The 57309-nt window shown below is 53.3% G+C and carries 55 protein-coding genes and 1 pseudogene (2 of these 56 only partly in view); 30 read left to right on the forward strand and 26 right to left on the reverse strand.

Annotated features, from left to right (window positions below; translation table 11 throughout):
• The 10 genes from fliJ to fliR form a co-directional block, all read left to right on the forward strand.
• Positions 1–98 carry the end of a flagellar export protein FliJ gene (gene fliJ / locus EBAPG3_RS09850; RefSeq protein WP_004178674.1) on the forward strand. It extends 352 nt beyond the left edge of the window, so the window shows 98 of its 450 coding nt (coding positions 353–450); the start codon falls outside the window, past its left edge; the stop codon is at positions 96–98.
• 38 nt (positions 99–136) lie between these two features.
• A complete protein-coding gene (locus EBAPG3_RS09855; RefSeq protein ID WP_004178671.1) occupies positions 137–1597 on the forward strand; it encodes a flagellar hook-length control protein FliK in 1461 nt (486 codons plus the stop codon).
• A 154-nt stretch (positions 1598–1751) separates the two neighbouring features.
• Positions 1752–3854 (forward strand): putative bifunctional diguanylate cyclase/phosphodiesterase, encoded by a 2103-nt coding sequence (locus EBAPG3_RS09860; RefSeq protein ID WP_004178667.1) that lies wholly within the window; start codon positions 1752–1754, stop codon positions 3852–3854.
• A gap of 343 nt (positions 3855–4197) precedes the next feature.
• Positions 4198–4698: a flagellar basal body-associated protein FliL gene (gene fliL, locus EBAPG3_RS09870; RefSeq protein WP_004178663.1), complete on the forward strand. Its 501-nt coding sequence runs from the start codon at positions 4198–4200 to the stop codon at positions 4696–4698.
• A gap of 131 nt (positions 4699–4829) precedes the next feature.
• On the forward strand, positions 4830–5804 hold the full coding sequence (fliM, locus tag EBAPG3_RS09875) for a flagellar motor switch protein FliM (RefSeq protein WP_004178662.1): 975 nt from the start codon (positions 4830–4832) through the stop codon (positions 5802–5804).
• A 62-nt stretch (positions 5805–5866) separates the two neighbouring features.
• Positions 5867–6262: a flagellar motor switch protein FliN gene (gene fliN, locus EBAPG3_RS09880; protein ID WP_004178660.1), complete on the forward strand. Its 396-nt coding sequence runs from the start codon at positions 5867–5869 to the stop codon at positions 6260–6262.
• A 22-nt stretch (positions 6263–6284) separates the two neighbouring features.
• A complete protein-coding gene (gene fliO / locus EBAPG3_RS09885) occupies positions 6285–6815 on the forward strand; it encodes a flagellar biosynthetic protein FliO (protein ID WP_004178658.1) in 531 nt (176 codons plus the stop codon).
• A complete protein-coding gene (fliP, locus tag EBAPG3_RS09890; protein ID WP_004178656.1) occupies positions 6805–7566 on the forward strand; it encodes a flagellar type III secretion system pore protein FliP in 762 nt (253 codons plus the stop codon). The genes fliO and fliP overlap by 11 nt, the downstream gene beginning before the upstream one ends.
• Positions 7567–7639: 73 nt before the next feature.
• The gene (fliQ, locus tag EBAPG3_RS09895) at positions 7640–7909 is read left to right on the forward strand and encodes a flagellar biosynthesis protein FliQ (RefSeq protein ID WP_004178655.1); all 270 of its coding nucleotides are present in this window, start codon (positions 7640–7642) and stop codon (positions 7907–7909) included.
• Between the two features lie 171 nt (positions 7910–8080).
• Positions 8081–8899 carry a flagellar biosynthetic protein FliR gene (fliR, locus tag EBAPG3_RS09900; protein ID WP_004178653.1) on the forward strand — a complete coding sequence of 273 codons (819 nt, stop codon included), beginning with the start codon at positions 8081–8083 and terminating at the stop codon, positions 8897–8899.
• Positions 8900–8972: 73 nt separating this feature from the next.
• Here fliR and EBAPG3_RS15200 read toward each other — a convergent pair whose 3' ends face one another.
• Positions 8973–9746: a PEP-CTERM sorting domain-containing protein gene (locus EBAPG3_RS15200; protein ID WP_004178651.1), complete on the reverse strand. Its 774-nt coding sequence runs from the start codon at positions 9744–9746 to the stop codon at positions 8973–8975.
• 460 nt (positions 9747–10206) lie between these two features.
• On the opposite strand from EBAPG3_RS15200, the gene EBAPG3_RS09915 reads away from it, so the two are divergent.
• The 3 genes from EBAPG3_RS09915 to EBAPG3_RS09925 all read left to right on the forward strand — a co-directional run bounded on the left by EBAPG3_RS09915 (position 10207) and on the right by EBAPG3_RS09925 (position 13409).
• Positions 10207–11295, forward strand: a complete 1089-nt coding sequence (locus tag EBAPG3_RS09915; RefSeq protein ID WP_004178648.1) for a hypothetical protein — start codon at positions 10207–10209, stop codon at positions 11293–11295.
• 118 nt (positions 11296–11413) lie between these two features.
• The gene (locus EBAPG3_RS09920; RefSeq protein WP_004178644.1) at positions 11414–12055 is read left to right on the forward strand and encodes a hypothetical protein; all 642 of its coding nucleotides are present in this window, start codon (positions 11414–11416) and stop codon (positions 12053–12055) included.
• A 4-nt stretch (positions 12056–12059) separates the two neighbouring features.
• Positions 12060–13409: an alkaline phosphatase family protein gene (locus EBAPG3_RS09925; RefSeq protein ID WP_004178643.1), complete on the forward strand. Its 1350-nt coding sequence runs from the start codon at positions 12060–12062 to the stop codon at positions 13407–13409.
• 43 nt (positions 13410–13452) lie between these two features.
• Here the strand turns inward: EBAPG3_RS09925 and EBAPG3_RS09930 are convergent, their stop codons facing one another.
• On the reverse strand, positions 13453–14646 hold the full coding sequence (locus EBAPG3_RS09930) for a pyridoxal phosphate-dependent aminotransferase (RefSeq protein WP_004178641.1): 1194 nt from the start codon (positions 14644–14646) through the stop codon (positions 13453–13455).
• Positions 14647–14740: 94 nt separating this feature from the next.
• Between EBAPG3_RS09930 and uvrB the strand changes: the two genes are divergently transcribed.
• Entirely contained in the window at positions 14741–16822 is a 2082-nt protein-coding gene (gene uvrB, locus EBAPG3_RS09935) for an excinuclease ABC subunit UvrB (protein WP_004178640.1), read from the forward strand.
• A 46-nt stretch (positions 16823–16868) separates the two neighbouring features.
• On the opposite strand, the gene EBAPG3_RS09940 is transcribed toward uvrB, so the two are convergent.
• Positions 16869–17213: an NrfJ-related protein gene (locus EBAPG3_RS09940; RefSeq protein ID WP_227869195.1), complete on the reverse strand. Its 345-nt coding sequence runs from the start codon at positions 17211–17213 to the stop codon at positions 16869–16871.
• Positions 17214–17481: 268 nt separating this feature from the next.
• Between EBAPG3_RS09940 and EBAPG3_RS09945 the strand changes: the two genes are divergently transcribed.
• The gene (locus tag EBAPG3_RS09945; protein WP_004178637.1) at positions 17482–17700 is read left to right on the forward strand and encodes a hypothetical protein; all 219 of its coding nucleotides are present in this window, start codon (positions 17482–17484) and stop codon (positions 17698–17700) included.
• Positions 17701–17742: 42 nt separating this feature from the next.
• Here the strand turns inward: EBAPG3_RS09945 and EBAPG3_RS09950 are convergent, their stop codons facing one another.
• The 3 genes from EBAPG3_RS09950 to EBAPG3_RS09970 form a co-directional block, all read right to left on the reverse strand.
• On the reverse strand, positions 17743–18243 hold the full coding sequence (locus tag EBAPG3_RS09950; protein WP_004178636.1) for a hypothetical protein: 501 nt from the start codon (positions 18241–18243) through the stop codon (positions 17743–17745).
• Between the two features lie 512 nt (positions 18244–18755).
• Positions 18756–19151: a PEP-CTERM sorting domain-containing protein gene (locus EBAPG3_RS09960; protein WP_004178634.1), complete on the reverse strand. Its 396-nt coding sequence runs from the start codon at positions 19149–19151 to the stop codon at positions 18756–18758.
• Between the two features lie 807 nt (positions 19152–19958).
• Positions 19959–20156, reverse strand: a complete 198-nt coding sequence (locus tag EBAPG3_RS09970) for a hypothetical protein (protein ID WP_040852591.1) — start codon at positions 20154–20156, stop codon at positions 19959–19961.
• 373 nt (positions 20157–20529) lie between these two features.
• Here EBAPG3_RS09970 and EBAPG3_RS09975 point away from each other — a divergent pair, with 373 nt between their 5' ends.
• From EBAPG3_RS09975 to EBAPG3_RS09990, 4 genes are all read left to right on the forward strand, one after another.
• Positions 20530–21942, forward strand: a complete 1413-nt coding sequence (locus EBAPG3_RS09975) for a DHA2 family efflux MFS transporter permease subunit (protein WP_004178625.1) — start codon at positions 20530–20532, stop codon at positions 21940–21942.
• Positions 21943–22104: 162 nt separating this feature from the next.
• Positions 22105–22830, forward strand: a complete 726-nt coding sequence (locus tag EBAPG3_RS09980; RefSeq protein ID WP_004178623.1) for a glycosyltransferase — start codon at positions 22105–22107, stop codon at positions 22828–22830.
• Between the two features lie 306 nt (positions 22831–23136).
• Positions 23137–24609, forward strand: a complete 1473-nt coding sequence (locus EBAPG3_RS09985) for a hypothetical protein (RefSeq protein ID WP_085922016.1) — start codon at positions 23137–23139, stop codon at positions 24607–24609.
• A gap of 1 nt (position 24610) precedes the next feature.
• Positions 24611–26038 carry a hypothetical protein gene (locus EBAPG3_RS09990; protein ID WP_040852587.1) on the forward strand — a complete coding sequence of 476 codons (1428 nt, stop codon included), beginning with the start codon at positions 24611–24613 and terminating at the stop codon, positions 26036–26038.
• Positions 26039–26068: 30 nt separating this feature from the next.
• Here EBAPG3_RS09990 and EBAPG3_RS09995 read toward each other — a convergent pair whose 3' ends face one another.
• From EBAPG3_RS09995 to EBAPG3_RS10020, 6 genes are all read right to left on the reverse strand, one after another.
• Entirely contained in the window at positions 26069–28495 is a 2427-nt protein-coding gene (locus EBAPG3_RS09995) for a spermine/spermidine synthase domain-containing protein (RefSeq protein ID WP_004178617.1), read from the reverse strand.
• 21 nt (positions 28496–28516) lie between these two features.
• Positions 28517–29227: a protein-L-isoaspartate(D-aspartate) O-methyltransferase gene (locus EBAPG3_RS10000; protein ID WP_004178616.1), complete on the reverse strand. Its 711-nt coding sequence runs from the start codon at positions 29225–29227 to the stop codon at positions 28517–28519.
• Positions 29228–29446: 219 nt separating this feature from the next.
• Positions 29447–29665 carry a hypothetical protein gene (locus EBAPG3_RS10005; RefSeq protein WP_004178614.1) on the reverse strand — a complete coding sequence of 73 codons (219 nt, stop codon included), beginning with the start codon at positions 29663–29665 and terminating at the stop codon, positions 29447–29449.
• A gap of 74 nt (positions 29666–29739) precedes the next feature.
• Complete coding sequence (locus EBAPG3_RS10010) at positions 29740–30423, reverse strand: type 1 glutamine amidotransferase domain-containing protein (protein WP_004178613.1); 684 nt, start codon at positions 30421–30423, stop codon at positions 29740–29742.
• Positions 30424–30713: 290 nt separating this feature from the next.
• Positions 30714–31619: a DUF6279 family lipoprotein gene (locus EBAPG3_RS10015; RefSeq protein ID WP_004178609.1), complete on the reverse strand. Its 906-nt coding sequence runs from the start codon at positions 31617–31619 to the stop codon at positions 30714–30716.
• 290 nt (positions 31620–31909) lie between these two features.
• Positions 31910–32677, reverse strand: coding sequence for a Crp/Fnr family transcriptional regulator (locus tag EBAPG3_RS10020; RefSeq protein WP_040852582.1), 768 nt, complete (start codon positions 32675–32677; stop codon positions 31910–31912).
• Between the two features lie 725 nt (positions 32678–33402).
• Here EBAPG3_RS10020 and EBAPG3_RS10025 point away from each other — a divergent pair.
• From EBAPG3_RS10025 to EBAPG3_RS10045, 5 genes are all read left to right on the forward strand, one after another.
• Positions 33403–34590 (forward strand): glycerol-3-phosphate dehydrogenase/oxidase, encoded by a 1188-nt coding sequence (locus EBAPG3_RS10025; RefSeq protein ID WP_004178606.1) that lies wholly within the window; start codon positions 33403–33405, stop codon positions 34588–34590.
• Between the two features lie 372 nt (positions 34591–34962).
• Positions 34963–35382 carry a hypothetical protein gene (locus tag EBAPG3_RS10030; protein WP_004178604.1) on the forward strand — a complete coding sequence of 140 codons (420 nt, stop codon included), beginning with the start codon at positions 34963–34965 and terminating at the stop codon, positions 35380–35382.
• Between the two features lie 116 nt (positions 35383–35498).
• Complete coding sequence (locus EBAPG3_RS10035; RefSeq protein ID WP_193791341.1) at positions 35499–36026, forward strand: hypothetical protein; 528 nt, start codon at positions 35499–35501, stop codon at positions 36024–36026.
• A 43-nt stretch (positions 36027–36069) separates the two neighbouring features.
• Positions 36070–37074 (forward strand): NAD(P)H-quinone oxidoreductase, encoded by a 1005-nt coding sequence (locus EBAPG3_RS10040; protein ID WP_004178080.1) that lies wholly within the window; start codon positions 36070–36072, stop codon positions 37072–37074.
• A gap of 89 nt (positions 37075–37163) precedes the next feature.
• The gene (locus EBAPG3_RS10045; RefSeq protein ID WP_004178079.1) at positions 37164–37427 is read left to right on the forward strand and encodes a hypothetical protein; all 264 of its coding nucleotides are present in this window, start codon (positions 37164–37166) and stop codon (positions 37425–37427) included.
• Between the two features lie 131 nt (positions 37428–37558).
• Here the strand turns inward: EBAPG3_RS10045 and EBAPG3_RS10050 are convergent, their stop codons facing one another.
• The 6 genes from EBAPG3_RS10050 to EBAPG3_RS10075 form a co-directional block, all read right to left on the reverse strand.
• A complete protein-coding gene (locus EBAPG3_RS10050) occupies positions 37559–38248 on the reverse strand; it encodes an MgtC/SapB family protein (protein ID WP_004178078.1) in 690 nt (229 codons plus the stop codon).
• A 140-nt stretch (positions 38249–38388) separates the two neighbouring features.
• The gene (locus tag EBAPG3_RS10055) at positions 38389–39132 is read right to left on the reverse strand and encodes an SDR family oxidoreductase (RefSeq protein ID WP_040852395.1); all 744 of its coding nucleotides are present in this window, start codon (positions 39130–39132) and stop codon (positions 38389–38391) included.
• Between the two features lie 48 nt (positions 39133–39180).
• The gene (gene wrbA / locus EBAPG3_RS10060; protein ID WP_040852388.1) at positions 39181–39783 is read right to left on the reverse strand and encodes an NAD(P)H:quinone oxidoreductase; all 603 of its coding nucleotides are present in this window, start codon (positions 39781–39783) and stop codon (positions 39181–39183) included.
• A gap of 58 nt (positions 39784–39841) precedes the next feature.
• On the reverse strand, positions 39842–40231 hold the full coding sequence (locus tag EBAPG3_RS10065; RefSeq protein WP_040852386.1) for a VOC family protein: 390 nt from the start codon (positions 40229–40231) through the stop codon (positions 39842–39844).
• 131 nt (positions 40232–40362) lie between these two features.
• Complete coding sequence (locus EBAPG3_RS10070; protein WP_004178073.1) at positions 40363–41010, reverse strand: ankyrin repeat domain-containing protein; 648 nt, start codon at positions 41008–41010, stop codon at positions 40363–40365.
• A gap of 8 nt (positions 41011–41018) precedes the next feature.
• The gene (locus EBAPG3_RS10075) at positions 41019–41783 is read right to left on the reverse strand and encodes a TatD family hydrolase (protein ID WP_004178071.1); all 765 of its coding nucleotides are present in this window, start codon (positions 41781–41783) and stop codon (positions 41019–41021) included.
• Positions 41784–42322: 539 nt separating this feature from the next.
• Here EBAPG3_RS10075 and EBAPG3_RS10080 point away from each other — a divergent pair.
• Both EBAPG3_RS10080 and EBAPG3_RS10085 read left to right on the forward strand, forming a co-directional pair.
• Positions 42323–43246 carry a PEP-CTERM sorting domain-containing protein gene (locus tag EBAPG3_RS10080; RefSeq protein ID WP_004178067.1) on the forward strand — a complete coding sequence of 308 codons (924 nt, stop codon included), beginning with the start codon at positions 42323–42325 and terminating at the stop codon, positions 43244–43246.
• A 168-nt stretch (positions 43247–43414) separates the two neighbouring features.
• Positions 43415–44563, forward strand: a complete 1149-nt coding sequence (locus EBAPG3_RS10085; protein ID WP_004177414.1) for an IS4 family transposase — start codon at positions 43415–43417, stop codon at positions 44561–44563.
• 135 nt (positions 44564–44698) lie between these two features.
• On the opposite strand, the pseudogene EBAPG3_RS10090 reads toward EBAPG3_RS10085, so the two are convergent.
• The 4 genes and pseudogenes from EBAPG3_RS10090 to tmk form a co-directional block, all read right to left on the reverse strand.
• Positions 44699–45117 (reverse strand): annotated as a pseudogene (locus EBAPG3_RS10090) (IS5/IS1182 family transposase); the annotation flags it as partial.
• On the reverse strand, positions 45111–45299 hold the full coding sequence (locus EBAPG3_RS15680; protein ID WP_004177559.1) for an IS5 family transposase: 189 nt from the start codon (positions 45297–45299) through the stop codon (positions 45111–45113). The gene EBAPG3_RS15680 and the pseudogene EBAPG3_RS10090, both read right to left, overlap by 7 nt.
• Before the next feature lie 159 nt (positions 45300–45458).
• A complete protein-coding gene (gene holB / locus EBAPG3_RS10095) occupies positions 45459–46577 on the reverse strand; it encodes a DNA polymerase III subunit delta' (RefSeq protein WP_004177560.1) in 1119 nt (372 codons plus the stop codon).
• Positions 46577–47200 (reverse strand): dTMP kinase, encoded by a 624-nt coding sequence (gene tmk, locus EBAPG3_RS10100; protein ID WP_004177566.1) that lies wholly within the window; start codon positions 47198–47200, stop codon positions 46577–46579. Before tmk ends, holB begins: the two co-directional genes overlap by 1 nt.
• Before the next feature lie 166 nt (positions 47201–47366).
• On the opposite strand from tmk, the gene EBAPG3_RS10105 reads away from it, so the two are divergent.
• Positions 47367–48116, forward strand: a complete 750-nt coding sequence (locus EBAPG3_RS10105) for a hypothetical protein (protein WP_085922017.1) — start codon at positions 47367–47369, stop codon at positions 48114–48116.
• A gap of 43 nt (positions 48117–48159) precedes the next feature.
• Here the strand turns inward: EBAPG3_RS10105 and msrA are convergent, their stop codons facing one another.
• Together msrA and msrB are read right to left on the reverse strand one after the other, a co-directional pair.
• A complete protein-coding gene (msrA, locus tag EBAPG3_RS10110) occupies positions 48160–48870 on the reverse strand; it encodes a peptide-methionine (S)-S-oxide reductase MsrA (RefSeq protein WP_004177569.1) in 711 nt (236 codons plus the stop codon).
• Between the two features lie 2 nt (positions 48871–48872).
• Positions 48873–49397 carry a peptide-methionine (R)-S-oxide reductase MsrB gene (gene msrB / locus EBAPG3_RS10115; RefSeq protein ID WP_004177570.1) on the reverse strand — a complete coding sequence of 175 codons (525 nt, stop codon included), beginning with the start codon at positions 49395–49397 and terminating at the stop codon, positions 48873–48875.
• 433 nt (positions 49398–49830) lie between these two features.
• On the opposite strand from msrB, the gene EBAPG3_RS10125 reads away from it, so the two are divergent.
• A complete protein-coding gene (locus EBAPG3_RS10125; protein ID WP_004177575.1) occupies positions 49831–50979 on the forward strand; it encodes a TIGR03118 family protein in 1149 nt (382 codons plus the stop codon).
• Positions 50980–51251: 272 nt separating this feature from the next.
• Here EBAPG3_RS10125 and EBAPG3_RS15565 read toward each other — a convergent pair whose 3' ends face one another.
• Positions 51252–51386: a hypothetical protein gene (locus tag EBAPG3_RS15565; RefSeq protein WP_004177577.1), complete on the reverse strand. Its 135-nt coding sequence runs from the start codon at positions 51384–51386 to the stop codon at positions 51252–51254.
• Positions 51387–51604: 218 nt separating this feature from the next.
• On the opposite strand from EBAPG3_RS15565, the gene hrpA reads away from it, so the two are divergent.
• Together hrpA and EBAPG3_RS10140 are read left to right on the forward strand one after the other, a co-directional pair.
• Complete coding sequence (gene hrpA, locus EBAPG3_RS10135) at positions 51605–55477, forward strand: ATP-dependent RNA helicase HrpA (protein WP_004177580.1); 3873 nt, start codon at positions 51605–51607, stop codon at positions 55475–55477.
• Between the two features lie 225 nt (positions 55478–55702).
• Positions 55703–56611 carry a hypothetical protein gene (locus tag EBAPG3_RS10140; protein WP_040852150.1) on the forward strand — a complete coding sequence of 303 codons (909 nt, stop codon included), beginning with the start codon at positions 55703–55705 and terminating at the stop codon, positions 56609–56611.
• Here EBAPG3_RS10140 and EBAPG3_RS10145 read toward each other — a convergent pair.
• Positions 56608–57309: the 3' portion of a D-hexose-6-phosphate mutarotase gene (locus EBAPG3_RS10145; RefSeq protein WP_004177585.1), read on the reverse strand. It continues 240 nt past the right edge of the window; only the last 702 of its 942 coding nucleotides appear in the window; the start codon falls outside the window, past its right edge; the stop codon is at positions 56608–56610. The genes EBAPG3_RS10140 and EBAPG3_RS10145 overlap by 4 nt on opposite strands.

Consider the following 57309-nt stretch of genomic DNA (forward strand, 5'->3'; position numbering starts at 1 on the left):
AGATGAGAGTGGAATTAATGCATCTGGCAAGGCATGAACAAAAAGAAACCGACGAGCGCGCGGTGAATGCCGCCGCCCACCCGAAAGAATCGTACTAAGCGTAAAACAACCACCCCCTCACAACCGGGAATATGCAATGCTAACCTCAACCATGCTACAGAATTCACCCAACAATATACCGCCTTCCGCAATCAGGAATACTGCCTGTGCCGCTAATGCAGACGAGGATGCACCGACCACCCGCTTCGGCAAGGCACTGGAGCAGGAAATGAACGCTATGGGCGATATGCCTGCAACCCATCCAGCAAATCCGAATGCAAAGGCCGACGATATTGCCGAGAGTACGGTTACGGTTGCCCCCGATTTGAGAAATATGACGGATGCCCAGGATTCCAAGGAAGTGGAGGGCTTGCAAGATTTTAAGGATTTGAAGGATTTGGAGGATGCAAAGAACATGAAGGACAGGAAGAATATGAAGGATGTGAAGGGCTGGGGCGTCAACAGTCCTGAAAGGCAGGAACCAAGGGAAACGAGGATCGATACTACCGCCGCCTCTCCCCAATTGATGGATCTCGCCGGTATCCTGCACGGGCTGATTGCCGCCTACCGGCCTGAAGGCAGAACCGGCGCTCAAGCCAATACCGCAACCGATGCTGCTCATTCCTTAGCTGATATATCGATGGATCCGGCAACCGCCACCGAACAGCAGGGCGGTCTCGGAGTCATGCAGCCCGTCACCGCGCATCCCGGTGGCGATGGAAAAATCGGGATGCCTGCCGTAGCGGCAATCACGGATACCAGCATTCCAATGTCCAGGAGCCCCGGCATGCTGGCTGCTGTATTGGCCCCATCGCCAAGAGCGAAACACGCCATCGATAGCCAGGATATCCAGAGCGGGGCGGCAATCAAGCTGGACCCGGACCGCACGCCGAGCGAGCCGCAACCAATCGAGTCTGGTGTGTGGACCCCCAATCAGCCTATCAATATTGGCGGGCCTGGAAAATCGTTGCCGGAGCCCGCACCCAACGCTTTCAGGGATTTTCCCATGACGGATCTCCTCGCTGCGGGATTACCCAATACACCGGTGCCGCTTGCTGCCATTCCGGCTGAGCGCGGCATTGCACCAGCCGCAGGCACGTTTGCCCACACTGCGCCCGGACTGGAGCCTCGTATCGGCGCGACCGGTTGGGACAACGCCTTGGGACAGAAAGTCCTGTGGATGGTTTCCAATCAACAGCAGGTGGCGGAGTTGAATCTTAATCCGCCCGATCTGGGTCCCTTGCAGGTGGTTCTGTCCATCACCAACGATCAGGCCAGCGCGACATTTGTTTCGCAGCATGCCGATGTACGGCAAGCGCTGGAAGCCGCGCTGCCGCGCCTCAAGGAAATGATGGCGGACAGCGGAATCAGCCTGGGCGAGACCACTGTCAGTGCCGATTCCTCACAACGGCAGGGGGAATTCGAGCAGCAGGATCGTTCTCCCACGCGCAACGGAGGAAACAAGGAAACAATGGCGGTGCCAAATATTAAAAGCGCTGATATCGGCATGGGCCGTATTCATGCCGCTGGAAACCGGTTGGTGGATACGTTTGCCTAGCAGCCTGCCGGACTTAATGAAAACGGGTGTCGAGAACCGAGCCGGCCGCCATTCTGCCTTTTTTTTTATGAATTGCATAAATCCCCTCTAAAGAAAGTGCCGGCGCGGCCGTTATCAAGTTATTGCTAGTAAAAACCATGTTATCGGGATCGGCATGCACGGCACCTATGATTACTGGCTGGTCGCACTATCGCTCATTGTGGCCATGCTTGCCTCTTATACCGCGCTCGACCTGTCAAGCCACATTTCCGTATTGACGCGCCCCAGGTTTCGCCATGCATGGCTCGCCGGCGGTGCGGCGGCGATGGGTATCGGCATCTGGTCGATGCATTTCATCGGGATGCTCGCCTTTTCGCTGCCCATTCCGCGCGGTTACGATTTGGCGACTATCGGCTACTCGCTCGTAATCGCGATACTGATCTTCTATTTCGTGCTGTATATCGCCACGCAAACGAAACCGACATCGCTGCACCTCATTACAGGCGGCACCCTTATGGGCCTGGGAATCTCCGGCATGCATTACACCGGCATGGCCGCCATGCAGATGCAACCGGGCATTCACCATGATCCGACTCTGTTTGCCACTTCGATTGTCATTGCCATCGCCGCGTCCAATGCCGCACTGTGGATTGCGCATACGCTACGTGATGCGGATCAGACTCACTTGATCGCCAAACGCATCGGTGCCGCTTTCCTGATGGGCGCCGCGATTACCGGCATGCACTATACCGGGATGGCCGCCGCCCATTTCTCCCCGGATTCGGTGAGCGGCGTAGCCAATGGCATCGATTTGCAACGGTTCGACACCACAATCATTCTGCTCACATTCGCGCTCCTGATTGTGACGCTCGTATTGTCGCGCTTCGATGCGAGGACAAATTTACTTGCCGGCTCAGTATCCCGGCTCAATGGTCAGATCGTCCGCCTGGCGACATTGGATACGCTGACGGGGCTGCCGAATCGCTGGACGTTCATGGAGCGGATGGAACACGCGATTCACGCATCCAGGCACCACCAGAATATGTTTGCCATCCTGTTCATGGATCTTGATGGGTTCAAGATTATCAATGACTCACTTGGGCACTCAGCCGGGGATGAAATCCTGAAAGCCTTCGCACAAAGGTTACTGCATTGCGTGCGTGGTGGCGACACGGTTGCCCGGCTGGGCGGGGATGAATTCGTGGTGTTGGTCGAAAACCTTGCGTCGCCGGACGAGGCCGCGAAAATGGCGGAAAGTGTACTCAGTCGCATGCGCCAAGGCCAATGGTCGGATAGCCAGCCTCTGCAGGTAATGCCAAGCATCGGTATTTCCCTGTTCCCGCAAGATGGCGATACTGCGGAAGTATTGCTGAAGAATGCAGATGCTGCGATGTACGAAGCAAAACGTGGCGGGCGCAGCACATACCGCTTCTTTGAGGCAAGCATGAATGAGGCGGCTACCCGCACGTTAAAGATTCAACATGCCTTGCATGAAGCACTTGGAGCCGACTATTTTTCTCTGTATTTCCAGCCAAAATTCCGCGGCGGCAATGGCGAGCTGACCGGTGCCGAGGCACTGCTCCGCCTGCGCCATCCGGAGCTCGGGCTCTTGCCGCCAATGGAGTTCATCCCGATCGCTGAACGCTCCGGCCAGATTGTCCAGATAGGCTATTGGGTCGTGCGCGAAACATGCCGGCAGATACGTCGCTGGAAGGAAAGTGGGCTGCCGGCGATCAAGGTGGCGATCAATTTGTCACCCCGGCAATTGGAGCAATCGGATCTCGTCGCAACTATCCTGGATATTGTCCGATCCGAACAAGTTCCATGCGAACAAATCATGTTTGAAATAACCGAGACCATCGCCATGCAGGACGCACCCAAGACAACCAACATGATCCGCGAATTCCAGGAAAACAATTTCGAAATCGCTATCGACGATTTCGGGACCGGTTATTCAAGCCTTGCCTATTTGCAACGCTTCCGCGCCAAGCAGTTGAAGATAGACCGTTTTTTTACCAATGGCCTGGATGAATATGATCGCGAAGGCAGCGCCATCGTCTCCGCGATTATTAAGCTTGCGCACTCCCTCGAGATGGAAGTAGTGGCCGAGGGCGTCGAAACTGCTTCGCAACTTGCAAAATTGAAGAGCATGATGTGTGACCAGATGCAAGGGTTCCTGCTCGGAAAGCCTTTGACAGTGGAAGAATTCAGCACACTGTTGCATGGGCAGAAGGGTGGAAACGTGATTATGTTGGAAAAGTATAGGGCAAGCGCATAGTAACCGATCTTGACCGGGGCGCGGATTACGCCGGCGGCGTTGGGTTGGGTCGACTGCAACAATCAGATTGTCCATTCACAAGTTTTTTGCGTCGACAACCCGTATACACAGGGTCCTTCAATATCGTCAAGATCTGTCTGATTCGTTGCCTTTCTGCTTCGTTCTTCAAATCCGGCAGGTCCCTGTCCCGGCGCCCCATGCGCCGAAATTCCAGTTCTTGCTGCATGAATGATGCTCCCGCATCAAATTCCGAGATAACACCTTTTTCCCCCTCTGTTTTCGGCATTATCCGCCTGCGGCTGGCTTGATAATTCGTATCACACTATGCAACGGGAGCAAAATCATGGCAAGCAAGGCCAATACACAGGGCAGGGAAGACAAGGGAGCCAGAATCGAAAAAAAATCCGGAGGTAAAAAACTGGCGCTGGTTGTCGCTTCAGGGATACTCCTGCTCGGAGCCGGAGGCGGGGGCGCAGCCTGGTATATGAGCCGGGTTCACGATGGAGCACAGTCCCAGACAAGGCACGCGTCGCCGGTTTTTGTGTACCTGGAAACATTCACGGTCAACCTGCAGTCCGAGCACGGTGATCAGCATCTTCAAACCAATCTGACCCTGAAGATGGAAGACTCCTCGGCAGCTGACTTGATCAAACTTCACATGCCGGAGGTACGTAATCGCATCCTGCTGCTGCTTTCCGGCAAGGCCGCATCACAAATCAGCGGCATCGAGGGAAAAAAGAAACTCGCTTCTGAACTGCTTGCGGAAATAAAACAGTCCCCCGGCGAGAACAGCCTTGGACATGCCGTTCAAAGCGTTCTTTTTACTTCATTCGTCATTCAATAATCATTGAACCCGAGTCCGGTGGCTACGTTCATTTTTCAGGTTAATACCATGATCCACATAGATTGCTTGCCAGATCTGACCATCAGTTTCCCGGTGAGCCCACTATCGGGACCACTCAGGTTAACCCTATCATGAGCAACGATTTTCTTTCGAAGGAAGAAGTAGAGGCTTTGCTCAAGGGCGTTATTGGCGGCGAAGGAATCGACGGGGCCAAGCCGGCCTCCGGCTTCCGCCCCTACAATCTGGCGACCCAAGAGCGTATTGTGCGTGGGCGCATGCCCACGCTTGAGATCATCAATGAGCGTTTTGCACGGCTTTTGCGACTTGGATTGTTCAATTTTCTGCGCCGCAGCGCAAACGTTACGGTCGGTCCGGTACGGGCAATCAAATTCAGCGAGTTCGTACGCCACCTGGTGGCGCCGAGCAATCTGAATCTGGTGCACGTCAAGCCACTGCGTGGCACATCACTGTTCGTATTCGACCCCACGCTCGTATTTCTGGTGGTGGACAACCTCTTCGGCGGCGATGGCCGCTTTCACCCGAGTTCAGAGGGCCGCGATTTCACGCAAACCGAGCAGCGCATTATTCAACGCTTGCTTAACCTGGTGTTCGACAGCTACGGCAAGTCGTGGCAACCGGTCTATCCAATCGAGTTTGAATATGTACGGGCGGAAACAAACACCCAGTTCGCGAATGTGGCTACCCCCAATGAGGTGGTCGTAGCCACTACTTTTGAGGTCAGCATCGGTTCCGCGGTGGGAGAAATGCACATATGCATGCCGTACTCCATTCTCGAACCGATCCGGGACTTGCTATCCAGCAGTATGCAGGGGGAGTCGCTGGAGGTGGATAAACGCTGGGTAGGCCGGTTGTCAAAGCAGGTGCAGTCGGCCGAGGTAACAATGCTGGTGGACCTAGCGCATGTGCAAGTCACGCTTGACCAGATACTCAATATGCAAGTAGGCGATGTCATTCCGCTGAATATTCCCGAGCTTGTTACCGCCAGCGTGGATGGTGTACCGGTAATGGAATGCCGCTATGGTATTTCCAATGGCCAGTATGCCCTGCGCATGGAAAAGATGCTTGGCCCGGCCATTAGCGAATGATGTCCGCCGAACGCCGCAACCTGTCGAAACGACCCTTTACGAATAAACTCGAGGAATCGAATATGCCTGCCAATAATACCAATGCCGCCCGTATGACAGAACAGGAAGGTGCCGCGGCGCCTGCCACCTCTGAAACCAACATTGCGCCGGCACAGATTTTTGAACAATTCGCCGATACGCGCAAGGCGGAAATCCACAATGATATCGATATGATCATGGATATACCGGTCCAGCTTACCGTGCAGTTGGGGCGCACCAAAATCGCCATCAAGAATCTATTGCAGCTGGCGCAAGGCTCGGTGGTAGAGCTGGATGGTCTGGCAGGCGAACCGATGGATGTGCTGGTCAACGGCTATCTCATCGCCCAGGGAGAAGTGGTGGTGGTCAATGAAAAATTTGGCATTCGCCTGACCGACATCATCACCCCGAGCGAGCGCATTCGTAAACTGAATCGCTGAATCCGCAATTACGGATTGATGCGTGTTTGCTTATCTTGAGGAAGACCCAATCGTGATGGATTCATTGTGTTGCACCGTACCTGGGCATTGCCCGGAGGATCGCCGGAAGAATTACCCGATTATGCCGGGACAATGGGCTCTCATATGGCTTTCCGGCTATTGCGCATCTCCCGCCAGCGCCGCGCCGGCGGGCACTGCTCCGGCTGCCGATAGCGGCATGCTCCAGGTGATGCTCGGTCTGGGGCTGGTACTAGCCGTGATAGCCGGTGCCGCATGGCTGCTACGGCGGTTTGGGGGTATGCCACGAGGTCCCGCCAATGCAATCAGGGTTATCGGCGGTTCGTCCGTTGGCCAGCGCGAACGGGTAATGCTGGTGGAAGTTGCCGATACCTGGCTGGTAATCGGCGTTGCCCCGGGTCATGTGACGGCCTTGCATAGTATGCCAAAGGGGGAAAGTATTGTCATGACCGACCTCGCGGGGTGTGCGACTGGGATCGACGCACATTTTCCCGCGTGGCTCAGGCAGGTAATGGAAAAACGGAATGAAAAATAACAAGGCCAGGTCTGCCACCCGCGTTGCGCTTGGAATGGCATTGCTCGGGGCATCATTCATCGCCCTGGCCCAGACGCCCGGCCTGCCCGCATTCACCAGTACACCCGCAGCGGGTGGAGGGCAGAATTACTCATTGAGCTTGCAAACCCTGCTGCTGTTGACGGCGCTTACTTTCCTGCCCACCGTACTGCTGATGATGACCGGTTTTACTCGTATCATTATTGTACTTTCGCTGCTGCGCATGGCGCTCGGTACCCAATCCTCGCCACCTAATCAGGTACTCGTCGGACTTGCATTGTTTCTTACTTTTTTTGTCATGGGTCCGGTATTTGACAAGATCCATACGGACGCCTACGAACCCTATACCACCAGCAAGATTACGCAGGCACAGGCGCTGGAGAGAGGTGCAGCGCCGCTCAAGGCTTTCATGATGAAACAGACCCGGGAGGCGGATCTGGCGCTGTTTGTCAAACTCTCCGGTCATCCTCAACTGAATGGACCCGAAGACGTGCCATTGCGGGTGCTGGTTCCGGCCTTTGTCACCAGTGAATTGAAAACGGCATTCCAGATCGGCTTCGCGGTATTCATTCCCTTTCTCATCATCGATATGGTGGTGGCTTCCGTGCTCATGTCCATGGGAATGATGATGGTTTCGCCGGCCCTGGTGGCGCTGCCTTTCAAGCTTATGCTGTTTGTGCTGGTGGACGGATGGCATATGCTGATCGGCTCGCTGGCGGAAAGTTTCTACTAAGCTCAGGAATACCGGTAACCGCCCCTGGCCACCTCCCGACTGTCTTTTTAATCGATAATCATCAAGGAAAACCATGACACCTGAAAGCGTAATGACTCTTGGCCAGAAGGCCATGGAAGTGACCTTGATGGTCTCGGCCCCCATGCTGCTGGTGGCGCTGGCAACCGGTCTGGTAGTGAGCATTTTTCAGGCCGCCACGCAGATCAACGAAATGACGCTATCATTTATCCCCAAGCTGGTGGCCCTGTTCGCAACCATGGTGCTGGCAGGGCCCTGGATGCTCTCCGTAATGGTCGACTATATGCGGCAGGTACTGGAGGGAATTCCCGCCATGGTGGGATAGCGATAACGATGCGTACCGCTTAAAGCTCTTGATAAATTCTGTGCCTACGCTTAAACCCAAATTCGGTGGCTGACCGCTCATTTATCAGTTTGGCGCCTTGATTCGTGAAGCTTGTCTGTATGTAACGTGATTTTCATCTCCGGGGTAAACCCGCTACCGGATTCAGGTTAAATGATAACCCTCAGCTCCGCCGATCTCGACGCCTGGATGACTTCCTTCTTATGGCCGCTGGCACGCATCCTGGCGCTTCTGGCGGCGGCGCCGGTGCTCGGGAATGCGGCAATTCCGGCACGGGTAAAAATCGGACTGGGGGTGCTTGTCACGCTGATTGTCGCGCCCGCTATCGGGCCGCTGCCGAAAGTCGAACCGGGATCACTCGAAGGATTGCTGATTCTCGGGCAGCAGATCTTTATCGGACTGGCGATGGGCTTTGCGGTACGTATCGTATTCAGCGCGGTGGAGATGGCTGGCGAAATAGCCGGCCTGCAAATGGGCCTGGGTTTTGCCACTTTTTTCAGTCCCCGCAGCGACGGCAGCACCCTGGTGGTGGGCCGTTTCCTTGGCTTGCTGGCGACGCTCACCTTCCTTGCCATGAATGGCCATCTGCTGATGTTGTCGGTGCTGGCGGAGAGTTTCAATGTATTTCCCATTTCCGCAGAGCCGTTCTCGGCTGGCGGCTGGAAGATGCTCGCGGAATGGGGCGGCAAGATTTTCGAGGCGGGCCTAAGGCTCGCGCTGCCTGTGGTCACCGCGCTGCTTATCGTCAACCTGGCGCTGGGCATTCTCACCCGTGCCGCGCCCCAGTTGAATATCTTCGCGGTAGGTTTCCCGATCACGCTGATGGTGGGAATGACGGCATTGATGCTGTCGCTCCCTTATTTTATCCCCGTGATCGAGCGGTTGATTACGGAAGCACTGGAAATCATGCTGGAGGTGGTCCGCGCCGCTGCCGTCCACGCCTCAGGCAACCCGCCCAGAGCTTTGTCGTGATAGCCTCACTTTTCAGATTGTGACTCAGCGCATCGCCTTCATCGCGAGTGACCTGCTAGCCAGTTCATAGAGATTACTTGCGGCGGCGTACAGCTACCAGACTGGCCAGACCGATCCCCAGCAAGCTCCATGAGGTGGCTTCGGGCACCGTGCTTTCAGCGAGCAACTTCGGAGACTGATCCAGTAAGAAATATTGGCCTAGAGTGGACTCCGCAGGAGGAAAACTGTTATCCAGGCTGGCGATTGCAGCTGCATCAAACGCAAAGTTGTCCGTGGTGCCAGCAACGAGTGAATCGGTTTGCTGGAATCCCGAGATATTCCTGACTTTTTTGAAATTGGATATCGTTCCGACGACCTGGAGCAATCCTTTACCCGAGTCGAGATTCTCTCCACCCAGAAACGATCCGCTACCCCTGGCATCCAGGAAATTTCCCGTTCCACCTGTTATATTGAATTGGGTATTCGTGAACATGAATACCGAAGGAAAGCTCGTTGGCGTGAATAAACCGCTATAGTCGGCAAAGAGCTCATCACCACTCGACATGGTAAACGTCATGTGTCCGCTGAAAGAAAAATGGTCCGAAAAGGGAATGATACAATCCCTAGCCGAGAGCGTAACCCCCCCCAAGGGGATGCTTATTCCAGTACCGCTGGTCGTGCCTTCCAATGGCGTAGCGCAGGGGGATGAAGGATTGAGGACTGTAGGGCTCACGAACTCTTGTATGACCGCGCTTATCGACAGAGTGGCGCTCATCACGTCTGCGGCGGTGATCGACATGATCATCGATGCAGCCAGCAGGGCAGAAGCTCTATGATGCTTTATAAAATTCGAATTGGCTGTTTTCATGTAATTCTTGGTTCCTTGTAAGCGGCCACGGAATGCCGGGGCAAATCTTATAATGCCTAATTCCTGGGGTCAACTCAACAATAGTAAATATATCAATATATTATCATGATCTTTACTTTTATCCGGCATTTGCAGCTCTTTTAGCGTTACCGTTATTGCTTCCCGCGAAAGGCTTGTGTGCATACACTTGGAGTGGCAGTTCCTATAAAAGCATGTCACTCGAACACGCTGTGAATATTTGATTCTGCATACCTTGTTCGTTGCGCGATATACCGCACAAACCATGCGCTTCATTTCATCCAGCTGCCGGACTGAGGATTCTGGGGGTAATCAACATTGAACTTTCCGGAATTGATGCTAAAGTAAATTACACGTTAATATAATTAAGATGAGATGCAATGGATATACGCAATCTCCGCTTATCACCGTTTTTCGTTATAACTGGCAGGAGTTAATAAAGATGCCTCAACTCGACCACGCCACTTTCATTAATCGTCTGAAGGGAAAGTCCATTGATGCCGGGGCATTGCAGGGCGCTTACCCTGACTTGAACGTGAGGGCCATCGCGGGTAACGGTGTTATCACGGGCACCCCCCAGAATCTCGAGAAATTGTGGGAAATCATCGATAACTATGATCATGATGGCAACGTCAATACCATCTCCGATGCACCGGCCTTGTCCATAGCGAACTGGCTATTTGCCAAGACGGGAAGTACTGGATCTGCGAGCGGCGAAATGGAAAATTGGAGAAAGGTCGCCGAATTCGGCGACAGGAGCATCACAAGCCACAGCGATGCCCATAGATCCGCTATCGATAACACCGGTATTGGCCTCTACTACGGTGATCATTCGCCTTTCCGCGAGAATATCCTGAGGGGGGACCGGCAGGGCCTCCAAACGCAGTTGGACGACATGGGTGCGGGGAACTGGCGAATGGAATCCATCGAGCCGGGAGCCGTTATCATTGAAAGCACATCCGGTCAGTCTGCCCGTCTCCAGGAGAGTTCGTGCATTGGCTGGGTAATTCAGAATGTCAAGACGGCCTATGAGGGCGCCGGCAAGGGGGCGCGCTTCGCAGAAATCGACAGCAGGGTGAAGGCTGCCGATCTGCGCGGCACCGTCCTGTGCGAGGAGCTGCAGAAAGATGGCTGGACGGCTGTGTTCTACTCGCCGCGAACCGCCGAGGATCTCACGGATTCGGGTGAGCGCGAAAAACTGGGCGCGCTCAACATGGCAAAGGCCGGCGCGCGCGTGTGGAAGTCGCCAATTCCTGAGTCGAGCGGTGTGCGCTGCGACGCGGTTATCACCGGCTACCGCGATATTACACCGGACAGCAATACCGAGGCGCTGCTGGAGAAGCTGGAGAATGCGCCATTCTTCGTCGGCGTGGCCAATGGTGGCATCCACACTTTCGTGGGGCACAATGGAAGTGTCTGCGATTTTCACTGGACTGCTCAGCCTGACGACAGGAATGCCATGACCGAAAACCCCATTCGTGAATGGAAATGGGATACGGGACTCTACATGGTGCCGCCGGGATACTGGTAAAAACGCCGCTGCCGGTGTACGTGAATTTCTTTTTTACCATTCAATCCACCTCAGCCGATCCAAAGGGATCGGAACAAGAGCATGAAGCTTTCGACGAAAAAAGTCTGGGATAACGCAAATGCCTGACCGATTTGCGGTATGGGCGACCCTGCTGGCGACACCCCTGATCGTGGGTTGTGCCCAGATCAAGTCCTTTACGGTGGCGCCGAGCACCATTTGTCCCGGTGAGTCGGTCAGGGTTGACTGGCTTGCTTCAGGCAATTCGGGCAACGCAACACTGGACTCGGTTCCAGTACTGGCAGGCACGGGGGAGGTGCCTGAGGAAGGATCCCGATTTTTTACGCCCGGACAAAACACTCGCTTTATACTCAAGGTTCCGGGCGCGCTCAAGAACGCTCAGCGCGAGTGGGACGTGCAGGTGGTCCCGGACCAGAGTTCGAGACTGCTGGGAGGTATTGCCCAGTGTGGCGGCGAACCTCGATCGGTATCGGCTTCATTTACAATTCAGCGCGAAAGTACTTCAGCACGTGTTCGCGCGATATTGATCACGAATAACTACCCCCGGCCATTATCGATCAGTAAAGATGGCATGGAAGTTGATATTCCACCGAGTGGCGCAACAGACGGTTTTAAAAATACCTCCATAATCGGTACCTGGACAATTCGCAGTCCCGTCGGTCCCGGCGAAGCATGCGATAACGCCCTCAAGGCGGTTGCACGCCGGTTGACTATCAAAACACAAATGAACTGCGGAGAGTAATTCCATGGCGATCCTTGATCAGATTGAGACCATCGTGATCGTAATGCTGGAGAACCGTTCTTTCGACCATATGCTGGGGCATCTCAGCATGGCCCGGTTCGGTAATCGGAGAGATGTCGCAGGTCTGGTCGAACCCGAAGCAAATCTGGATTACACCAACTTTCTCGATGGGCAGGGTTACCAGCCCTTCGAGTTGAAGGATGGACCGCTGCCGCACGATTTGCCTCATAGCAGATCTCTGGTGGCAGCTCAGTTAGGGACACCCGGCGGTCCCTTCACGATGAGCGGTTTTGTCGAGGCATATTATCGTGCCACCGGAAGCAAGGTAAACGATCCGCCACCAATGGGTTTTCTTTCACCTGCCGATGCGCCCATGTCGAGTTTTCTCGCGGCGCAATATGCCGTGTGCGACAACTGGTTCGCGCCGCTGCCAACAGATACCCAGCCAAACCGTTCGGTGGCTTACACTGGTTACTCCCTGATCGAGGATACGAAACCGCGTCCTATTCCTACCATCAGGGGGAGCTTCATCTTCGAGTGGCTGAAAGCGCACAACGTCAGTTGGCGCGTATATCACTGCGGAATATCGTTCTTCACACTATTTGATCAGTTCGATGAAGTGCTGGGGCCCAACTTCCGGAGCTTCAGACAATTCCCGGGAGATTTCGAGACCGAATCGGTGTCGGAAATGCCAAAAGTCATATTTATCGAACCCGAATACAGCGATTCGCCTGTCCATTTCGGCTGGACCGCCAATGACAATCATCCACCCACGCCTGTCGGTCCCGGCGAAAATTTTCTGCGCGATATCTACAGGCTGCTGACCAGGGATACCACCAAATGGAACCGCACGTTATTGATTACCACGCATGATGAGCATGGCGGGTTCTTCGACCATGTTCCGCCCCTCGCGATTCCCGCCCCGGTGCCACCCGGCGCGCTCTTTCAAGCCGGATTCGAGAGCACGGGCCCCAGGGTTCCGGCACTCATCGCCTCGCCATGGATCGCGCCAGGCACTGTATTCAAGAGTGCAATGGATCACACCTCCATATTGCAATTATTGTCCGAGAAGTTCGCGGGCACCCCGGATTATAATGACGAAGTCAAACGGCGTAGAAAATTGGGAATACAGAGCGTGTCGCAAGTACTGGCTGAGTCGCTTGCCCAGCCGAGAGCCGATATTCCACCACCGCCGCAGGATGTCATTTCAAGTTCAGTCGTGCTGATGCCATCTGCCGAACCGCAGACCGAAAGTCAGCAGGCTTTTACCGACGCGGCGAAGAAACTGTTGCGATATGACCGCGCGCGCTCTCTCGAGAAGTATCCGGAACTCGTGCATCTGCCGGAAGAATAGGATTTCCCGAAAATGTAATCGTTATCCGATCTCCGGCAGGCTGTCAGCCAAGCACTTTCGCAATGCGCCGCAACGCATTTTCCAGGTTGGTCATGGTGGTGGCGAAGGAAAGCCGGATATAGCCTTCGCTGCCGAATGCCGATCCGGGTACTACCGCCACGCCGCCATGTTCGAGCAGGTATTCGCTGAAAGCGATATCCGTAGAATCATTAATCACTCTCTTGGCATGCAATTCGCGGATTGTCTCCCGGACATCGGCAAAAGCATAGAACGCGCCTTCGGACAGCAGGCATCTGACACCAGGAATGTCATTGAGCGCGCCGGTAACAAACTGATTGCGTTCCCTGAACGCTTCCACCATGGGCACAATACACGATTGGTCGCCGTTAAGCGCCATTTCGGCCGCGGCCTGTGAAATGGAAGCAGGATTGGAAGTGCTCTGGGACTGGATATTTTCCATGGCGGTAATGATATGCGCCGGACCACCGCAATACCCGATGCGCCATCCGGTCATCGCATAGGCCTTGGATACGCCGTTAAGCACCATGGTACGGCCGTACAGGGCAGGGCAGGCATTGAGGATATTCACGAACTTGCCGCCGGAAAGCAGTATATGCTCGTACATGTCATCGGTGGCGATCAGGATATTCGGGTATTTGAGCAGGACTTCACCCAGTGCTTTAAGCTCATCGAACGTATAAACACCCCCCGAGGGGTTGCTGGGACTGTTGATGACAAACATCCGGGTCTTGGGTGTGATGGCTTTTTCCAGTTGCCCCGCGGTTATCTTGAAGCCCTGTTCGATACCGGCTTCGATGATCACCGGCTTGCCTTCGGCAATCAGGACGATGTCCGGATAGGAGACCCAGTACGGCGCGGGAATGATGACTTCGTCACCGGGGTTGATGACGGAAAGCGTCAGATTGAAGAAGCTCTGTTTGCCGCCGCACGAAACCAGAATTTGTTTCGCGGTATAGTCAAAATCATTGTCGCGTTTGAACTTGGCGATGATGGCGTTTTTCAGGCCGGGGGTGCCACCCACCGCCGTGTATTTGGTGAAGCCCTTATTAATGGCGGCAATGGCCGCGTCCTTGATATGCTGCGGGGTGTCGAAATCGGGTTCTCCGGCGCCAAGCCCGATGATATCCTTTCCTTCCGCCTTGAGCTTGGCAGCCCGGGCGGTGACGGCAAGAGTGGGGGAGGGCTTGATGGCCTGAACGCGCTTTGAAAGTTCCACGATAATGTCCTTAGTGTCCTCGCACAGATGCGGGTTGTGTCGGCATGATAATATAGACCGATAATCAAAAAATATTGAACCGCACATTATACCTGTGATCATTACCTTTCCCAATAGCCCCTACAAGCTGCATCAATCGTTTTCCCCTGCTGGTGATCAGCCTGAAGCCATCGACAAGCTGATGGAAGGGATAGAGGACGGCCTTGCGTTCCAGACGCTGCTGGGCGTGACGGGCTCCGGCAAGACTTTTACCATGGCCCACGTAATTGCACGGCTTGGCCGCCCCGCGATCATCATGGCACCGAACAAAACGCTGGCGGCTCAGCTCTACGCAGAAATGCGCGAGTTTTTCCCTGAAAACGCCATCGAGTACTTTGTCTCCTATTACGACTATTATCAACCGGAGGCCTATGTCCCTTCGCGCGACCTGTTCATCGAGAAGGATTCCAGCATTAACGAACACATCGAGCAAATGCGCCTGTCCGCCACCAAGGCACTGCTTGAGCGGGATGATGCCATAATTGTCGCCACCGTATCATGCATATACGGTATCGGCGACCCAGTGGATTATCACGGCATGATTCTGCATCTGCGCGAAAATGAAAAAATCACCCAGCGCGAAGCCATACAACGCCTGATTGAAATGCAGTATGAGCGCAATGAGTTTGAGTTCGGCCGTGGAACCTTCAGGGTGAGGGGTGACGTGCTCGACATATTTCCGGCGGAAAGTTCGGAAACCGCGGTGCGCGTCTCGCTGTTTGACGATATTGTCGAAAGCATGGTGTTGTTCGATCCTCTCACCGGACGCACGCTGAAGCAAGTATCGCGCTATACGGTTTATCCCTCCAGCCACTATGTAACGCCTCGGAGCACTACGTTGCGCGCCATCGGTACCATCAAGGACGAACTGAGAGAGCGCATCGATTTTTTCCAGAAAAACCATAAGCTCGTGGAGCTGCAACGTATCGAACAGCGCACTCGCTTTGATCTGGAAATGCTCAATGAACTGGGTTTCTGCAAAGGCATCGAAAATTACTCGCGGCACCTTTCGGGGAAAAAACCGGGGCAGCCGCCGCCTACTCTGATAGATTATCTGCGCCCCGATACGCTGATGGTGATTGATGAGAGCCATGTGACCATCCCGCAGGTGGGTGGAATGTACAAGGGAGATCGTTCCCGCAAGGAAAATCTGGTGGAATATGGCTTTCGCCTGCCTTCCGCACTGGATAACCGGCCATTGCGGTTCGATGAATTCAGGAAAATGATGCCGCAAACGGTATTTGTCTCCGCAACCCCTGCGGAGTTCGAGCGTGTGCACAGTGGCCAGGTGGTGGAACAGGTTGTGCGCCCCACCGGTCTGGTGGACCCTCAGATCGAGATTCGTCCCGCAACTACCCAGGTCGACGACCTCATGTCGGAAGTCGGCCTGCGCACTGCAAAGGGCGAGCGGGTGTTGGTGACAACGCTGACCAAGCGCATGGCCGAGGATTTGACCGATTATTTTTCCGATCATGGCATCAAAGTGCGCTACCTCCATTCCGATATCGATACCGTGGAGCGGGTGGAGATCATTCGTGATTTGCGGCTGGGAAAATTCGACGTGCTGGTGGGTATCAATCTTCTGCGGGAAGGATTGGACATTCCGGAAGTGTCGCTGGTAGCGATACTGGATGCCGACAAGGAAGGATTTCTGCGTTCCGAACGCTCACTGATCCAGACGATAGGCCGGGCAGCGCGCCATATCAATGGCACTGCGCTTCTCTACGCCGATAAGATTACCGATTCCATGCGTCGCGCCATGGATGAAACCGAGCGGCGGCGCAATAAACAAATCCTGTTTAATCTTGAGCATGGCATTACGCCGCGAAGCGTGCACAAACGTGTCAAGGATTTGATCGATGGCGTTTACAACATTGAAACCGCGCAACAGCATTTAAAGGCGGCACAGGTACAAGCCCGTTATGATTCCATGAGCGAGGTGCAACTGGCGAAAGAAATCAAGCTGCTGGAAAAGCAGATGCTGGATGCAGCAAAGAATCTTGAATTCGAGCAAGCAGCGCAATATCGTGATGAGTTAAAAAGATTAAAAAACAAGCTGTTCGTAGGATTTGTTGAACCTGAACCTGAGGTAAGCCGGGAAAAGACAGAACCGGCCCTCAGGAAGGTGAATAAATAACTTTTAAATCAATTACATGAATCGGAGTATTAAAGTTAATTCATACCTATTTGACGATTGTGGCAGAGTTGACAAAAATAATCTGATCGAAGGTACGATTCAGTGTTTTGCTATAGAAGTTTTTCATGACCAGACTTTGCTCGAAACGCACACGATCACCCGCCTTTACCCGGGTCGTGGGTGCCGCAATCCAGAAACGTTTTTCGGTGGTCGCCAATTCCATATAGGTATAGTCTGGAGCATCCAGGGTTGAAAGGACTTTGCCTTCGTTGGCCGGCATTCCTGCTGCCGTGTTCGTAGCACTGCCTCCCGCCTTCTCGGCAGCCGCATGCAACGGGCTCGCCAGCGCGATCCCGATGGAGAAAGCGACCGCAATATAAGATATTTTCAAAACCGCCTCCAATTTTATTGGGTAAATTTTCCAGACGGCATGATACACCTCAATTCTCCGGATTTCCAATTGAAATACCCAAGGTAATGGCGGGAGGCTCGCTTGTAGATCCAATTGCGATGGGGTGTTCCGGTATTGAGAAATCCTGTTCCGGATAAGTGGGAGTAGGGCTGGGCGGTAACGAAAATAAATTTCTGAACGTCCCCGCGAAGCATGTTGCTGGTAAAATCAAACGATACTATAAACATCAAGGCATGGAGGCCGGATTATGGAATTTGAATGGAAAGTGGTTGATGAGCACCATCAGGAGGTATTTGCAGACAAGCATGTCAGAGGTTTGCTATGGGTTACATCCGCCGGTTTTTCATTTTGGCATAGCTATCCCAACCCGGCGGTGGATCTCTCCCATGTAAAGACTATCGACGAGGCAAAAAAGATTGTAGAAACCACGCTGCGATTAGAGGAATACTCACCACCGGCAAGCTAAGCCAGCGGCAATATGCTCCATCGATGCTCGTTTTAAGGTTTCTTAAGGCTTTCCAGTCCAGGGGTCGATTCGGGTATCGTTCCGGGAGCTCGTCCGGGAATCTGCTCCAGGAACATTCCGGGGATCAAAGACAAAAATGGAGGGGGCTGAACTATCCAGCAGGGTCGACGAACCTGGCGAGGTTCGTTGCATCACCGTAACGCTTGGGCCCAGCAACGATTCGGTCGCGGCCTGAGCGGGTTGTGACGAAGATTGTCCGGCGTTGATACCCGCCGGTGCATTTTTCCGTGCGCAAATTGCAGCGCCTTCTTCTGCGCTCCTTCCCGCTTTCTGCTCCGCGGCTTCACAGGCCAGCGTTTGATAGACAGACATGAATTTCGATGCTTCCGCGTAACGGCCGGTTTTCATCAGTTCTTGCACGTGAAGCTGGGCTTCCCTGAATTTGCTTTGAGCATCTGGTGATTGATAAATTGGATTTGTTTCCTGGGCCTGTGCAATGGTTGCAGTCAGCGCCATGAAGATAGCCGGAATGATAAACTTCACGTCTTCTCCTTCTTATTGAGAAAGGCTGGGCTCCAGTCCAAGAAGAAGACGTCGCCCATAGTTTCTATAACCAGAACAATATCCCGAAATATAGCTCAATGTTACTCTATTGACAGACTGCGGCGGTGAAACGTGATTGCCAATTGCCAACGTTTCATATTATCAATTATAGAAGGTGGAATATATATTTATCAATGGCTGTTGTGGCTTGGAAATCAAAGAAAAACTGGAGGGCAAGAGAGAGGAGTTCAAATACTGCGACGCCGGAACGAAGCTTATGAGCAGGATCTCGAAGCGTCCGGGGTGGAAGGCGATATGGTGGACCAGGAATATGTTGTTTCAGATTGGATTCACGCAGGAAGAGAATCCGCAGCCAGGACCTTACCGGCGTGAAATATCAATCAGGCAAATCAAACCCGATACCGATTTGATCATCACATCGACTTTCGGGATTCAACTAACAAGAAAATGCAAACCACGGGCTGTGTAAATAGTCCTCATGCGTAGCTTTTTCATTGCTTGCGGTTGCGCGCCGCAAATAGACCAATCAAACCAATACCAACGAGTATGAGGCTGCCGGGCTCGGGCACTGTGCTTACATTGCTGAATTGCACAGGCAATTGATCGTGATGCTTTAGGCGATCACTGTCCCACGTAGGGCGGGTAACAATGGAATCCGGTAGGCGCCCAGGCGGCGGGGTCCATCCTTTACCAGGGGTCTGCCGATGCTTTCTATGGGATGGATGATCGGGATTTTTACCTGATGCATTACCCGACGTTGGATTCCATTCTTTATCAAAGGCTTTGGTATTTGTCCGGTCCGATTGGCTCTTGTCTTTTTCCCCCGCCTGCACTCCGCTTATTGCCAGAACACCCATTAATAGCGTGATCCCGATCTTTGCGCGCATTATTATTTTTCCTTATTAAAATTAATTCTCCATCATTTCAGCATCAAGAATATTTCTCCAAACCTTATGAAGCAATAACCGTGCCAGTTGTTTTTTCTTTTTAAGGCCCTGAAAAATAGAGAAAAAATTACCAGGAAGGAAATCTCTTCAAGTGAACGTAAAAGTTTCTGACAAGTAATGCAAGTGTTGTCAGAAACTTAATTTGAAGATAAACAAGAAGTCGGGGATTTGAAACGGTTTCTGAGTAGCTGACGTAGACATAAAAGAGGCCCGGCAAGGAGTAGTTGGCCTGTGCCGGGCCAGTGGTATCTACTACAAGAGGGAGAAAAAAGCAGATACCAGTGCGTATTATCTTCTCCCTCGACCTTAACTTCTGTACGGAGCCACACATAAAGCAATTTATACTGCTGATTGGCTAAACTAAGACCATTTTTAGCCAGGCCAGCCGTTTCATGCAACTCAAGTGGCTACACTACAGCAAACGGAATTGCATGCCCCGGATATTTTCCTGGTCGGATCATTGAAAGCGAATGAATCGATTAAATCGCCAGAATCTCACCCCGATTTAATTTGCTTATAATTGATATTATGTTAAATGAACTGTAAAAATAATATTCAAGATCACCTTGGGAAGCCAGGCAACGGCTTGCCGGTAGTCTGCCAATCCTCAGCTCAGCCATCCGGCCCCCGGTTTGATGCGGCCACATAGCCATCATCACACCCAGCGCTGGAAACAAGTTGAGGCGTAATGCATTACAGCCGCGCATTCCCAGTGGCTCTCCTTGCATACTGCCTTGTCTTTTTCATTTATTCCTTCTTCTCGTCCACGAACGCGGGCCACTTCGCAAACGCAACAACCCACAGAAGTATGAGAATACCTCCAGGGATCAGTGCAAGCAGTGAAAATGCGGGCTTGAAACCCGCCCGAGCGAAAATTTTCCAAAATGGCACCACGAAAAAAATTGCGGATGCTATCAACCAAGGCAAGATCCCAGATTCATCCATGTAACCTCCTGAGGTAGAATGATGTTCAATAGTTATAGTCAAAAAGAAGCATATTGGCGATCATTGTTATGTCGACTCCTTTTGCATCATACACATGCGGGTGGCGGAGAATGCATCCTTTTTTCCCGCAAAAAGCCATCCTATTGAAGCAACCTCTTCGAATCAGGCAATATAATTCTGTTGCCGGTTTCTCATAGAGCCTATCACTGCTTAAAGTTCGAAACCGGGGACTTTGGCGCCCAGATTCTTGCAGGGCGCCGATGGAAGGCTTGCCCCCCGAATTGAATTTTCCGGCTTGAAAGACACCTAAATTTAACCGTCTTTCTGGCTCCCTCTCCTCCAGCGTGAATATTTCCACCCATTCTGTCCTCCCATGAGTAATCCCGCAATCAAGCGATATCTGCCGTGGGTCGTCGCTATCGCGTTATTCATGGAACAACTGGACTCAACCATTGTCAATACGGCGATTCCGGCCATCGCGGCCAGCCTGCATGTGACACCGTTGAGTCTGAAGGCCGTCGTCGCCAGCTATATCCTGAGTCTGGCTGTCGGTATCCCCGTGAGCGGCTGGATGGCCGACCGTTACGGAACGCGGCGGGTATTCAGCATTGCCGTTGTCATCTTTACGTTGTCATCTATTTTATGTGGTTTGGCCGTTAATGTGTCTATGCTGATAGCGGCACGCATTCTGCAGGGGATGGGCGCGGCCATGATGATGCCCGTGGGAAGGCTCGCCATCATACGAACCTTTCCCAAGTCCGAGCTGCTGATGGCGATGAACTTCGTGATCATACCGGCTCTGATTGGTCCGCTGCTGGGACCCACGGTGGGCGGTCTTATTGTGCACTGGCTGTCGTGGCGGGAAATATTCTTTATTAATGTTCCTGTCGGCCTGGCGGCACTTTTTCTTATACATCGGCACATGCCGGATTACCGTGGTGATGCGCCTCGCCCGTTGGATTTCACCGGCTTGGCTTTGTTTGGTAGCGGTGCCGCGCTCCTTTCATGGCTGCTGGAAATATTCGGCGAGCACGAGATCGGCATGACTCCAGCCGTTATTCTGTTGCTCGTTTCTCTTAGTTTGCTGGTTGCTTACGCTTGGCATGCCAACCATGCGGCTTATCCATTGCTGCGGCTTACCCTGTTTCGGGTACGCACGTTTCGCGTTGCAGTGGTCGGGGGCTTTATCACACGTTTGGGTGTAGGCGGCCTTCCCTTCTTGCTGCCCCTGCTTTATCAGCTTGGCCTGGGCTTGCCTGCCTGGCAATCGGGCCTTCTGATGATGCCTACCGCGGCTGCGGCCATGGGAATGAAGCTTCTGTCAGGGCCGATATTGAGACGGTATGGATACCGCAAGGTGCTGATTCTGAATACTGTAATGATGGGACTTACGATAAGCTTTTTTTCATGGGTGGACACGGCTACCCCGATAGCATTGATCGTGGTTCTGGGGTTGGCGCAAGGCTTCTTCAATTCGCTTCAGTTTTCCAGCATGAATTCCATGGCCTATGCGGACATTGAAACGTCTGACTCAAGCATGGCAAGCACCATTTCAAGCTCGCTACAACAAATGTCGTTGAGCTTCGGGCTTGCTTGCGGATCGTTGATTACAAGCTGGTACCTGGGTGGATTACCACAAACCGACCATCTGGCTGTGATAAACGCACTGCACTATGCATTCTTGACGCTTGGGGGACTCACCATTCTGTCATCTCTTTCCTTCTGGACATTGCACTCTCGCGATGGTGAAAGTGTCAGCAAGGGAAACTTGCAGGACATGCCATAAGCACAAATACAACGTGTACCTATATGGATGGACTGATTATAAAAATAATTCGAGCCCTGCCATGGAAAACGAGAGCCCGTTTGGACGCATGTCTTTTTCGCGCACAATATATTTCAAGGATAATGACGATGTTGACTCTACAAACCAGAATACATTTTTTCCATGCACCTCTCGATTATCATTCCAGCTTTTAATGAAGAGCGTCTGATTGAACACTGCCTGCAATCCATTTCCGCATCGCTCGCCGCAAATGACAAACCCGGTTTTACGTCCGAGATCATTGTGGTCGATAACAATTCCACCGATAACACGGCCAATTTGGCAAGGCAGGCAGGTGCGCAAGTCGTTTTTGAGCCGGTCAATCAGATCGGCCGGGCACGCAATGCCGGTGCGGCGGGGGCGACGGGCGACTGGTTGCTGTTTGTGGATGCCGACAGTATGTTAAATCCGGGATTGCTGGCCGATATCTTGCATCTGATTGAAGACGGCAAGAGCGTCGGTTGCGGCAGCATCGTGCGAATGCGGGAATTACCATGGTGGGCACATCGGATGTTGCAACTGTGGACACGGATATCGGTCCTGTTTCGTTGGGCGGCAGGTGCGCTGGTGGTGTGCCGCAGCGACGCGTTTCATGATGTCGGGGGGTTCAATCAGGAACTCTACGCTGCCGACGAAATAGGTCTGAGTCAGCAATTAAAAAAGTGGGGCCGGCGGCGCGACCTTCAATTTATTATCCTGACCAGGCATCCACTGGAGACATCGTCGCGCAAGGCCAAGCTCTATTCCGGGCGAGAAATGGTCAGCCAGATCCTGCATATCATCCTGCATCCACGCCAGTCATTACAAGACAGGAAGCAGTTGCCGATCTGGTATGACGGGCGGCGTTAAGCCCATTGACCATGTGCGATTGGAGGCAGTCCGGTACTACGTGACAAAATATGTAACTCGGTTAAAGATGTTTGCCATGGAGCGCTGGGTTGGTGACCTGGCTGGCAGTGAGCCGGCATTAATCGGGATGATCATAAGCGCACGATGAAAGCCACATCCAGGTTATGATATTTAGTCTACGATACAGAGTGTAACGCTGCAGATAGACGGTAAGCTCGGATTTTACCGCAGCTAACAGGGGGGCTGCTTGTCGTGCCCGCATTGCGGCTTTCAGAGATTCCCTTAGTAGATCAAGGAGGCTCGCCCATGAAAGAACAGCTTCGAAGCATCCGAATGAAAAGAATGTTACAGAGGCTGAGGGCTTTCGGCACGGCTTTTGGTGCTGACCTAAAGATTCCCTCGTCTCTGGCGACTAGATCATCTTCGATTCTCCGCTACCCGCCGCTTCTGCTCATTGCACTCGCCGGCTTCGCCCATGGCGAGGAATTTACTTCGCCAAACCGTCTCACGGAACAATGCCGCATTCTGCCGTCCATGCCCGGCGTTACGCTCTCCAAGGGTGATCAGGCGAAGGAAAAGGAGCTTTGCGGTATCGATTTTTATGGCGGCATCGTGGCGTTGTGCCCGAAAACCTGGAGCACCAGCGCGGCAGTGATGGTGTACGACATCAAGGGTTCGGGACTCGCTCCCGAAACTTATGAAAACCAGCGCTGCGCGACGCGGGAAGGGCACGAACGCCTGGCCAAGTTCAAGATGACAATGAATCAGCGTAATACGAGCGGCACCATGTCCAGCTCGGCGCTGATGTATTACGTACTTTCGCGCTATCTCGATACACTGGTGGAAGTACCGGTAGCGGTGTACCGGACCCTCGATAAGGAAGTGCTGGATAAGCGCGTGGCCGCGCATGCCAGTGGCCAGGGCAGCATGAACCGCAGCGCGTGGGAGTGGGTTCGTACGGCGGTACGAAATCCATCCACCTACATACCAACGGATGATCTGTTTACTGCCGACCGGAAGCAGATATATGGCGTGCTGCTCGATGACAAGGGCGCGCGCTATGGCACGGAGATTAACGGTCCGCGCAAGGCCGCATGGGGTGCGCCGCAGTCACGGGAATTCCAGGCCACCCCGGCGTTCACGGCATTGCGGAGCGATGCGACGCTGGCGAGCGCTATCGCGGACGCACCTTATCCGGCGCAGCAGATGGTGTTCTGGATGCGCGAACTGAGCGAGATTGCCGTGCTGGATCACATCTTTTCACAACAGGATCGTGTGGGTAATATCGACTATGTCTGGCGCTGGTATTGGGTGGATGCGGATGGCAAAGTGCAGCACGACAAGGTGCACTCGAAGGTGCCGCGCTCCCGCATGAATTCGCTCACCGTACCCGACGAGTTGCGCCAGTTCCATCCCGTATTGTTGCAACGCACATGGATCGGGGACAACGACGCAGGCTTGTCGCGACGGTATGCCAATTTTTCGGCACAGACCGGCATGGTATCCAATCTGAGGCATTTCGATGCCGGTGTATACCGCAGACTCATGGCGTTAAGCCACGATTTCCAGCAGCGCGGCCCTGTGTCGAATTTTCTTGCCGGCGAGTATGGACTGAAGCCGGCTCAACTGGAGTTGATGATGAAAAATACCATTGATGTGGCGCGCATGCTGGAAGCGAACTGTCGATCAGGCAAGCTGCGTTTCGACCTGAACCCGATGAAATTTTTAAAAGGGGAGCCCACGGAAGAATCAGTGGATTGCAGCGGTGCAGGGGTCTGACATGAGTCTCGCCGGTGCCCCCTGCCCTTTCTTGACAACTGACACCATAAGTTGGACCGGTGTACGTATTGGTTCATATGTAATCGGCTTTACGGTGATTGTCATGCTGAGTGCCGCGCCTGCATTGGTTATGGCGCAAGACACCCCAAATCCGGAGCTGATTCAGGGAAAAGAAGTTATTGGGGAGAAGATTGTCGAACTGCCGGTTCCGGGCCGCAAGGCCGAAATCTGTGTGATACCCTGGCTATTCGACGGCGCGAGCTATAGTGCCAGGGACGCCAGGTTAATGGAGCAGCTTTGCACTATCGATGTCCGGAAAAACGCTGCCGTGTGCCCCAAGCTGAACAGCACCAATCCTGGTTTGGATATTTTTGCCATTCCCGATGACATGTCGGCCCAGAAGTTCCAGGACACCGATTGCAAGTCACCCAAGAGCGAAAAGATTGCGAAATACAAGCTCAGCACGAGTTGCAGCTACACGCCGTCCCTCCTGGGCTATTATCATGTCTCGCGTATCCTTGGCCATGTGGCAAATGTGCCCCCTGCGGTATTGCGCACCTATGACCTGGCAGACCATATCGCGCTTGGGCACAAGGCATTGGCCCGCGCTCCGGCAGCGGCCCTGATCCATGCAACATGGACATCGTTGATGGCTCAGCTTACTGCCGGAGCGAATGCGAGCCGCCGCGCGCTGCTGCTGACAGACGACTTCTCGCAGTCGTATGGCGCACTGGTGGACAACCCCGGCCACGAGGAGTTCTATAAGGATTTTTTCAATGGGGGCGCCAATAGCCTGGCGCGTGCACAGAATTTCCGTGACAGAAACCCGGCAATAGCCATGCTCGCGCGCAGCGCGGATGTATCCACAATGATTGGCCGCAGCTTCACCGCCGAAAATGTGCAGAAAATGGTTCAGCTCAAGGACGCTTCGGAACTGATTGTGCTCGACACGCTGCTAAACCAGCAGGACCGCTTTGGTAACATCCATGAGGTGCCGACTTATTACTATCTCGACGCGCTGGATGGCAAAGTCAAGAGCGAACGCAAATTGACGGTCGACGAAGTGACGCAGCGCAAGGCTGTAAAAATCAAGCAAATGATGCTCAAGGACAACGATTGCGGTGTGGCCAAGACCAATGTTGCAAAATCGGCCGGCCTTGCCGACCGTATCACCCATATGGATCCAGAGACCTATTACCGGCTGCTGAGTTTCGACCGGATGATCGACCGGCCCGAAGTGGAAGTGTTTTTCCGGCGCGAAACCTTGTTCACCAGCGCCGACTTTGCCAGCCTGCGGGCCAACCTGAAACAATTGGCCAGCCAGCTGCACCAGCGTTGTACGACCGGACGGCTGAAACTCGATCTCGACCTTGATGCCCACTTCTCGGACAAACCGCTGCCCTCAAAAAGCTGCGAGGGCAGCGCCTAGATCGTATCGTCAGATTTCAGAGATTCCATTTCAGGAATTCCTTAAAGCAATGCAGGCCAAACCATAGATCAGGACGGCCAACAGAATCACTATGTCAAAACCCAGGTGAATAGCCAGCAAGGTGGCGAGGACCGCTCCCACCACCGAGGCGAAACCATTGATTGCCCATGCCCAGGGAATGGCGTCCTGCGCCATATGCGCCAGCCGCATCATGCCGGTCGGAAAAGGGACTCCCATGCATACCGCCAGCGGGGCGATCAATGCCACTGAAATCCCTATTTTTGCCGCATCCGGCAAATGGATGAGCACCTGGAATATGCTAGGCAAGGTGGTGAGATAGAGCACCGCCAGGACTCCTATTGCCGATACCGCCAGGGTGACATTGCGGCTGCCGGCTGCACTGCCCCGCCACCGTTCGGTGAGCCAGCTTCCGGCGGCGGCAAACACCAGGAATGCACACAATACGACCGCTACCGCATACAGGGGATGGGCCAGAAACAAGATAAATTTCTGGATGAATGCGATTTCCATGAACATGAAGGCCAGGCCAATGGCGAGAAAGTACAGCGCCATCCGCGCAGTAGGTAACGTATGGCGGCAACGCGATACCGCGAGCGGCGCTAGGATAAGAAGAATGCTTGCCACGAATGCCTGTGCCAGCGTTGCCACCAGCAGCGGATAACTCCAGTCAAGGAGCCCCATACCCCCCTGCCCGCGCAGGGCGAATAACTCCGCGGCGGCATTCCATTTGAACAAGCGAAAAAAATAAGGCCGATCATCCGTTGCCGGCTCGATATAGAATTTGTACCGGTCGAGGAATGCCTGCCGCTCCGTGCCCAGCAGCGCAACCGCCCCTTCGAAAAAGTAGGGTTTTGCCAGCAAATTGTAGCGATTCGCCTCGTCGATGCGCATCCCGGGGTAATAAGCCAGATCAAAAGAACGTGCGCGGCTGAATTCCTTGATCACCTCGATTTCCTTGGACGTGAAATCGCTGTGCTTCACCAGCAGCGTGACAGTCTTCCATCCTCGTATCATTACCAGCCGCGCGGCCGGATTGGGTATACCGGCCTGCTCCAGTGCGGTCACGGCTGTCGCAAACAGTTTCAGTGGGTCGCGCGGCGGCAGGTTGAGCCAGCGAGTGACGGCCAGCATGCCGCCGGGAGCCAGGCGATTCAGATAGGTCTGCAATGCCTCCACTGTATAGAGATAGCTTTCGCTCAGGCCGTAGAGGCCGGCGGAGGCGACGCCAAATGAATCCAGCAGCGCCACCTGAATCAGATCATAGCGGTCATCGCGGGTGTTGACGAAGCCGCGCGCCTCGCCTTCGTACACATATACTTCCGGGCGGGTGTAGAGTTTTCCGGCGAAATCACGAAAGCGGTGCTGAACCAGATCAATGACGTTGCGATCGAGCTCCACAGCGTCGATCTTGCTGGCGCCATGATAAAGCGCCTGCAATACATCGCTGCCCGCCCCTGCCCCCAGCACCAGCACGTGTGGCGGGCTATGCGGCTGTTTCAGCACATGATAAGGCAGCGCCGAGGTAAGCTGGTCCAGATAGGCCAGCGGCGCAAGCTTGCCGTCAAATCGCGTGATTACCGCCGGACCGTTGCCGTCCACGAACACCGCCAGTTGCGGCGGGGGTTCGTCCATGGCGTTGAGGCTCATTCCCGGCGCATGACGGAAGGGAATGCGGCTACTTTCCACCACCGTAATCTGCCCGAGGGGGCTGGATCGTTCCTCGATCACCCGCATCCCGGTAATATTCAAGGTCTGGCTCAAATCCTTGTAGGCAGAAGGATGCATTAGCAACCAGTTGCCGGGCAGCGCTACGACCACCAGTATGGCCACTCCAAGAAACACCTTCGCCATCCATTTCGGCCGCATCTCCAGCTCGATAACAGCGACGGCGGCAGCCACCAAGCTCAATGCCATGAGGACGATCAGTACCTGGTGTGGTGGCATGACATAGAGCAGCCCGATAACGCCCAGGCTACCCGCTCCCGCGCCCAGAATGTCAAATGCATAGATGCGCCCCGCGTTGCCGCCGAAGTGCCACAAGACCAGGCCAATGCACAGCCCCCCGAACAAAAAAGGCAGCATCATCAGCAGATAAATGGCGAGCAGCCTGGCTGGCTGGGTTCTATCCCACAGCAATTCGAGTGGATTGAAGGGAACCTGTTGCGCGAGCAGAAACGCCAAGGGCATCAAAAAGGCCATCCCCGTGGCGGCGATGAGATATGCAGCGCCGATGTGAGGTGCAATTTTTTCCTTCAGCAAGGCGAGCGCCGTACCGCTTGCCCCAAAGCCCAGCATTGCCGCGCTGATGATCATGTAGGCGAAGTGATGCCATAGCACAATGCTGAACAGGCGCGTCAGCAGCACCTCGTACGCCAGCAGGCAGCCGGAGAGCAGTCCAATGGCAAAAAATGGCGGCTTCAGTATTGGCATAGGCATGCCAGGGTTCCCTGAATTCGCCTAATGGCCGCCAGTGAGCGGAACGAACGCCACCGGCGCAATTTGACGGCTGGTGATCGAACCATCCATATGTTTCTCCACCAGCATTAAATACTGGGTCATGAATTGCGCACCGAGCGGAATCACCATGCGACCGCCCGGTTTGAGTTGTTTGATCAGAGGCGGCGGGACATGGCTTGAGGCAGCCGTCACCATGATGGCATCGAACGGTGCCGCTTCCGGCCAGCCATAGTAGCCGTCGCTCAGTCTTACCTTTACATTGCCGTAACCAAGAGATTTCAACCGCTCGGCCGCCTCTTTTTCCAGTGGTTCAATAATTTCGATGCTGTAAACCGATTCGGCTACTTCCGCCAGAACAGCGGCCTGATAACCTGAACCAGTGCCAATTTCAAGCACCCTGTCGCCAGCCTTGACCTTTATCAGACTGGTCATCAGTGCCACGATGACCGGCTGTGAAATCGTCTGGCCATGGCCGATGGGAAGCGGGCGGTTGAAATAGGCAAACGTAGTCAGCCAAGTGGGCACGAAGCGATGTCGGGGCACTTTTCCCATCGCCGCCAGGACGCCGGGGCTGAGCGTGAAACCATCGTTGGCGGCTATATCAGCCAATACTTCTTCCATCATTTTATGGCGTTTAGCATCGAACTCCTCGCCATGTGATGAAAAAGCGCAACAAAGATAAAGGAATGTGCCCAAGATGAAGTGCTTCATGTCTTCATTAAAGCAAATTCCTGGCGGGATGCCAGGAATCTCTGAATAATCCTATATTCCGGCCGCCCCGCATGTTCATCGAGACTTAGCCTGCGATTCTTTTCTTTTCGTGAGCTGACCCCGGGTTGGCAACCAAGCGGCGAAATCAGCAGATAATGAATGGATAGCCAAGCGCGGCGGTAGCCGCTTCAAGGAGATTCGGTCAGAGACTCCAGGGGATTACCACAGATCCCCCAGTACCCTGTTGATAACAAATAGCACGACGGCGAGGGCAATCAAGCCCAGTAACGGCCTATTCTCCTCAATCACATTGGTTGCCAGGTGGGATATTCGGGCAGATCGGCGGAGATAGTACAACGCGGCAATAACGCCAATGACCAGTGCCACGTATAATAGCTCCACATACCCCGTTTCATAATACCATTCGTTGTTGTCCATACTAACAATCCTTGGATTGGCAGTTGACCGCCATTTATTACCGTTTTCCAGCCTGGCACCATGATCCAAAAAATTCAGGCGGAGCGAAGCAGCTTCAGCAGCTCTTCCGCGCCAGGCCCCGAAGAGGCTGGGTTCTGGCCGGTTACCAGCTTGCCGTCCACTTGGACGTAGGGAACCCAGTTGGCAGCCTTGCTATAGATGCCACCCCGCTCCTTTAGCCTGTCTTCCAGCAGAAAAGGTACCACCGTGGTCAGGCTCACCGCCTCTTCTTCCTCATTGGTAAATCCGGCCACACGCTTGCCTTTAACCAGATACTCGCCATCTTTTCCTCGCACATTGACAAGCGCGACCGGTGCATGACATACCGCGGCTACTGGTTTGCCGGCCTTTACGAAAGCTTCGATCAGCGCAATGGATGTCGCGTTCTCGGCCATATCCCACATCGGCCCATGTCCGCCGGGGTAGAAAACCCCATTGAAATCATCCGCCGACATGTCAGCGAGCTTTTTCGTGTTGGCAAGTTCAACCTGCGCGGCGGTATCCGTGCGGAAGCGCTGCGTTAATGCGGTCTGATTTTCGGGTAGATCACTTTTTGGATCGAGCGGAGGCTGGCCGCCTTTTGGCGAGGCCAGCGTGACCGCCACGCCGGCATCCTTCAGCACGTAATAGGGAGCGGCGAATTCTTCCAGCCAGAAACCCGTTTTCTTGCCGGTGCTGCCGAGCTGGTCATGCGACGTGAGAACAATGAGCACCTTCATGGCAGACCTCCTTTCTTTGAGAAACTTTTTCTGCTACTTGACCGATTAGCAGCCTGTCAGAAAAAACAGTAACAAAGAATGGATCAATAAACCAGGTTTTTATTGTGGTTCCCCGCATTGGATGGAGCTAAACCCAGATAATCCTGATTAGGCGGCTCTGCGAGCGTACGCGAGTGCCGCCGGTCAATTTGCAGCCATTTCGCTGCTTGCCCAGCGTCCATACGGCAGGCTATGAACTTTTCCCAACCGGCAAAAATGTCTCGCAATCTGCCGTGCCCTCATCTCGCATCCTAATGAATTATCTGGGCTAAACCGGCTGTTTGCACCGGCGACAGAAGCACGCGTATATCGGACTCCCAGCCCTTAAATTTTTTTGCCGCATGTTTCCTTTGCGCTTCGGTTGCGGTGCTATGGAGGCTCGCCACAACAGCGCAGTTATATTGCGTTAACCGCTCTGTGTATTGTCGATAGTCATCATTGGGCGAGCGGTGAATACGCTCGACGTAAGCGCGCAGTACAGCCTGCGCCTTTTCCTGACTCAAGTTATTCCCCCTCAACTGACGCAGTACCTGCATGAAATCCTGCTGGCGCCGTTGACGCTCGGTATTCCATATATTGACATCGTAGGGCGAGAGGGTTACCAATCGGGTGACGAGTTCTTGTTGCGCATTATCGAGCTCGCCGTAGAAGAACTCGGCTCGTTCAACCATGCGCTTGATTGATTTCTTGAGACGGTGAGAAGCGTCGCCCCGCAGGTTTTCATTATGAAATTCCTTATTGGATTTGGCGTAGCGCCGTTCGATATTCTGTATCTGCTGTGGCGTCAATGTTGAGGCTATCTCCGCTGTCGCCGGTGTGGCGCGCTCGAATGCCTCATCCATGTATCCGCGTACGTTTGTCCACAAGCCGCATGTGCGTTCAGCTGTAATATCCTCCACGATGAGATTCTGCGCGTACGCAAGCAGGCTGGCGTACTCGGGCAAGTGCGCACGCCGATGCCAGGCAAACCATTGCGCAAGCGCCTCGCGGGTGCGCGGTTTTTGCGTATCGTTGAAATCCACGAACCCGTCAAGCCACCAGTAAGCCACGTAATCCGCCTGATTGTATCCAAAGCGAACTACACTGCAGCCCGCGAAGGTAGACAAGACCAAGGCGAGCACCGCGATCATTGGCAGCTTCAAGGAAGATTTGATCATATCTATCACGCCCCGTGGCCAGCGCCCTGGATCCTATGCTTTCGATAGCGCTACGATACAGTCAACCCTAACAGAAATCCATTTTCTGCTTTATTCGGGGTTACTCTCAAACGCCTGAATTTCCATACTGCATAATAAATATATTGCTGACAGTATATTTCCCCGGATCAAATGGGGATGAGGCATCGTCAGAGTCACATGAGTCGCTCGAGGGTAAATTCATTATCGATAGCTCGCGACGACAACATCGCCCATAAGCCAGCGCAGGACTCGATGCAGAAGATGGGATGTTATCCGTTCATCCGTAAATAACTCAGGTCTGTCTGGAAAGCATTCTCTGTCGTCGCTTGAGCTTCATTCGATAATAAACGATGGTATTCTTTTTTAAGCCCTATGTACCCCTCGCTTACGCGGTCTTCCATCACCTTGCGATTCAATATGGTTATATGCCCACGTCTATATTTGATTGCCCCTTCTGCCTGTAGCGTTTGCGCGGCTGCGGTGACACTTTCGCGACGCACTCCCAGCATGTTGCCCACCAACTCATGTGTCATGGGCAATGAATGATCAAATGACCGGTCTTCAGTCATCAATAAAAGTCGGCATAATTGATTCGTGACAGTTTGACGATGATCCACCGCGGACTGTTCTGTTTGAAGAAGCAAAGCCTGGGTAAACTTTAACAATAGCTGCTGCAGAATCCCTCCGGGCTTAAGTTCCTTCTTTAGAATATTCGCCTTAATACGATAGCAATAGCCAGGACTTTGGACTATAACGGTGGCAGGGGTGCTGTCGCAGCCTAACAGCAAAGACGTTCCGGTTACACCCTCATTACCAATCATGGAAACCTGCCTGGAGAGGCCGGATTCAAGTTGATATACGCGCGCAATAATGCAGGTAGCAGGAAAATAAACATAGCTAATCGGGATATTAGGTTCGTATATCACTTCCCCTAATGACAAATTCACCAATTCAAGAAACGGGAGTATGCGAGTGTATTCGCCGACAGGTAAAGCCGAGATGATCTGATTCTGTTTTGGACTATGTGATGTACCCATGAGGACTCCTCTCCATGATAGTTGATCAATCACAAATAATCTGGAAACTTCGCATCTGACGGGGTGCGTTGCCTTGCCAATCACGATACCGATTCGGACACTTGCGAAATTGTGGAGGAATAAATATACGCAGACATTCCAATGGGTTCTGTTCGCTATCCCACTTACCGGTCTAGGTGTTGCTGCGAGCGACAGGTAATCATAGGGCGTATTCTCTACCGTTGGCAAACAGCTTCAGCCGACATCGATGCGCCCGCTTTTTCGCTTGAGCAGGGCGAAAAATTCCACATTCATCTTGACTAATCGAGAGATAAACTTGCCATGAGAGTTTACATAATACGAAAAAATGCGCTCTCGGAAGGAATGGATTGGGCCGGGCCAGAGTCAGGGCGAACGAACGAGCGGAGTTTTCAACCTGCAACTGCCCAGCCTAGAGCATATTTTCGACAATCCCAACAAGTTATGGGACGATGGAAGGGTCTACGCCAAGCCACCCAGCAATTCACACGATTTACTCATGTCTTGTATGGCGTTTATGTCTCTCAGGCTGATAAGCTCTTAACAACCTTTTTTTGATATACAACAAATTATATCGATCCATCAATAGGTTACGAATATTTTACTGCCGCTCGGAAATTCCAGCGGTTTGAGTTTACGATTTCTATCTGCTCCGACGGAAAAATGCAGACAGGCTTTGCAAAAAAAACGAACACTCCTGACGATAAATGACGGAAACCTACGACGTGGTCATCATCGGTGGTGGTATCCATGGGGCAGGCATCGCGCAAGCGGTGGCGGCACAGGGGTTTTCGGTGATGGTGCTCGAGCAGAACGGGATTGCGAGCGGTACCTCCAGCCGCTCCAGCAAGCTCATCCACGGCGGGCTGCGCTATCTGGAAAGCGGGCAATTTTCCCTGGTGCGCGAATGTTTGCGTGAACGCGCACTGCTACTGGAGCTTGCGCCACAACTGATCAAGCTTAAACCATTTTACATTCCAGTATATCGGGATACCACGCGCCGCCCCTGGCTAGTACGCGCGGGGTTGAGTCTTTATGCGGTGCTGGGCGGTTTGCATCCGGCAACGCGCTTTCGCCGTGTACCGCAAAATCAATGGAAGAATCTGGATGGGTTGGACACGACTCACCTTGACGCCGTGTTTCAGTATTACGATGCGCAGACCGATGATGCGGCGCTGACTCGTGCGGTAATGCGTTCGGCGCAGCGAATGGGTGCAAGATTAAAAATGCCCGCTGCATTTACTGGCGCCCATCTTGATGACCGGTGCAACACGATCGAGTACCGGCACGACGGAAAGATTGAAACGTGCAACGCGGCGGTAATTGTGAATGCAGCCGGGCCATGGGTACGGCAGGTATTGAGCCGGATCAAGCCGGCTCCTTCGCAGCTGGATATCGAACTGGTGCAAGGTACGCACGTCATAGTGCCGGGCACGCTCATGCAAGGGATCTATTATGTCGAAGCGCAAGACAAGCGAGCGGTGTTTGTGATGCCCTGGCAGGGAAATATACTGGTGGGCACGACTGAATCCATTTACCAGGGTGATCCTGCGGATGTCAGGCCGCTGCCGCAGGAGATCGCCTATCTCATGGAGACATTCTCACGCTATTTCCCGCGCTATCGACCCGGGCAGCCTATTCTTGGAGCCATTGCGGGTTTGCGTGTTTTGCCCTCAAGCGAAGACGGAACTGAAAACAGTGCGGTATCCGTCAATGCGCGGTTGCGGGACACAATTCTGCATTTTGACTGGCGGAATCACCCTCGCCTGCTTACCGTGTATGGCGGCAAGCTGACAACATACCGCCTGACGGCTGAACGAGTGATGGCACATCTGGCAAGCGTGCTGCCAGTGCGTGAGAAGATTGCGGATACCCGTCATCTGAAGTTGACTTGAACAGAGTAAGCCGTGGTGGCGAAGCCCGGCGGCCCGATAGGACTTCGTCTGGCTTGGCGGCTGGATGGGTGCATAGGCAGTCGAACGCGTCATACACCGATTAATTCATCACATTGCCGGGTGGCGTCAGAGGCGCATTCGGGCTCGCCCATCTCGAAGGTGCCCTCTATAGAGGCGTATCCCGGACTTTTTTACCGAGCCGCTCGGAAGACTTCCCGAGGGGCCAGCAGGTTTTGGGTAATACCTAGCTATTTTGAATTATAAGATCTATAAAGGAAGTGTAAATTGCTTTCGCGTATTCATCCACTGAGTACGGATTCAACATCTATTCCCCGTATCCATTCTTTTAAATTTTGTTTCATGGAGGGTCTCATGTGTCTGCCTCTTTTGTTACTCCCTGCAAATCGCCTGATCATTTCCGCTACGCTTTTGCTTGTGCTCGTTTCTCCCATGGTGTTTGCGCAGGCACCGCAATCCGCAGAGGCGCCGCAACCCGCTGAGGGGATCATGAAAAGCTTGATCTCGGCCATTCGGGCCAACTCCTTACCGGATTTCGTGGCACCCGGAGATGAAGCATTTCAAGCGGGTATGACAAAGGAAATGCTCAGCAGCATTAACCAATCCCTCGCCTCTCGTCTCGTGCAGGGTTACGCCACTATGTTCCTGACGAAGCTGAATCAGCAGGGATTCGAGGTCTACGTCTGGAAGTTGGAGTTCAAGGATGGGAATGATGATGTTCTTGTATTCATGGCTCTGAAGGATGGAAAAGTCGCCGGATTCTGGTTGAGGTAGTTTGCCCATAAAACCCAGGCTCAGTTGCCGCCTGCAGTTGCGGACCGGAGGTGTGATGAAGAAGATCAAATTAATATTCCTTGTCTTTACCATGCTTGGATTGATTCCCGGCACTTTTGCATGGGCGCGGGGTGGCGGGGGGGGGAGGACATGGAGGTGGCGGGCACTTGGGGGGTGGCTGGGGGCATGGCGGAGGCGGACACCCTGGAGGAATACATTATGGAGGTGGAGAGCATTTTGGGGGAGGTACGGGCTATTATCGGGGAGGTGGCGTCGGTATCCATCGCGGCGGCGGGTTTGGTTACTATCGCAGCCCCAGAGGTTTCTATCGCGGCTATGGCTATGGCCTCGGATTTGGTTTTGGCGGATACGGACTGGGATTGGGGCTGGGGTATGGCCTGGGCTATGGCGGTTATGGCTTTGGCTATGGGCCGCCTTATTACCCGTATCCACCCGTGGCGCCTTCGGTACCGCAAGTATACATAGAGCGGCAAGACATGCCGCCCCAAGACGGCAGGCAGTCCTCGGCTCAGTTACCCCCTGATTATTGGTATTATTGCCGGGCGCCGGAGGGCTATTACCCGTATGTCAAGGATTGCCCGGAGGGCTGGGAGCAAGTGACCCCACAGCCGCCCGCACAATAACAGTCGTTGCAGATGGTCCTTAAACCTCCCTGGTCGATACACCATGCTGGCCATTGATATCCGGCATCCCGGAGGCCCGGAGGTGCTGGTGCCTGCTTCACGCCCGATTCCCCAACCTGCGAGCGGGCAGATTCTGATCAAAGTCGAGGCGGCTGGCGTTAATCGTCCGGATATTTTACAGCGGCGCGGGTTGTATCCCCCGCCGCCAGGCGTTTCTGAGATTCCGGGGCTTGAAGTCGCGGGAACGGTTGCCGCGCTGGGGGACGGATCAGCTCGTTTTGATGTGGGCAGCAAAGTGTGCGCCCTCGTCGCGGGTGGCGGTTACGCCGAATACTGCGTGGTGCATGAAAGCAATGCATTGCCGGCGCCGCATGGCCTCGGCATGGTGGAAGCTGCGGCCTTGCCAGAGACCTTCTTTACGGTCTGGACTAATGTTTTCCAGCGAGGAAAACTCAAGGGCGGCGAAACGATATTGATTCATGGCGGCTCCTCGGGCATCGGGACGACCGCGACAATGCTCTCCAAGGTATTTGGCGCCACCGTGCTGGTGACGGTAGGCTCGGAGGAAAAACGGGAGGCATGCCTGGCGCTGGGCGCAGATCTCGCCATCAATTACCGCACGCAGGATTTCGTTGAAGAAACGAAAAAATTTACCGGCGGCAGAGGGGTCGATGTCATTGTCGATATTATTGCTGGCGACTATGTCGCCAGGAACTATAGGGCGGCCGCGCTGAATGCCCGCATTCTTCAGATCGGGGTTCAGAATGGGCCAGTCCGGGAACTCAACCTGATGACCATGCTGGCCAAGCGTCTTACGCATATGGGGTCGACATTGCGATCCCGCAGCATTCCCGAGAAGGCACAGATCGCGCAGGAACTGGAACGCCAGGTCTGGCCTTTATTGAACAAGGGTAAATTAAAACCCCTGATATTCAAGGTGTTCAGGCTGGAGGACGCGGCCGGGGCCCACGCATTGATGGAATCCGGCTTGCATATAGGGAAAATTATACTGACGACCGCTGCTCATCACGCTTCAAATGCCAGCTAGAACAAATAATTTCCTCCTCATCCATCGCACTTCTTTCCAAAGCAATAGTCAAAATTATTATAGAGAGGGGGTTTTAAGAGGAGGTCATCATGAAAACGATGCTTGAGATTTTGATGACGGCACCACCGGAACAAGTGACGCGATGCAAAATTGCTTTGGTGGAGATTGCGCATGGCCACTGGGATGCCGCCGCCTCGACAATGGAAGATGCAATAGACGAATCTGAACCGGGTGAATGGGCGTTTGATTGCATGGAAATGCGGGATTTTTGCCTGACCATGGATAAAGTAAAATGTCAGGGACTTACTGGCATAGAAAGGGCAGGATCAGACAGGGTTTATTTAGTTGTCTGAAAGTGTAAGCCAGGGCTAAACGGATAAAATGGGTTCCGGTAATTTTTACCGGGAAAGGGGATTCTTCGGAATCTCTTTTTTTATCCGGATAGAAATCAGCAACGGCGACATATGGCGAATGTCTTGCCCCGCTAACTGCCGGTCGTCGAAATACGAAACTCGCGCACCATCTCCATCGTGCGTAATTTTTCCGCAAGGGCGGATGCGCTGCCGGGGTGGGTGGTTCGAATATCCATGCGATATTCGAATAATCCGGTTGGGGTGATGCGGTAACTTGTATTCGCAATCGCGAATCCATGATTAATCAGAATATTTCTGATCTCATTTTCCGGCATCACATTGTTTCGGTCGAAGCTGATGTGATATTGCGCGTACGACTGCAGCGGAACCCGGTCCTCAATCAGTTGAAACAGGGTGAGAATTCCAAGTGTAAGGATGGTCCCGACGATGGCAGGAAAATAAAATCCTATGCCCATCAGGATACCGATTCCAGCCGTGATCCAGATGGAAGCGGCAGTCGTCAATCCGCGAATACTCAAGCCTTCCTTGAAAATCACTCCAGCGCCCAGAAAACCTATGCCTGTCATGATTCCTTGGGCCATTCGGGTTGGATCCGTCCGCACGCTTCCAGGCGGCATGCCGGGAAGCCACGTCCATTCATATAGCGCCACCAGCATCAGCAGGCTGGATGCCAGGCATACAAGGGCATGAGTCCGGAAACCGGCCGGATGGCCATGCAGGCTCCTCTCGAAGCCGATGATCCCACCCGCAATGAGTGCCCCTACCAGATTGAGGGTAATTATAGAATAGTCGGCACTCATATCCACCTCCGAGATCGGGCCCCGGGGCCCGTCTGCCGCAATAAAACGCCGGGCGCCGGATAAGCATTACTTGCCCGGCAGCCTTTCTATTTTTCTACCGGACAGCAGGAGGATTCCCACAAATTTTTTTTCTATCGAGGTTATGCAGCGCCGCCACTGGCGCTGATGTTCTGTCCCGTAACCCAGCCTGCTTCGTCGCCAACCAAGAAAAGCACCACTCCGGCGATATCTTCCGGCTCGCCAACACGGCCAATAAAGGACATGTTCGCCATGCGTTTGATTGTTTCCTCGCTCTTGCCGGCGGTAAACATTTCCGTATTCACCGGTCCCGGCGAAACAATATTGGCGGTAATGCCACGCTCGCCCTGTTCTCTCGCGAAGACACGCGTCAATTGCTCCACGGCGCCTTTGCTGGCTGCGTAAGCACCATAATTCGGCAGCATCAGCCGGGTGACGGTACTGGACAGGCTGACCACCCGGCCGCCATCCGCAAGCCGAGTCGAGGCTTCACGCAAAGCATAAAAAACACTCTTGACGTTGACGTTCAAAATCCGGTCGAAATCTTCGTCGCTGATCTTGGCAATGTTCCTGGAAATAAGCACGCCCGCATTGTTGACGAGAATATCCACACGGTTGAAGCGTGCGATAGCCCCATCGAAAAGTTTGTGCATTTCAGCCGAATTGCTGACATCCGCCCTGACCGGAAGCGACTCGCCCCCTGCTTCCGCTATTGCGGCGCAAACGGCCTCGGCGGCCTTCTGGCTGCCAAGGTAGTTGACCACAACCTTCGCGCCCGCACCGGCCAGCGTGCGCGCAATTTCGGCGCCGATGCCACGTGACGAGCCGGTGATAATGGCAACTTTATCCTGAAGTGATTTCTTCATTTCAGTGACTTCTGATGGCATGTCGCGTAACGGCAGTTGCTTGATCGGCTATGCAGATTGTTTCTTCGCAATCTCGGCCACATGTCTTCCCTGAAAACGGGCAATTTTCAGCTCATTTTCCGAAGGCTGGCGACTGCCGTCACCGCCAGCCAGCGTCCCCGCCCCGTAGGGCGATCCACCGGTAATTTCGCCCATGTTGAGCAATTCCTGGCAGGTATAGGGAACGCCCACGATGATCATGCCCTGATGCAGCAAGGTGCTATGGAAAGAAGTAATCGTGGTTTCATGCCCGCCATGCTGCGTGGCCGTGGAGGTGAACACACTGGCGACCTTGCCGGCCAGCCCGCCACTCAACCACAACCGGCCGGTCTGGTCGAGAAAATTGCGCATCTGCGCACACATATTGCCGAAACGAGTGGGCGTGCCGAAGATGATGGCATCGTAGGTTGGCAATTCGTCCACCGTTGCGATGGGCGCCGCCTGGTCGAGCTTGGCGCCCGCTTTACGCGCCACCTCTTCCGGCACCAGATCGGGGACGCGCTTGATGATAACCCCTGCCCCTTCGACGCTGCGCGCGCCTTCGGCTACCGCTCCCGCCATGGTCTCGACATGGCCATACATGCTGTAATAAAGAACGAGAATTTTTGTCATGCCATGCCTCATTTTTAAAATGTACTGATGCACCGAGAATAATATGAGAAATGAGATATCAGGAGAGATTCTCCGCAAAGCTCAGTTCCACGCCGTTTCCCGCCGGATCCTTAAAGAACAGTTGAGCAATCCCCATCGAGGGTACCTGGCCCGCCGTATAGCTAATATTGTGCCGTTTCAGGCGTGCCTCCATTTCCGCGCGGTTGGTGCAAGTAAACGCCACGTGATCGAAAGTGGTGGCGGTATGCGTGAGGCGCGTTTCATCCGCCCGTGCCTGGCTCAGGTGAAGAACGCATTGATTACCGGCGTAAAGCCAGTAGCCAGGGGTCCCGAGATCTGGCCGCTGGCCTTGGTCAAGGCCCACAATGCCACAGTAGAATGCTTTGAGCTCATCCATGAGATCACGCGGGGCGCGCAGATTGAAGTGGTTGAAACCAATCGTAGTCATGGGGATGCTCGATAGTCGTCTAAGACAGGCTAGTCATTCCTTTGCATAATACGAACCATTCCCTGTTTGCTCATGCAGGATGGGTGGCCGCCTTGCTCCCCCTTCCCATGAAATCAGCCAGGCATAATTCATTATTCCCTGGCTCCGCTGTTTTTCAGCAATTCAGCGGTGTCATGATGCTGCCTGGCAACCGCCCATTTCAGGGCGGTTCCGCCCGACTCATTGCTGATATTGGGATTTGCGCCATTTCTCAGCAGAATCTTGATGGTGTCGGAGTGATTGCCTCTGGCTGCCATCATGAGTGGCGTCGTTCCATTATCCGATGTCGAGTCAATCGGCACGCCTCCATCCAATAATAACTGGACAATTTTCGGGTGCCCGCCAGTCGCGGCATACAACAAGGGATTCCATCCAGGATGTTTGATCTCCGCGCCCTTGACATAAAGTTTCTCCACGATATCGTGAAGGCCTTTGTAGCTGGCAAGCATGATGGCGGTTTCACCATACTTGTTGCGCAGATTGAGCCTTGCGCCGGCGTCGATCAAAAGATCGACCAGCTTGGCATTTTTATGCCGGATGGCAACCATCAGCAACGTATTCCCTCTTTCATCCGGCGTGTTGGGATCAGCGCCCTGGGCCAGCAATTTAGCTACGTCCGCAGTATGATCGTTTTCCACTGCCGAACGTAAATCTTCATAGACCCCCGCCACGGCAATGGGCGGCTGGCATAAACTGGCAGCGAGCAGAAGGCAGGCCAGGGAAAAGGATTTTTTTGACATGTGCATTTTCAGGCGGCTTTGAAAAGTTTAAAAAAATTAGCTGTCGTGGCGGTGGCGACCTCATCCACGCTGATACCGCGCAACACCGCTATCTCTTCCGCAACGTACCGAACAAAGGCGGGTTGATTCATTTTTCCGCGATGAGGTACGGGCGCAAGATAAGGCGAATCGGTTTCTATCAGCATTCTCTCCAATTTGATTCTTTTGGCAACATCCTTGAGCGCGAGGGCATTCTTGAAAGTAACAATACCCGAAAAAGAAATATAGAAATTCATTTCCATCGCTTGTTGCGCCACTTCCCAGCTTTCCGTAAAGCAATGCATTACCCCGCCGACGCTATCCGCGCCCTCCTCCGCCATGATCCGCAGTGTATCCGCCGCGGCTTCGCGGGTGTGTATGATGAGCGGCTTGCCACATTGCCGTGCCGCGCGGATATGTTGACGGAAGCGTTCCCGCTGCCACTCCAGATCACCTTTCAGGCGAAAGTAATCCAGTCCGGTTTCGCCGATGGAGACGACTTTGGGATGATCAGCCAGAGACACCAGTTGCGCCGCCTGTGGCTCGGCCAGGTTTTCATAATCGGGATGGACGCCGACAGAGGCAAACAGGTTGGAATGGGCTTCTGCCAGCGCAAGCACGCGGGGGAAATCTTCCAGATTAACGCTCACGCAAAGGGCGTGGCTGACGTTACTGTCCCGCATTCCATCCAGCAACTCGTTGAGGTTGCCGGCAAGATCCGGAAAATCGAGATGGCAGTGGGAATCAACAAACATGGTTCACCCTAAGCAAATGTCGCAAGTATCCAATGGTACCAGGTAGCTGACGCATTTCCCCTTAGGCAATATATCCCTCAATCAATGCGCCTGCTTCGGCCGGGAGCTGGGGGCAATCGATATCATGTAGGAAACAGCATTTCCTCCAGAAATAACCTGGGGTTAAGCAGATGGCGCGCCAGCCATTGTGTCGCATTCCGATTGAATAGACTCGTTTGCGCTGCTTTCATGACGCTTAACACATTAAGTCATTATCCCATTATCTAGTACATATGAAAGGAAAATCCGACGCAACTCACACTCCAAAAACTTCATCCCATTTAGAGGCATTGAGTGTCGATTTTTCTTACACTTCACTTAAGAATCGATGTAAAGAAGTCATATCGTTTCCTGAGATTATATGTAACCAATTGTTTGTAATAATATTGAACTCAGCTTCTACTCTCGGCACGAAAATTGCTTAAGAAACAGCCGCCGGTTTAATCCAGCTTTCGCGAAAAAATCGGCAGCAAAAATTTTTATTACTTAAAGGTGATTTAATGAAAAACAAAAAAAATGTAATCCCCGTACTCCTTGCCGCATTATTGTATGGTTTATCAAATGTAGTTTCGGCGGGCCCCGTAATTATTGCCGGGACCGACGCTGATGATCATGGCTCTGCTAATGCTACCACCAACTTTACCGGCTGGTTGTTTATGCAGAAAGCTTTTGAGAACTTGGCGCCCGCCGTTACTAACGGCGATCTTACCGTCACCTGTATCGGTTGTAATTTGGGTGGCGCGCTTTCTGCGTTTAACTCGGCGACCACAAAATCGAGTCTGGATGGAACATGGAATTTTGCTGCGCTGACGAGCCTTCCCGATATCACCAATTTCTTCAATGGAACTGGCGCCACTAACGTTAATAATACCGGTATCATCTATATGCCGACTGTCAGCGGTAACGTGTCAGGCGGCATTACTGACGCCCAACTCAGCATTGTTAACAGCAATTCTGCCGTTCTTAACAATTTTGTCGCCGGTGGGGGCGGACTTTTTACTCAGGAAGAGGCGAATTCCAGTATCGGTTACGGATGGCTTTCAGCGCTATTGCCCGGCTTGATTGTGCAAGGTGACAACGGTGGTCCTGGTTTCGACTCCGGCTCACTAACTATTACTCCTGCCGGCAATGCCGCCTTTCCCGGTTTGACGAACAGCGATGTGAGCAACGCAACACCTTGGCATGCCTGGTTCTCTGGCAACTTCGGTGGTTTGAGCACGCTGGTAACCGGCCCGATTTTCGATCCAACCGGTAACACTTTCCCGGGCGCGGTTGTAATTGGCGGGGGCAGCGGAACAATAATCCAATGCGGCGGGCCAGGTCAACCTCCGTGCGATAATACAGTTCCTGAGCCTGGTATGCTACCGTTGTTAGCGGTAGGTCTACTCGGACTGGTACATACCATACGTCGCAGATATAGTTAGAAGCATCTGATCTGTATAAAAAAGCCTTTCCGTACGGAAAGGCTTTTTTTTGGATACCTGGCTTGACCCACTGCTGTCCCACAAAACCGCTAAAAAAGGCCTGAATATCCTTTGTTGATTTACAATGAGTTTCTCGACAACTCTTTGAAAGACAAAGGAATCCAAGCCATGGCGCATTGTAATACAGTCTTCTTGCAACTGCTTAAAATTGTTGGCAGACATGAATTTGAAGCGATCGCTTCTTTGCATCACCAAGGCCAGAGGTTGCGCAAGACCAGCCGCTGGGCACAGTTTGTTGCCATGGTATTTGCACAGTTGAGCGGGCGGCAGAGTTTGCGTGATATTGAAACCAACCTGCAAGCACAACGCCAGCACAGCTATCACTTGGGCAGCGCGCCCATTTCCCGGTCCAGTCTGGCACGCCTGAATAACCAGCAACCCGCTAGTTGTTACGAAGCGCTGTTTTACCGTCTGTATGAGCGCTGCCTCAAGCGGGCACCCAAGCACGGCTTCCGCTTTAAGAATCCGCTTTATGCGCTGGATGCTTCTCTCATTGATCTATCGCTCAAGCTTTTTCCCTGGTCGCATTACGCGTTGGGAAAAGGCGCCATGAAGTTACAGGTTGGACTGGATTTAAGAGGCAATCTGCCCGCATTTGCCACCCTCACGGAAAGCAGGAAGGCGGATAGCGAGTGCGCCAAACTGCTTGCCTTGCCCAAAGGCAGTATTGTGGTATGTGATCGCGGCTACAATGATTATTCCTGGTACAAGTTACTGACCGGGCAGGGGGTCTTTTACGTCACCCGACAACGGGGCAACGCCACTTATGAAGTTATTGAACGGTGTGCCGTTCCTGTTCATTCGAGCGTCATCAGTGATGCAGTCATTCGCTTCAATTCGTACCGCTCGTGCCAGAAGGAGCTGCCCAACGTGCGCCAAGTGGTCTACCAGGATGCGCAAACACAACGGGAATACATCTTTATCACCAACCATTTCAAGCTGTCCGCGCAAACCATTGCTGCCATTTATAAGCAGCGCTGGCAAGTGGAGTTGTTTTTTAAATGGATCAAGCAAAATCTCAAGATCAAATCGTTTTTGGGCACCAGCAAAAATGCCGTGATGACCCAAATCTGGATTGCCATGTGCGTCTATTTGCTGTTGGCATTCATCAAATTCAGTCATCAAGTGGCAATATCTCAGCAACAAATCCTGAGGCTGCTCGCACTTAACCTGTTTGCAAAACGGGACCTGATTAGGCTGATCAAGACTGAACCGCCGCCGGGTGATCATCAACCCATCCAGGGAGCTTTATGGTAATGACAAATTGTGGGACAGCAGTGGGCTTGACCCCTTTCTCAAGGTATAAATCGTCTTCAGTCCTCCCTGAACAATTCGATTTTCAGGCATAGGCGGGCATAAAGGGAGATTGGTTTTATTATCATCTGCAGGTTGTCAATACAGCCGCACAAAAGTTTGGGCGAGAAGAAGCCGCAGCTTCCTCAGAATCATCCGCAGGTTATGTCCGCAACCGCAGAGCAAGGCATGAAAGACGTCGCCTGTTGTACCTTTCAACCAGTTTCCGCGCAGGCGGCCATCGTTTTTCATGTGCCCGCTCATAGGTTCGATGGCGCTACGCCGCCGAATGTCCCGCTTCAGCCGTGCGGTGATGCCGCGCTTAAGCTTGCGGTGGTAGAGTTTGACCCCGGCTGAGGGTTGCACCGCGATAGCCCAGATCCACCAACACTTCCTTCGGCTGGCGCTGTGCCAGGATTTCCACGTGCAAGGTATGCCCGTCGTAGGGATTGCCCCGCAAGCTACGCATGCCGACCACCAATCCTTCCCTGTATGTCGTCCACGGAAACCTTCACCACCAGGCGGGGGCCGTCGCGGGACGACCCCGATGCGATGGAAAAAAACCGGCCCATTCGTGCTCAAACTCTGACAAGTCAATGTGCTGCGCGAGTTGCGCCAAAGGATGGCTTGGGTTGACCAGTTCGTTCAGACGTTGGCGGAATAGGTCATTACTCGATAGCGTATTCGGCTTTGGTCCCATGTATCCCTCGCTAAATTTGCAAGAAATTACACTAATTTTACCGGAAACTGCCAGATCCAGCTGCTACAATTCACCAATTAATCTAGCATAATCAGCTTATTATGCATTGTTCAGACCCGATTCTTTAATCCGGCAGTGCCGGATGGTTGAATACATCCCTCAGTCACCACGCCTGCTTCGGGCGGAAGATGCGGGAGCAATCGATATTACGTAGGAAAACAGCATTTCCTCCAGAAATAATCTGGAGTTAAGCGGATGATGCGCCAAGCGTTGTCTTGCATTCAAGGTGCGCAAATAAGCCGCCAGTGCGCGCGTATCGATCCCCGATGCCAGTGATTTGATGGTGGTGATCATATTCAGATGGTAGCGAACTTTTCCCGTGGTGCAAAAACTCATTAAGTCATAGCACCATTTCTGCAGCCAATTGACCAGTGTGGACAAATCCAGTTTTTGCATTTCCTCAGCCAGCACGACGGGGTTAAAGTTGCCCGGCACGCTGATTTGCCTGATGAATGCCTCATGCCGTGCAAGATAATCGTCGTTGGTGTATTGCAGCGCGGCCAGTGGTGCATAGCCCGAGGAAGCAAGGCACGTCGCCGGGTCCTTGACTCCCTGCTGCGCAAGCCAGGCAGCTGCGGTAACGGCGTCAGGCGCTGGCATGGGAATCTGGCGGCAGCGGCTGCGCAAGGTCGGCAGCAAATGCTGAGCATGGTGCGTCACCAGGATGAACAATGTCAGCGGCGGCGGCTCTTCCAGATTCTTCAGCAAGGCGTTGGCAGCAGCTGGATTCATCGTTTCCGCAGGATGAAAAAGGATGATTTTGTAGCCATTCTGGTGGCTGGATATATTAATAAAATCGGCAACAGAGCGAACTTGCGCAACACTGATTTGCTTGCTGGGTTTCTTCCTGGATTTCGTACTGCCGGATTCTCCGGTGGAATCCGGGAGGAATTCCATTTCAGCGCCAGTTTCCATATCCGTGCCATCTTCACTTGAACCGCCATCGGACGATCCCGCCATCGCCGTCATCGCTTCCGGTTCAATCAGGCGAAAATCCGGATGACTTCCCTGTTCGAACCACATGCAGCTTTGGCAATTCCCGCACGCATACCCTTCAATCGAAGGCTTCTCGCATAGCCAGAATTTAGCGAGCTGGCGAGCGAATGCAAGCTTGCCTATACCTTGCCTGCCCCTCAGCAATAAAGCATGACCCAAGGATGCGCTGTCTTGCGTCAATATCCGCCACGTCTCATTTTGCCAAGAATAGATATTATTCATTAACAAATACAAATAGATGAAATGATTTTATCAAGTGATTCCTTAACTTCTTCGAGAGGCTGGTTTGCATCGATCACGACGATGCGCCGGGGAAATTTATGTGCCCTTTCCAAGTAAGCGTCTCGTACTTGCCGAAAAAATGCATCCTGTTCTTTTTCGAACCGGTCAGGCGGCTTGATGGCATTTATCCGCTGCCTGCCTACTTCGACCATCACATCGAAATAAAGTGTGAGGTCAGGTTGAAATTCTCCCTGCACCCATTGTTCCAGACTGTCGAGCTTCTGCATTGCCAGGCCTCTACCCCCTCCCTGGTATGCAAAGCTCGCATCGGTGAAACGGTCAGAAATCACCCAGTCGCCCCGAGCCAGCGCCGGCAGTATAACCTTGTCCAAGTGCTCCCGCCGCGCCGCGAACATCAGCAGCGCCTCCGTTTCTGCGTGCATAGTCCCATTATCGTCGAGCAAGAGTTCGCGTAACGCCTCACCCAGAGGGGTACCCCCCGGTTCGCGTGTCACGATTATGGTTTTCCCCCTGCTCCGTAGCTCCTTTTCAAGCCAGCGAAGGTGGGTGCTTTTGCCCGCGCCGTCTATGCCTTCAAGCGTAATGAATTTTCCGGGAGTCATATTTGTAACGCAGTTTAGCTTATACTCGAAAGCGGTAATCGGTTCCCGCTGTAAATCCAATGCGGGGAAATGACACCAGATTATAATTGAAAAGTGGCGACCATTGCCGTTGCCATGGGCTTACAACGCGTTTTCACAGAAACACAAGGATATTCAGGATCTAACCATGACTTACAATCTTAGAAGCTTACGGGTCCGGCACATTGGTTTAAGGGTGCTGGTGCTGGCGTTATTTATATCCAGTATCGGAGTATCCACTGCTTATGCCGGGCAAACCGAATCACGCGCAGCGGCGAAGGGGGCATCCGGGTCATCCCGCTCTGCCGAGGAATCCATGACAGATTTCGAGAAGATGGAGCTGTACTATCGGCGTTATAGCGCTGCCGCCAATAATATGGCTGAATTAGTCAAGCAATTGAACCTGAAAATTCAGGATGTCTCCCTGGCTGCCAAGACTGTTGAAGCAAAAAGCAGCTCGCATAATAAGCGCCTGCTTGAAGAAAAATTACGCCATCTGGAAAGTGCGCGCATATCTACCGGCCATCAGTATGCACAGCTACAATCGCAGATGCAAAATGAATACCGTAGCTACACTGCCATTAGCAGCAATCTGAAGACCCGGTACGACCCAGCCGGTGATTCAGGCACCGTGCCGAAAACCGTCACGGAGACGAAGGTCCAGACCCCGAAGGCTAAAGATGCAAGGGCCTGGGATTCCAAGAGTGGCGATATGAAGGCCAGCGAGATCAAGATCCAGGAACCTCCGATCGAAGATTTTCACGTTAGCGATCCGAAAGTCATGAACCTGGACACAAAAGAACTCAGGGCGAGACGCGATGCGGGTAAAAATTTGAATTCAGGACAAACTACGGCTCCACCCCCTGCTTCAGAACCGGTTCTAAGCCCCGTCCGTTAAATCACTATCATCCGGAAGCCAGCTGCCCGCTGGATCAATTATGTTACCGGGTAATGCCCCAAACTTCAGCCAGCCTCGCGTCGCGGCCACAGTTGCTGCGGTAGTATGAATAGCGGATGGGGTTCTTGATATAGTAGTCCTGATGGTACTCTTCCGCCGGATAAAACGTTGTAGCGGGTAATACTTCGGTTACGATGGGTTGTTTAAAACGGCCGGAAGCTGCGAGCGCTGCCCTGGATGCTTCAGCTTGCCGCTGCTGATCGGCATCGTGATAGAAAATCGCACTGCGATACTGGGAACCGTCATCGCAGAATTGGCGGTTGGGCGTAAGTGGATCGATGGTCGGCCAGAATGCCGTTAATAGCTTGGAGAAACTGGTTTTTGCCGGATCAAAACGCACCTGCACTGCTTCGATATGCCCGGTTTTACCTCGTGATACCTGTTTATAGGTCGGATTAATGGTTTTGCCGCCAATATAGCCCGATGTAGTGGATATCACACCCGGCACTTTGTCGAAATCCGCTTCCGTACACCAGAAACACCCCCCGGCAAAAGTGGCGATACCGGCCGGCGATCCGGCGGGAAGATCAGTGCCTGCAAGCTTACCGCTTATATTCGTACGCGTATCCGGTTGCCCGCATGCTGCCAACACGGCGATCAATATCGCCAGCGGCAGCAGCATGCCGCCGCACCTGGAGCGGATGGATTGAAAAAGAGCGGGATGATGGCAAACGTGGGGAATCTGATCGCCCATGATCAGCTCCTGAGTGCGGGTAGTTGCGCGCCCCTTAATACAAATTTAAGGGCGACCCCGTTATTGCACCAGCGCTCGCCGCGAGGAAGCGGCCCATCCTTGAACACATGACCCTGATGGCCACCGCAACGCGCACAGTGGTATTCAGTGCGCGGCAAAATCATCTTGAAATCGCGCGCCGTGCCAATATGCCCTGTAATGGGCTGCGTGAAACTGGGCCATCCCGTGCCGCTTTCGTATTTGTTTGCGCTATCGAACAGTGGCAGGTAGCACGCGGCGCAGAGGTAAGTGCCTTTGCGATCCTCCTTATTCAGTGCGCTGCTCCCCGGCGGCTCGGTATCTTCTTCAAACAGGACCTGATAGGCTGCGGGAGAAACCAGTCCGCGCCATTCTTCATGCGGCTTGTTCAAGGGTTTAATGGTGATGGTGCTGGAAATGTCCGCCGCTGTTTTGCTGCGGGAGCATGCCGAAATTAAGGGCAGCGCGGCCAGCGTGGCGAAACTTTGAAGTACGGCGCGTCTATTCATGAGTCCTCCTCACACACGACTCCCTTATGGCCTTCCGATTATTATCAGAGACTTTGACTGTTGACGAAGCGGTATGCTTCTTGGGAAACTCCCTCCGCCGCAAAGCTTGAATACGATTTCAGAATACCCTTTTTTTAACGTCGACAACAAACAAAATTATCCGTCCTGGATTTTTTTTGAGCTTTCTTCCTATTTCACAAAATCTTGATAAAAAAAGCACTAATTAATGATATTTATTATGCTATAGAGAAAATAGGAATATTTATCCAAAAGAAGATGCTCCGTAATTTGCAAAGTATTATCGCTGCGAACTGCGGGCCATAAAGTTTCCTGGCTCGCGTCAGGAAAGAGGATAAAGAATCCGACTACCACCGGGAAGGGAGAACCTGCACGTGGCATTGAAATTCTTGTAAATTATTTCAGGAGAAACATCATGCGACATACCCGATCCCGTCTACCTTCATTTACCGCAGGCATAGTTTTCGCACTCCTATCCGTCCCGGTTTGGGCTGTTCCCTTTACGCCGACCAATCTCGTAACCGATGATCCCGCCGCCAATCCCGGCCAAATCACCGATCCCGGACTCAAGAATGCATGGGGGTTATCGTTTGCCCCGACAGGTCCATTTTGGGTTTCATCGAATCATACGGGCACATCCCCCCTGTACAGGGTTAATCCGGCAGACCAGACAACCATCCAGCAGGCGCTGACTGTTGCGGCCGGTAACGGTGTAACCGGGCAAGTCTTCAACAGTGGCACATCGTTTAACGGTAATCGATTCCTGTTCGTGAGTGAAACCGGCAGTGTTACCGGTTGGCGTCCCGCATTGGGTACTACCGGTCTGGTACCCGCCGAAACCATCGTTCCGCCTTCGGCGGCAAATAGCTATAAGGGTGTAGCGATTGGCAGCGTTTCAGGAAACGACTATCTCTATGCCGCCAACTTCAAAACCGGCGCAATAGATGTCTATAAAGGTAACGCCGCGGCGCCAAATTTGACCGGAACGTTTATCGATCCGGGGATTCCGGATGGATACGCTCCTTTCAATGTCCAGAATCTTAACGGATCACTTTACGTCGCTTATGCTCAGCAGGATACTGCCAAGGAGGATGAGGTTGCCGGACTCGGATTGGGTTTTGTCGACAAATTCAACTTGAATGGAGTCTTTGAGGGGCGGGTCGCATCAAATGGCACCCTGAATGCACCGTGGGGGCTGGCGGTTGCGCCTTCTTCTTTTGGCGCCATGGCAGGTGACTTGCTGGTGGGTAATTTCGGCGATGGCCACATCAATATTTATGATTCATCAAATAATTCCTATCTGGGTCAAGTACTGGGCGCCAATAATCTACCGGTTGTAATCGATGGTTTATGGGCAATATCACCTGGAAACGGCGTATTGGCGGGAAGCAGCAACCTGTTGTATTTTACCGCGGGACCCAACGATGAGGCCCACGGGGTATTAGGTGTCCTGACTCCGGTGCCGGAACCATCGGCCTATGCGATGATGCTTGCCGGACTGGTAACCCTGGGGCTGCTGATCAGACGCCGCGCCTTGTGGATAGAAACGGAAAATCCTGCATAAATAATCATATGGTATAATGCGGCACCCCGAGCAGAAAGGAAAATCGAGGCTGCGCATTGCACTTGACTTTATTTTTTAAAGGCTTATCATATAAATCGTTGGATGAGTAGTTCCTCTCCTTTGTAAGTGGAAACTATAAACCCGAAGCCGTTCATACGGCTTCGGGTTTTTTTTATATCTAACGGAGCATAAACGGAGGATGATTCTTAGGACTGACCGCGCACACGGTTTCAGTCCATTAGGTATCGACAGAAGTATTGTCGCGTTTTGGGTTATTTACGATGTCCGAGCACCAGACCCACTATTTCCACCCCAATACCGAGGGCAAAAAGAAGTATGCCGATCCAGATGTTTTCGGGTGCCAGAAACATCAGCACGCCACCCAGAATAAGCAGTGAGACGGACAAGATTCGTTTTGTGCGAGGGTTCCTGATCATGGCTGCAAAGACCCTTTTAAGCGTAAGCAATCTAACTATAGCCCTGAATCGAAAAAATACCACGAAAAAAGTAGCTATCATCTTCCTCTGCACTGACCAATGAGGGCACGCGCCTGGGCAGACAAGCACGGCGATGATTACGCTCAGCGGCACCCAACCTCCCGGATATCCGTCGAAATAGAAGCATCATGAGAAGACCTTCCGCCATTCCCGTCCCGGATATCGCATGGCGCCTGGCCAATCTGCCAAAGCCGGTTTATCCGGGAGATCTCCCTGTGGTGGCGCGGCGTGACGAGCTCATGCGTGCGATTCGGGGGAACCAGGTGGTGATCGTGTGCGGCGAGACAGGTTCAGGCAAGACGACGCAGTTGCCAAAAATCTGTCTCGAACTCGGGCGCGGGGTGGCGGGGATGATCGGGCATACGCAGCCTCGGCGCATCGCGGCGCATACGGTAGCGGTGCGGATTGCTTCCGAGCTCAAGAGTCCACTGGGCCATGCGGTGGGTTACAAGGTGCGTTTTTCCGACAAGATAAGCTCGGGCACTTATATCAAGCTCATGACCGACGGCATTCTGCTGGCGGAAACTCAGGGCGACCCTTCCCTGCTCGCCTACGACACCATCATTATCGATGAGGCGCATGAGCGCAGTCTGAATATCGATTTTCTGCTCGGTTATCTCAAGCAATTGCTGCCCAGGCGTCCGGAGCTGAAGCTGATTGTCACTTCCGCCACCATCAACGCGCAGCGTTTTTCGGCCCATTTTAATGATGCGCCGGTTATCGAGGTGTCAGGCCGAATGTATCCAGTGGAAGTGCGTTATCACGCCGTCGGACCGGATCAAAATAAAACCAGGGATGAAGACAAGGAAGATGAAGGCGATCTTGAGCAGGCCATTCTTGATGCGGTGGACGAAACCAGTCGTTCGGGCGCGGGTGATGTTCTGATCTTTCTCCCTGGCGAGCGCGAAATACGGGAGACCGCCGAGGCATTGCGCAAGCATGCGTTCAACAGGCTCGGTCACGGTGCAGGCGCGGGCGCCGACATTCTGCCGCTATTCGCGCGTCTGTCATACGTTGAGCAGGAGCGCGTGTTCAAGCCCTGTGGCTCCAACGTGAGACGTATCGTGCTGGCTACCAATGTGGCGGAGACCTCGCTTACGGTACCCGGCATTCGCTATGTGATCGACACGGGATTGGCGCGTCTTAATCGGTACAGTTTCCGCAACAAAGTGGAACAGTTGCAGGTGGAAAAGATCTCGCGCGCTTCCGCCAACCAGCGAGCGGGGCGTTGCGGACGGGTGATGAGCGGGATATGTATCCGTCTTTATACGGAAGAAGATTATCTGGCTCGTCCGGAATTTACCGACCCGGAAATTTTGCGCTCGTCGCTGGCGGCCGTGATTTTGCGCATGAAGTCTCTAAAAATCGGTGAAGTGGAGAATTTCCCGTTCTTGGAACCCCCTCTTCCGCGCATGATCGCGGACGGTTACCAACTGCTGGCGGAGCTTGGCGCGGTGGACGACACGGTGGACAGCGGTAAGACGCTAACCAGCATAGGCTGGCGGCTGGCGAAATTTCCGATTGATCCCAAAATAGCACGCATGATATTGGCCGCCAAGGAAGAGAACTGCCTGAGTGAAGTGCTCATTATCGCTTCCGCCTTGAGCGTACAAGAACCGCGTGATCGGCCATTTGAGCGGCAGGAAGCGGCGGATCGGGCACATCAACGCTTTCAGGATGAGCGCTCCGATTTTCTGGGCTACCTGAAGCTGTGGGATTTCTATGACGAGTTATTGAAGCATAAAAAATCCGGCCGCAAGCTGATGGCGCAATGCCAGGAGAATTTTTTGTCCCATCGCAGGATGCGCGAATGGCGTGAAATTCACGGCCAATTGCAAGCGCTGGTAATGGAAACAGGATTCAGGCCCAATCAGATTCCCGCCGGTTACGATGAAATTCACCGCGCGCTTCTGGCGGGGCTGCTCGGCAATATCGGTTTCAAGACCGAGGAGGATGGCGAGTATCTAGGTGCGCGCGGGATCAAGTTTTCCATTTTCCCCGGCTCAGTGCTGAAGAAAACCAAGCCAAAATGGGTGGTAGCCGCGGAGCTGACCGAAACCACGAAGCTCTACGGCCGCTACGTGGCAAAAATCGACCCGCTCTGGGTGGAAAGAATCGCGGGCAGGTTATGCAGGAAGCACACCTTCGATCCGCATTGGGAAAAACAGCCGGCGCAGGTAGCGGCCTATGAACGGGTGACCTTGTACGGCCTCACGGTGGTGCCGAAGCGGCGGGTTTATTACGGGACGATCAATCCGAAAGAAGCACGTGAAATTTTTATCCGTTCGGCGCTGGCGGCGGGCGAATACGTCACCCAGGCACCGTTCTTCGAGCATAACCGCAAGCTGATCGCCACCGTGGAAGCGCTGGAACACAAGGCTCGGCGCCAGGATGTACTGGTGGACGAAGAGGAAATTTTCTCCTTTTACGACGCCATTGTCCCGGATGGCATCTGCAATGGCGCGGAATTCGAGAAATGGCGCAGGCAGGCGGAGCGGGACAACCCGCGCCTGCTTTATCTTACCCGGGAATACCTGATGCGCCATGCGGCGAATAGCATCACCAGGGAGCAGTATCCTGACAGCATAGTTGTGGATGGGATCGATCTGCCGGATGGGGTGGCGCTGCCGCTAGCCTATCGGTTCGATCCGGGACACATACTGGACGGCGTTACCGTGACCGTGCCGTTGCCGCTGCTCAATAAGCTGGATACGGCGCGGTTCGACAGGCTGGTTCCCGGATTGATCCGCGAGAAGATTACCTGGTATTTGAAGGCGCTTCCCAAGCAGATACGCCGCCACGTGGTACCGATGCCGGAGTTTGTAACCAGGTTTCTGGAAAATGAGGAGTCAAGCATTACCGCATCACTTCCATCCCCGCTCCTGCCCATACCCCTGACCGATGCGTTATCCCGATTTGTTCAGGCCAAAACCAGGGTTGCCGTTCCGCAAGATGCGTGGCGGGACGAAAAACCGCCGCCTCATTTGCTGATGAATTACAAAATCGTCGACGATGCGGGGCAGGAGTTGGCGATAAGCCGCGATCTCCCGCAACTCAAGGCGAAGCTCGGCCAGGCGGCGCAATTGACATTCTCAAGGGTGGATTCGGGAGAGCGCCCTCCTATCGAACGCGACGATGTGAAATGCTGGGATTTCGGCGATTTGCCCGAAGAGATCGCTTTTACGCGCGCAGGTAAAAAACTTACCGGCTACCCGGCGCTGGCGGAGCGTGAGGGAAAAGTGGCCATCCATTTATTCGATACGCGCGAGGCGGCTCAAGCAAGCATGCGCGGCGGGGTGCGGCAGCTGCTGCGGTTTGAGCTCAAGGAACAACTGAAGCAATTGGAAAGGAATCTGCCGGGACTGAACCAGGCGGCCTTGCAATTGCAAACCCTCATCAATCCCGGCACGCTCAAGGAAGACATGCTGAACGCTATCGTGGACCGTGCTTTCATTGCCGACGATATGCCGCCGCGTTGCGAAAAAGATTTCATCGCGCAGCGGCAGCGAGCAAGGGTGCGCCTACCCGCTGTGACCGAGGCCGTTGCGCGCATCGTGCAAACCGTCGCCAATGAGTGCCAGCCGTTGCTGATGAAATTGTCCATGGCTGGCAGGAGCTCCCCGAAATTGAAAGGTGACTTCACGGGACAATTGCGCGTGCAACTGGATAGGCTGGTTTATGGGGGATTTTTACGTACCACGCCATGGGACCGATTGAAGCATCTGCCACGTTATTTGAAAAGCATGGTTCTGCGCCTCGATAAATACTCCGCCAATCCGGAGCGTGAGGGCCGCCACGGCCCTGTTATCGCCGCGTTATGGAATCAATATGAGCAACGTTTGGAGCGGCATCGCAAGGCCGGAATCAACGACCCTAATCTCACCGAATTTCGCTGGCAGATCGAAGAACTGCAGGTCTCGCTGTTTGCACAGGAATTGAAGACGCCCTACCCTGTTTCCGTCAAGCGGCTGCAGAAATTATGGGAAGAAATACGAGCCTGAAAAGCACGCCGATATCCCGCCGGTATCCGATACGCTTCCGGTCTATCCAGGGTATTTCCAATAAACGAGTTTCCGGCAGGCGCCCTGCCCTTGTGTTTTGGTTAATATGATCCATGCTGCAATGGAGGTTCACGTATCGATTGAAATATCGATTAAAGCCGACGACTCAGGTAAGATTTACAGCGCTGCCGCATAACGAGCCGGGATGCCGGGAAGGAGGAAACAATGGCGGTTTATTTCAGTGGGCGAAAGAAAATTGGCGAGTTGTCCGTTGCGCTTGAATCTGGTCGAGCCAGGGTAGACTGCATGATTTTCGAGAGATGGATCGATATCGATAGCAGTACAACGGCACGATGCGGTGAGCAGGGGACATGCCAGGTCGCCAAGACCGAGGGAATCGCGGAAAAGGCCAGCCAAACCGTCGAACGATCTATCGGAACCTCGCTGGGTTTGGACGATATATTGAAATTAAAGGCCCAGATCAAAGATGTCTTTGGATACGAAGTCAACTGGAATCATAGCATCACTACGACAAAAACCTTCAATTTCGAGGCACCGGTATGCGGGCGATATTCACTGGTTGTTTATCAGCTCTTGCGGGAATACGAGCTGACCTATCTGAGGCAACGGCGCTGGACCTTCCGTCAGGATGCCTGGGACAAGAAGTGGAGCCGGACGATTCCGGAACATACCAATACGCATGACACGCTTCCCGATGTGGAAGAATTCGACGAAGCTTGTAAATTCCGGCCTGAATGCAAGAGCAAGGATACGATGCCCAATGCCTATGATGGGTTATTATGTTTCGATATGGGCAAGGCAAGCTTTCGTGTTCCTTATCGCCTGACATCCGATGGGTTCGAGGTTCAGATTCTGAAGAGACTCATTTCCTTCACCTTTACCGATTACCCGGCCGGTGTTCGAGGACTTGAACAGGGTTTGACGATCTCCTTGCCTGTTCAAATCATTCCTGAACCCCTTGTTTTTCTCTCTGATATCAAGGGTGAATATGTCGAGGCGCAGGTATTCAGATATATGGATCCAGACGAGGATCAGACCCGTTTTCCTGAGGAAGTTCTGACGGGCATTACGACCCTCAAAGGCGTTCTCGCTCTCACTGGACAGAAGTTCTAGGTGGGAGACTTAAGTACCTGCAGTTCATCCATTACATCGCGCTCTACACGATAGTTTGCCGTCAGATGATATTCGCTGGCTGGAGCAATTTCCACAATGTCCAGGTCGGCGTTGGCCGTTTCGACACACAGGAGACGCTCGTAATCGTCGTCCTTCAAGTCCCCCATTTCCGCCGATATTTTTGCCCATGGGTTCCACACCACTGCGGTATTGCTACCTCCAGACGTGATCCGGATCCTGCGGTCCAGCGCGACATCGTCGATCACCAGTTCGCCTTGTACGTTCCGGTAGATACGATCGACTTCCGCACCGATGGATACCGCACCGGTCTGTAGTTTGTAAGTGGCGTTATCGGCTTTATCCACGTATTCAAGTCCATCCAGTCCGAGAACAGCCACTTGATTGATATGCCCGACCTTGAAGTAGGTGTGAAATGCCTGTGTTATAAAGAACGGCCGCGTATCGGTGTTGCGCGTGATTAATTCTAGATTGAGCGATTCTCCGACCGTAATTTCCAGCGAAAGGTTGAACGAATGCCGCCAGATCGCTCTTGTTTCAGGCGTGTCGGCCAATCCCAGTGTAACGGTAGTATCGCCATCCGCAGCAATCCCGGTTCGCATCACATTCCAGAAGCGATTGCGCACAAAACCATGGGCAGGGCGGCCAAGGCCGTCCGGATCGGGTCCAAACCATGGCCA

Origin of the sequence: Nitrosospira lacus, from assembly GCF_000355765.4 — a bacterium.
GTDB classification, from domain to species: domain Bacteria; phylum Pseudomonadota; class Gammaproteobacteria; order Burkholderiales; family Nitrosomonadaceae; genus Nitrosospira; species Nitrosospira lacus.

Excerpts from the sequence above, each read along its gene's own strand:
- EBAPG3_RS09855 (WP_004178671.1), top strand. The coding sequence starts at position 137 with ATGCTAACCTCAACCATGCTACAGAATTCACCCAACAATATACCGCCT.
- EBAPG3_RS09860 (WP_004178667.1), top strand. The coding sequence starts at position 1,752 with ATGCACGGCACCTATGATTACTGGCTGGTCGCACTATCGCTCATTGTG.
- fliL (WP_004178663.1), top strand. The coding sequence starts at position 4,198 with ATGGCAAGCAAGGCCAATACACAGGGCAGGGAAGACAAGGGAGCCAGA.
- fliM (WP_004178662.1), top strand. The coding sequence starts at position 4,830 with ATGAGCAACGATTTTCTTTCGAAGGAAGAAGTAGAGGCTTTGCTCAAG.
- fliN (WP_004178660.1), top strand. The coding sequence starts at position 5,867 with ATGCCTGCCAATAATACCAATGCCGCCCGTATGACAGAACAGGAAGGT.
- fliP (WP_004178656.1), top strand. The coding sequence starts at position 6,805 with ATGAAAAATAACAAGGCCAGGTCTGCCACCCGCGTTGCGCTTGGAATG.
- fliQ (WP_004178655.1), top strand. The coding sequence starts at position 7,640 with ATGACACCTGAAAGCGTAATGACTCTTGGCCAGAAGGCCATGGAAGTG.
- fliR (WP_004178653.1), top strand. The coding sequence starts at position 8,081 with ATGATAACCCTCAGCTCCGCCGATCTCGACGCCTGGATGACTTCCTTC.
- EBAPG3_RS15200 (WP_004178651.1), bottom strand. The coding sequence starts at position 9,746 with ATGAAAACAGCCAATTCGAATTTTATAAAGCATCATAGAGCTTCTGCC.
- EBAPG3_RS09915 (WP_004178648.1), top strand. The coding sequence starts at position 10,207 with ATGCCTCAACTCGACCACGCCACTTTCATTAATCGTCTGAAGGGAAAG.
- EBAPG3_RS09920 (WP_004178644.1), top strand. The coding sequence starts at position 11,414 with ATGCCTGACCGATTTGCGGTATGGGCGACCCTGCTGGCGACACCCCTG.
- EBAPG3_RS09925 (WP_004178643.1), top strand. The coding sequence starts at position 12,060 with ATGGCGATCCTTGATCAGATTGAGACCATCGTGATCGTAATGCTGGAG.
- EBAPG3_RS09945 (WP_004178637.1), top strand. The coding sequence starts at position 17,482 with ATGGAATTTGAATGGAAAGTGGTTGATGAGCACCATCAGGAGGTATTT.
- EBAPG3_RS09960 (WP_004178634.1), bottom strand. The coding sequence starts at position 19,151 with ATGCGCGCAAAGATCGGGATCACGCTATTAATGGGTGTTCTGGCAATA.
- EBAPG3_RS09970 (WP_040852591.1), bottom strand. The coding sequence starts at position 20,156 with ATGGATGAATCTGGGATCTTGCCTTGGTTGATAGCATCCGCAATTTTT.
- EBAPG3_RS09975 (WP_004178625.1), top strand. The coding sequence starts at position 20,530 with ATGAGTAATCCCGCAATCAAGCGATATCTGCCGTGGGTCGTCGCTATC.
- EBAPG3_RS09980 (WP_004178623.1), top strand. The coding sequence starts at position 22,105 with ATGCACCTCTCGATTATCATTCCAGCTTTTAATGAAGAGCGTCTGATT.
- EBAPG3_RS09985 (WP_085922016.1), top strand. The coding sequence starts at position 23,137 with ATGAAAGAACAGCTTCGAAGCATCCGAATGAAAAGAATGTTACAGAGG.
- EBAPG3_RS09990 (WP_040852587.1), top strand. The coding sequence starts at position 24,611 with ATGAGTCTCGCCGGTGCCCCCTGCCCTTTCTTGACAACTGACACCATA.
- EBAPG3_RS09995 (WP_004178617.1), bottom strand. The coding sequence starts at position 28,495 with ATGCCTATGCCAATACTGAAGCCGCCATTTTTTGCCATTGGACTGCTC.
- EBAPG3_RS10000 (WP_004178616.1), bottom strand. The coding sequence starts at position 29,227 with ATGAAGCACTTCATCTTGGGCACATTCCTTTATCTTTGTTGCGCTTTT.
- EBAPG3_RS10005 (WP_004178614.1), bottom strand. The coding sequence starts at position 29,665 with ATGGACAACAACGAATGGTATTATGAAACGGGGTATGTGGAGCTATTA.
- EBAPG3_RS10010 (WP_004178613.1), bottom strand. The coding sequence starts at position 30,423 with ATGAAGGTGCTCATTGTTCTCACGTCGCATGACCAGCTCGGCAGCACC.
- EBAPG3_RS10015 (WP_004178609.1), bottom strand. The coding sequence starts at position 31,619 with ATGATCAAATCTTCCTTGAAGCTGCCAATGATCGCGGTGCTCGCCTTG.
- EBAPG3_RS10020 (WP_040852582.1), bottom strand. The coding sequence starts at position 32,677 with ATGGGTACATCACATAGTCCAAAACAGAATCAGATCATCTCGGCTTTA.
- EBAPG3_RS10025 (WP_004178606.1), top strand. The coding sequence starts at position 33,403 with ATGACGGAAACCTACGACGTGGTCATCATCGGTGGTGGTATCCATGGG.
- EBAPG3_RS10030 (WP_004178604.1), top strand. The coding sequence starts at position 34,963 with ATGTGTCTGCCTCTTTTGTTACTCCCTGCAAATCGCCTGATCATTTCC.
- EBAPG3_RS10040 (WP_004178080.1), top strand. The coding sequence starts at position 36,070 with ATGCTGGCCATTGATATCCGGCATCCCGGAGGCCCGGAGGTGCTGGTG.
- EBAPG3_RS10045 (WP_004178079.1), top strand. The coding sequence starts at position 37,164 with ATGAAAACGATGCTTGAGATTTTGATGACGGCACCACCGGAACAAGTG.
- EBAPG3_RS10050 (WP_004178078.1), bottom strand. The coding sequence starts at position 38,248 with ATGAGTGCCGACTATTCTATAATTACCCTCAATCTGGTAGGGGCACTC.
- EBAPG3_RS10055 (WP_040852395.1), bottom strand. The coding sequence starts at position 39,132 with ATGAAGAAATCACTTCAGGATAAAGTTGCCATTATCACCGGCTCGTCA.
- wrbA (WP_040852388.1), bottom strand. The coding sequence starts at position 39,783 with ATGACAAAAATTCTCGTTCTTTATTACAGCATGTATGGCCATGTCGAG.
- EBAPG3_RS10065 (WP_040852386.1), bottom strand. The coding sequence starts at position 40,231 with ATGACTACGATTGGTTTCAACCACTTCAATCTGCGCGCCCCGCGTGAT.
- EBAPG3_RS10070 (WP_004178073.1), bottom strand. The coding sequence starts at position 41,010 with ATGTCAAAAAAATCCTTTTCCCTGGCCTGCCTTCTGCTCGCTGCCAGT.
- EBAPG3_RS10075 (WP_004178071.1), bottom strand. The coding sequence starts at position 41,783 with ATGTTTGTTGATTCCCACTGCCATCTCGATTTTCCGGATCTTGCCGGC.
- EBAPG3_RS10080 (WP_004178067.1), top strand. The coding sequence starts at position 42,323 with ATGAAAAACAAAAAAAATGTAATCCCCGTACTCCTTGCCGCATTATTG.
- EBAPG3_RS10085 (WP_004177414.1), top strand. The coding sequence starts at position 43,415 with ATGGCGCATTGTAATACAGTCTTCTTGCAACTGCTTAAAATTGTTGGC.
- EBAPG3_RS15680 (WP_004177559.1), bottom strand. The coding sequence starts at position 45,299 with ATGGGACCAAAGCCGAATACGCTATCGAGTAATGACCTATTCCGCCAA.
- holB (WP_004177560.1), bottom strand. The coding sequence starts at position 46,577 with ATGAATAATATCTATTCTTGGCAAAATGAGACGTGGCGGATATTGACG.
- tmk (WP_004177566.1), bottom strand. The coding sequence starts at position 47,200 with ATGACTCCCGGAAAATTCATTACGCTTGAAGGCATAGACGGCGCGGGC.
- EBAPG3_RS10105 (WP_085922017.1), top strand. The coding sequence starts at position 47,367 with ATGACTTACAATCTTAGAAGCTTACGGGTCCGGCACATTGGTTTAAGG.
- msrA (WP_004177569.1), bottom strand. The coding sequence starts at position 48,870 with ATGGGCGATCAGATTCCCCACGTTTGCCATCATCCCGCTCTTTTTCAA.
- msrB (WP_004177570.1), bottom strand. The coding sequence starts at position 49,397 with ATGAATAGACGCGCCGTACTTCAAAGTTTCGCCACGCTGGCCGCGCTG.
- EBAPG3_RS10125 (WP_004177575.1), top strand. The coding sequence starts at position 49,831 with ATGCGACATACCCGATCCCGTCTACCTTCATTTACCGCAGGCATAGTT.
- hrpA (WP_004177580.1), top strand. The coding sequence starts at position 51,605 with ATGAGAAGACCTTCCGCCATTCCCGTCCCGGATATCGCATGGCGCCTG.
- EBAPG3_RS10140 (WP_040852150.1), top strand. The coding sequence starts at position 55,703 with ATGGCGGTTTATTTCAGTGGGCGAAAGAAAATTGGCGAGTTGTCCGTT.